Raw genomic sequence first — 57,671 nt, 5'->3', positions numbered from 1 at the left:
GTTATCTTTCAAGTTGCCTCTTTGTTGGCTGCACTCGCTCACCCCGGTCACATAGTTATCTATGCTCCCGGGGATTCTCTCCCTTGCCGCCGCGATGCAACTTGAAATCCATAGGGTATATGTACTGCTTACAGCGGCTGGATCACATTAAATAAATCGCCGCTGTAAAGCATGTGCTTGAAAAGAAGCTACTGTGTGCTGCTTTTGGACCCAATTAATTCAGTTTTAAAGGATTACAGTACGGTTGCCGTAAACAAAAACCCGCTGAGCAAGAACCCAATATAGAGCATGGCTCAGAGCATTTTTTTCAACATCCCGGCCCGCTCTCATCATATCTTCAGCAGTGTATGTATGGTCTATGTTAATGACCTTCTGAGTAATAATTGGACCTTCATCCAGATTATTATTCACATAGTGCGCTGTCGCTCCGATAATTTTTACCCCTCTCTCGTAAGCCTGATGGTAAGGACGCGCTCCGATAAATGCAGGTAAAAAGGAGTGGTGAATGTTAATAATCTGATTTGGATAATGCTGGACAAATTCTGGTGTCAGTACTCGCATGTATTTAGCTAATACCACGTAGTCAGGTTTGTATTGGTCAATCTGGGCAATCAGTTTTTCATCATGTTGTTCACGGGTTAAACCTTCATGACTAATTAAATGGAAAGGAATGCCAAACTGCTCAACCAACGATTGTAATGTTGCATGGTTGCCGATAACCGCAGCAATTTCAACATCAAGCCCATCATAAGCGCTTTTCATGAGCAAATCCCCAAGACAATGCGCTTCTTTTGTCACCATAATAACAATGCGACGACGCCCCGCACTATTTAATTCCCGTTGTGAACCCACCGGAAGCGCATCATCTAAATCAGCAAGAAATGTCTCATCATTGAAAATTCCTTCAAGCTCTGTACGCATAAAAAAGCGGCTAGTGCGATGATCGACGAATTCATTATTCTGAACTATATTCAGTTGGTGTTTGTAGCAAATATTAGTAATTTTGGCGATCAGTCCTTTGGCATCAGGGCAAATAGTGCGTAGAATTTTCTTTTGTATATGTTGATGTTGCATAGATGGGATTATCCTTAAATATTTTTCGTTTTCTGTTTGTGGACCTTAACCACAACATTTTTTGTATTTTTTACCTGAACCACATGGGCAGGGACTGTTACGGCCAATTTGAGGTTTTACACCATCAATAGGTTTTACACCATCAATATAGTACCAACGCTGGTCTATACGGAGAAAACGTGAACGCTCATGAATAAGTTGCTTATCTTGGGATTTCTGATCAAGAAAGCAAGCTGAAAATTCAACATAGGCTTCGTTATCATTTTTGCCTTTTTCAGTTGTAATGACATTTAGTCCAAGCCACTGAGTAACAAAAAAACTCTGTTCTATATCTAAACGCCACTTTTCAGCCTGGCAGTCAGGATGCCAACTGGTAATAAGATAATCGGCGTTGTGCTTTACATAGGCACTGTACCGAGAACGCATCAGTGATTCGGCGGTTGGGGCAAATTTTATGTTTTGAAGATAAGGGGAACAGCAATCCGCAAAATCTATTCCGCTACCACAAGGACATAGCTCTGTCAAAATAACTCCAATTGTAAAGGGTGAAATACCATTTTTATGGGTTTTCTATTGCAAAGAAACGTAAGAGAACAAATGATAGTCACTTAATTGAACTAATATGAGTGATAGTACCTAAGAAAAGGTGAAGGTCGCAATATTAAGGTAAGGGAGCGCATTTATGGAAAAGGCATTGGCAGGCAAAAAAATTCTGGTTGTGGAGGACGAACCTGTTTTTTGTTCTTTACTGGCAGGGTACTTGCGGACGTTGGGCGCTAAGGTATTAGTCGCATCTAATGGGGCTGTTGCACTACAGGTGCTAGGACGCGAAGCTCATATTGAACTTATTTTATGTGATTTGGATATGCCGGTTATGAATGGCATTGAATTTATTGCGAAATTGACGAATGAGGGTATTAGTATTCCAGTTATTATTATTTCAGCAACTAACAAGATGGCCGAAATTGATGAGGTGCTTCGTTTGGGGGCAAAAGATGTTTTATTAAAACCTGTTTCAGATCTTAATGAGATAAAAAAATCGGTGTTGGCCTATTTACATCCTACGGTCTTTGTGTCTGGTGCGATTGAACAGAATAACTTGAATAAAGATTGGTTAACCCTAAAGCATAATTCAGATGAAGCATTAAATATGCTTAAGCAGTTACAACCTCCAGTTTCTCAAGTGATTGCTCACTGTAAAGTCAATTATCGAAAATTAAATATAATTGATAAACCAGGATTGATTCTCGATATGGCAGCGTTATCTGACAATGAATTAGCTTTTTATTGTCTAGATATTAGTCGTTCAAAAGAGTATGGTGTGATTTCAGCATTATTACTTAGAGTCATATTTAACAGTCTGTTACAGGAGCATATCGTCCACCATTCCCGGCGTTTACCCAGTATGGCAGGTATTTTAAATAGAATTAATAACTTGTTAGAAGGTGCAGGGTTACAAGGGCAATTTCCATTGCTGCTTGGGTATTATCATACAATCAATAAAACGGTTCTGCTCACTTCCGCAGGGTTAAATGCCAGTATTAAGTCGGGTAATCGCCAAATCCAATTAGATAGTGGTGTTCCTCTTGGGACGTTGAGAACGATTTGTTCGAATCAAGTTTGTTCTCATAGTGCTGAATGGCAATGCCGGATTTGGAATACAAATAGTCAAATAAATCTGATGCTTTCTTCAATGTATTCTGGATGAATATTACCAGGGTGGAATTTTGTTTAAAATGGATTTTAAACATTAGGTCACGGTAATGTAATTAAATGGAATGGTGCTGTTTATCGGAGAGAGTTAGCTGGTATACTCCGCCTATTATGCTTGGAGTCTATCTAATCAGGCTATTTTATTCGCCGCTCTTTACTGCAAAGAGCGGATTTAGCGCTGCTCAGGTAAAAGTGATATCTTTTTGGGTAGTCAGAGGGGTAAACGGAAGCAGTGAACTCTGTGTATGCATCGGTTTCTGTGCACTGTTCGTGTGCGCGGTTTATTGACACAAAATGATCAGTAATACTGGTGCCTTATTAAAGAATCGGCACTGATTTTGTGATTTTGAGTTGACGACGGATTTGTTTCAGCCAAGAAACATCGGGAGAAAAATTAATGCCATCAGTAAACAAACTATTAGTAAACAAAATAGTAAAGAAAGCCGTTATTCCTGTAGCGGGCTTGGGGACGAGGATGCTACCTGCTACGAAAGCAATTCCTAAAGAGATGTTGCCCTTAGTGGATAAGCCTCTTATTCAGTATGTCGTTAATGAATGTATTGCCGCTGGCATTAATGAAATTATCTTGGTGACTCATTCATCAAAAAATTCAATTGAAAATCATTTTGATACCAGTTTTGAGTTAGAAGCTATCCTAGAGAAAAGGGTGAAACGTCAGTTATTGGACGAAGTTCAATCTATTTGTCCAAGTCATGTCACTATCATGCAAACTCGTCAGGGAATTGCTAAAGGATTAGGGCACGCGGTGTTGTGTGCCAAGCCTTTAATTGGTGATGAACCTTTTGCTGTGATACTCCCTGATGTTATTCTTGATGAATTTAGTGCAGATCTGACTAAATATAATCTGAGCGAAATGTTGGTTCGGTATAATGAAACAGGTACCAGCCAAATATTAGTAGAACCTGTGCCTCATGAAGATGTTTCTAGTTATGGTATTGTCGATTGCCAGGGAGAAAATCTGCAACCCGGTGACAGTAAACCAATTAAGCGCGTGGTTGAGAAACCTAAACCGAAAGAAGCACCATCAAACCTTTCTATTGTTGGCCGTTATGTGTTGTCCGAGAAAATTTGGCCATTATTAGCAAAAACAGCGCCAGGTGCCGGTGATGAAATTCAACTTACTGATGCAATTGCTATGTTAATAGAAAAGGAGTCCGTGGAAGCCTATCACTTGCAAGGTGTAAGCCATGATTGCGGCAACAAACTTGGTTATATGCAGGCATTTGTCCGGTATGGTATGAAACATCATGCCTTGGGCAAAGAGTTTACTGATTGGTTAGTAGCTTTACAGGATCGGGTTAAAGAATAATTTTACGGAAATTTGGGTATCATATGAAAGTTACGGTATTTGGTATTGGTTATGTTGGCTTGGTTCAGGCGGCGGTTTTAGCAGAAGTCGGTCATGATGTTCTTTGTATTGATATAGATGCAAATAAAGTTGAACATTTGAAAAATGGTCAAATTCCCATTTTTGAACCTGGCTTAGCTCCGCTGGTTAAAAAAAATTATGAAGAAGGCCGCCTGAATTTTAGTACGGATGCAAAGGCCGGTGTTGCGCACGGTAAATTACAATTTATTGCTGTCGGCACTCCTCCTGATGAAGATGGTTCAGCAGATTTAAAGTATGTGACAGCGGTTGCCCGTACTATTGCCGAATATATGGATAGCTATAAGGTTATTATTGATAAATCTACGGTTCCTGTTGGTACCGCAGATAAAGTTAATGCCGTTGTTAATGAGACTCTGCGTCAACGTAATATTGATATTCCATTTGATGTGGTTTCTAACCCTGAGTTCCTTAAAGAAGGTGCGGCTGTTGCAGATTGTATGCGTCCTGAGCGGATTATTATTGGGTGCGACAATGAAAGAGTTGTTGACCTGATGCATGAATTGTACGAACCATTTAATCGTAATCATGATCGTATGATTGTGATGGATATCCGTAGTGCAGAACTGACGAAGTATGCGGCTAACTGTATGTTGGCAACGAAAATCAGTTTTATGAATGAGATATCTAATTTAGCTGAAATGCTTGGTGCTGACATCGAGCATGTTCGTCAAGGAATTGGTTCTGATTCCCGTATTGGCTATCATTTTATCTATCCAGGCTGTGGTTATGGTGGCTCCTGTTTCCCAAAAGATGTGCAAGCGTTGATTCGTACCGCAGAGCAAATTGGTTATCAGCCTAAAATTCTTCGTGCTGTAGAGCAAGTGAATGAACTGCAAAAGCATAAATTGCCTTCTTTTGTAACGCGCCATTTCGGTGAAGATTTATCCGGTAAGACATTTTCTGTCTGGGGATTATCGTTCAAACCGAATACCGATGATATGCGAGAAGCGTCAAGCCGTGTTTTGATGGAAGCATTATGGCAGGCGGGAGCCAAAATACAGGCTTACGATCCTGAGGCGATGCAGGAAGCTCAGCGTATTTATGGTCAGCGCGATGATCTATTATTGATGGGGACCAAAGAAGCGGCGCTTAAGGGGGCCGATGCCTTGATCATTTGTACGGAATGGCAAAGTTTTCGTGCACCAGATTTTGATGCCATCAAAGCGTCTCTCAAAACGCCGGTTATCTTTGATGGCCGGAATCTCTATGATCCTGAACGCCTGCAATCCCGGGGTTTTACTTATTATGGGATTGGTCGTGGTGCATCCATTAATCCAGTTATCTGAGTAATACAATGAAATTCTTAGTCACAGGTGCTGCTGGTTTTATTGGCTTTCATGTTAGCCAGAGATTATTACAAATGGGGCATGAGGTTGTAGGTATCGACAACCTTAATGACTATTATGATGTGAGTCTCAAACAAGCACGGTTAGATCTATTATTTGATAAGCCAGGTTTTAAATTTGAAAAGCTGGATTTAGCTGACAGAATAGCCATTCCCGATCTTTTTTCTCGACACCAATTTCAGCGAGTTATCCACCTAGGAGCTCAGGCGGGTGTTCGCTATTCGTTGCAAAACCCAATGGCTTACATTGATTCGAATATAATAGGGCATATCAATATTCTGGAAGGTTGCCGTCACAATAATGTTGAGCATTTATTATATTCTTCTTCTAGTTCTGTTTATGGATTAAATAGAAAGCAACCGTTTTCTACAAACGATTCAGTTGATCATCCAGTTTCACTATATGCGGCAACGAAAAAGTCAGATGAATTAATGTCTCACAGTTACTCTCATCTTTATCAGTTGCCAACAACGGGCTTGCGTTTTTTTACCGTATATGGCCCGTGGGGACGTCCAGATATGGCTTTATTTAAGTTCACCAAGGCTATGTTATCAGGGCAGCCTATTGATGTTTATAACCACGGCAATATGGTTAGAGATTTTACTTATATAGATGATATCGTTGAATCAATAATCAGATTGCAGGACATCATTCCCGTACCAAATGAGAGCTGGACGGTTGAAGATGGACAAATATCTGCCAGCTCTGCCCCTTACTGTATTTATAATATTGGTAATGGTCAACCAACTAGACTAGGTGATTTTATTGAGGCAATAGAAGAATCATTAGGCATTCAGGCTAAGAAAAATTTTATGCCCATGCAAGATGGTGATGTTCTGTCTACCTGTGCTGACTCAAGTGACATTTTCCAAAAAATAGGGTTTGCACCAAATACACCTGTGAAGCAGGGTGTGAAGCAGTTTGTAGAGTGGTATTTGAGTTTCTATCATAAGTCTAAATAAGATAAGGAGCCATTGGCTCCTTTTCTATTGAATCAACGACAGTGACCAGAGGGAAGTAAATAGTTACGTCTGTTTGACTATTAATTTACCCAGGCATTGGCTAAACGAGTAACTAGCCTGCTTTATCGTAAAGAAATGATAGAAAAACGTGCAATCCGACTAAATCCTTCCCAAGGATACTTATACACGCTCATTCAATAGACATTAATTCTTTTGTTATCTAAGCTGTTTAATAATAAAAACACCCTTCTATTTTAAAAGGGTGTTTTTAATTAAATTAACTTTAAAAACAATGAATTAGAGTAAGAAACTTTCCAGGGTTCTTCCTTCTTCTTCAATTGCTTTTTTGATAACGGCAGGTGTACGTCCTTGGCCAGTCCAAGTTTTAGTTTCACCGTTTGTATCAACATATTGGTATTTAGCTGGACGAGCAGGACGTTTTGCTTTACCAGCAGATTTGCCGGCGCTCATTGTCTGAAGTAATTCGCTTGGATCAATTCCTTGGTCAAGAATCATTTTACGAACTTCTTCCAATTTACGTGTACGTTCTTCTAATTCAGCTTGTACCTGACTTTCTTCTTCACGACGCTCTTCAACAACGACGGTCAGTTTTTCAAGTATTTCATCCAAGAACTCAAGTTGGCATTCTCTTGCTTGAGCTCGTAAAGTACGGATGTTATTTAGGGTTTTTAAATCGCTCATTGTCCTGGTCTCAAATTATTAATGATGATGGCTGATGTGGATATAATAATAGAATGCTATTTTATTTTCTGCAATAGTCAATTTATCATATTCGGATAAAATGGCTCTTTTTTTTAAACGTAATTTCTTTACAAAAGTTATATAGCGCTTTTTATACAGCTATTTCGATTGTCATTCCCCAATAACATGTTCAGGGTACCTTTAACAAAGAGGTGACATGATAATCTCTCTAATTTATAAACCAGGTATATACTAAATCGGTAAGTAATTTTAACTGTTTCTTATCATACCCGCTAAAGCAGAATAATACTAAGTTAAAAAAAACTTATGACTAATCCATGAGTTATCGCTGATTTACCGTTACCATTTTCTGGAGGTAAATCACGCATATTATTAATTTGCATACGATATGCAACAAATCAACCTGGCTTTCATTTCTTAATTTAAACATGAACATTTGTCATTCAAATGCGCTTTATTACTCGGCTGGTGTGATGGAGGTCATGAATCATTAAGACATCACTAAGCTAAATATTTCGCTATACCAACCGGTGCGGCTCACTGGGATGGATAATCACGCCTAAAGTTTATGGTAAACTCATCTGACTATATGGCTTTATAAATTTTGTTAAGGGGTAGGGCTGATGGCTCAACTTTATTTTTATTACTCCGCAATGAATGCTGGGAAATCGACATCCCTGTTGCAATCGTCTTATAACTATAATGAAAGAGGGATGAGAACGCTGGTGTTTACCGCAGAAATTGACACCCGGTTTGAGAAGGGAAAAGTCAATTCTCGGATTGGATTATCTGCTGATGCGCTGTTGTTTAGTCAACAGACGGATATTGGTGAGTTGATCAGGAATGAAAATAAGCAGGCAAAAGTGCATTGTGTGCTGATTGATGAGTGCCATTTTCTCACGAAAGCACAGATTGAACAGCTATGTAAGGTGACTGATTATGATGATATTCCGGTTCTTTGTTATGGGCTGAGAACTGATTTTAGGGGCGAGCTTTTTAGCGGTAGCCAGTATCTTTTGGCGTGGGCTGATAAGTTAGTTGAATTGAAAACTATCTGTTACTGTGGACGCAAGGCAAACCGTACATTACGTTTGGATAGTGACGGTGTGGTCATTTATGATGGCGAGCAAGTTGATATCGGTGGCAATGAAAAATATGTTTCTGTTTGCCGTAAGCACTATATGGATGCTGTCAGTGAGGCGAGAAAAAGTAAAAGAAGCAACATGTAATGGATAGCTTTTCTATGAAGCGGTCAGATGTTCTGTTTGAGAGTTTGTATTAACAATAGGGCAGAGGTAAGTTAAAGGGCGCTGATATCAGCACCCTTAAGTGGTATTTAATCAGTTAATAAATTTGTTCTTACCGGCTTTCCTCTGTTGCAACAGTTTCTATGAATTCTCGCCCATAGTATGAATCCAACAGCAATTGTTTCAGCTCAGAAATCAGCGGGTAGCGTGGATTAGCGCCGGTACATTGGTCGTCGAAAGCATCTTCAGATAACTTATCAATTTTTGCCAGGAAGTCAGCCTCTTGAACGCCCGCTTCGCGGATAGATGTTGGAATACCTAGCTCAGATTTGAGCTGTTCTAGCCAGGCTAACAATTTTTCGATTTTGGTAACAGTGCGGTCACCTGTGGCGGATAATCCGAGGTGATCGGCAATTTCAGCGTAACGGCGGCGAGCCTGTGGGCGGTCATATTGGCTGAATGCAGTCTGTTTGGTTGGGTTATCGTTAGCGTTATAGCGAATAACGTTACAAATTAGCAGTGCGTTAGCCAGGCCATGAGGGATATGGAATTCAGAACCTAGTTTATGCGCCATTGAGTGACATACACCCAAGAAAGCGTTAGCAAATGCAATCCCTGCAATAGTGGCTGCATTATGGACCCGTTCACGGGCAACTGGGTTAGTGGCACCTTCGTGATAACTGGCAGGAAGGAACTCTTTTAGTAGTTTTAGCGCTTGCAGTGCTTGTCCGTCAGAATATTCGTTTGCTAAGACCGATACGTAAGCTTCCAGAGAATGGGTGATGGCATCCAGTCCACCGAAAGCACATAGTGATTTCGGCATATCCATTACAAGATTGGCATCAACGATAGCTATATTAGGAGTCAATTCATAATCAGCCAGCGGATATTTTTGGCCGGTTGCATCATCAGTAACAACTGCAAATGGTGTTACTTCAGAACCGGTACCGGAAGTTGTGGTAATGGCTACCATTTTCGCTTTAATCCCCATTTTGGGGAATCTATAGATGCGTTTACGGATATCCATAAATCGTAGAGCTAGCTCTTCGAAATGAGTTTCAGGATGTTCATACATCACCCACATAATTTTGGCCGCATCCATTGGGGAACCTCCCCCTAGGGCAATAATGATATCCGGTTTGAATGAGTGCATTTGTGCCGCACCTTTACGAACAGTGCTTAGAGTAGGATCTGCTTCAACTTCAAAGAAAACTTCTGTTTCTATCCCGTGGGATTTCAGCACATCAGTGACTTGATCAGCATAACCATGATTGAATAAAAAACGGTCTGTTACGATAAAGGCGCGTTTTGCACCGTCGGTTGCAACTTCTTCTAATGCCACAGGCAGAGAACCGCGACGGAAGTAAATTGATTTCGGAAGTTTATGCCACAGCATATTTTCTGCTCTTTTTGCCACGGTTTTGGTGTTGATGAGGTGTTTGGGTCCTACATTTTCAGAGATGGAATTACCTCCCCAAGAGCCACAACCTAGTGTCAGAGATGGAGCAAGTTTGAAGTTGTAGAGATCACCGATGCCTCCCTGAGAAGCCGGTGTATTCACTAAAATACGAGCTGTTTTCATTTTATCGCCGAAATACTTGATTCGCGCCGCCTGATTGTCCTGATCGGTATACAAGCAGGAAGTGTGACCAATTCCACCCATTTCAACTAATTTTTCTGCCTTTTCTACGGCATCTTCAAAGCTATTACCCCAGTACATAGCGAGCAATGGGGAGAGTTTTTCGTGAGCAAAAGGCTCAGTTTCATCAATCAAACTCACTTCGCCAATTAAGATCTTGGTCCTTTCAGGAACATTAATGCCTGCCATCTCGGCAATTTTTGTTGCAGGTTGACCAACAATCTCCGCATTTAGAGAACCGTTTTTTAGAATGATATTTTGAACAGCTTTCAGTTCCTCGCCTTGTAACAGATAACCGCCATGTGTAAAAAATCGTTTACGAACCTGTTCATAAACAGCATCCACCACAATAACAGACTGCTCTGAAGCACAGATGACGCCGTTGTCAAAGGTTTTGGACATCAGAATAGACGCAATAGCACGTTTAATATCAGCCGATTCATCAATGACAACTGGGGTGTTACCGGCACCGACGCCGATTGCGGGTTTACCAGAGCTGTATGCCGCTTTTACCATACCGGGACCACCGGTCGCCAGGATTAGATTGATGTCCTGGTGGTGCATCAATGCGTTGGAAAGTTCAACAGAGGGTTCATCAATCCAGCCAATAATATCTTTTGGCGCACCCGCCGCAACCGCAGCGAATAGAACTAATTCCGCTGCTTTGATTGTTGCTTTTTTAGCGCGAGGGTGTGGGGAGAGAATAATGCCGTTACGGGTTTTTAGGCTGATAAGGGCCTTAAAAATAGCGGTAGATGTTGGGTTGGTAGTTGGCACGATACCGCAGATTAAGCCAATAGGCTCAGCGATAGTGATGGTGCCGAATGTTTTGTCTTCAGACAAAATGCCGCAGGTTTTATCATCTTTATAAGCGTTATAGATATATTCGGAGGCAAAGTGGTTTTTGATTACTTTGTCTTCGACAATGCCCATACCGGATTCTGCTACGGCTAATTTTGCTAAAGGAATACGTGCGTCTGCTGCTGCAAGGGCCGCAGCGCGGAAGATTTTGTCAACTTGCTCCTGAGAAAAGTTAGCAAATTCACGTTGTGCTTTTTTTACCTTGGTAACCAATTTGTCCAGTTCAGTAATATGAGTTACAGCCATAAAGAAGTACTCCTGAAAATATTAAAAATCTTTTAATATCAATGAATAAGTATTTTTTAGACTATTTAGCTTGGTGATTTTTTGGTAGCTACAGGTTACCATTTGGTATTAAGTATATATTGATCTTAATCACATAAATTCCAAGCTGACTCCTTTCAGCTTAGGTCAGTGATAATTATTATGGGGGGAAATAGAGTTAAAAGATTGAATTTTTAATCTAATGAAAATATTGGGTTAACAGTTTGTTATATAAGATATTTTAAATTGGAAAATGCGTTACGATCGATGGAAAATGGGGCTTCGCCAGTATAAAGTGAAGAAAAAATTAAGTTTTCTATGATTCTTGGGTAAGCGGTCATGAGAGTATTTTTAATAACACAGCGTAACTCTGTAGAGGTTATTTGTGGGTGACTTACTGCTGGATTTTTCTGGTTACATTAAGTTTTTTGTTGGCTTGTTTGCACTGGTCAATCCTGTGGGTATTTTGCCGGTTTTTATTAGTATGACGCATTATCAAGCGCAGTCGGCTCGTAATAGAACCAATTTTATTGCCAATATTTCTGTTGCCATCATTTTATGGACAGCTTTGTTGTTGGGGGATTCGATACTGCGTATGTTTGGCATTTCCATTGACTCTTTTCGTATTGCTGGTGGGATTTTGGTGGTGACCATCGCGATGTCGATGATTAACGGTAAGCTCGGAGAGGACAAACAGAATAAGCAGGAAAAATCAGAAACCGCCATTAGAGAAAGTGTTGGGGTTGTGCCGCTGGCATTGCCGTTAATGGCAGGTCCCGGTGCAATCAGTTCTTGTATTGTTTGGAGTTCTCGTTATCAGGGATGGCAGAATTTTATTGGATTGGCGCTTACTAGTGCATTGTTCGCTTTTTGCTGCTGGTTATTATTTCGATCTGCACCTTTAGTCGTCAAATACCTTGGTCAAACGGGCATTAACGTTATCACTCGAATTATGGGGCTACTGTTGATGTCTTTGGGGATTGAACTGATTGTGACAGGGATCAAAGCACTATTCCCAGGATTGCTTTGATACGATTGACGATAAAAGATGTTAGTTTTCTTTCTGGTGAAATTACAAATTATAATATTCTTATCATTTTTATTATAAAGCTTATATCATAGGCTTTTCCTGCTTCTTTTGCCGGTACTCCCTGAATTTTATACAAATAACCCAATATTTTTCTAAATTATTCTTTTCTATTAGCTCTATGTGTAACTGGTTGCTTCCACCATTGTTTTGTGATGAATGTAGGTTTTTAATTTGCATTGATTGCAATTTGTTAAAATTATGTTTATTTTCATCTTTGGTCTAGATTTGTTTACTATTTTAGTTAAGTTTAAAGTTGGTAATTTCATGCATATCAATTAGTTATAATGGTTATTGGCGTGTTTTATCAATTAATGTAATAGGTCGCACTAAGTTGTTTGTAAGGATGATTTTTGCAATATGGGAGCGATATTTTAACGACTGATATGATAAGTCTGCTTTAATATTTAATCCGTTACTTTGGGCTAAATAATGTGAAGATCCCGGCTTTGATGGGATATGTGGAATGAGCAAGCCCATCAAACTGGAGGAAAAAAATGAAGATCAAACAATTAAAATTATATAAGTTTATTTCCTGTATATTTTTATTATCAGCGTTTCTTGTTACAGCCGTGTCTGCCGTTGAACTTCCAGATGGTGTGAAACTTGCGGATAAACAGCAAATTATTATTAATAATGGCACGGAAGTTGCTTCGCTTGATCCACATAAAGTTGAAGGTGTACCAGAAACCAACATTATTCTTAATCTCTTGGAAGGGCTAGTGAGTACCGGCCCTGAGGGAGAAATCGTGCCAGGTGTTGCGACCCGTTGGGAAAATCAGGATTACAAGGTATGGACGTTTTATCTGCGTGATAATGCTAAATGGAGTGATGGAGCGCCGGTCACTGCCCACGATTTTGTCTATAGTTGGCAGCGATTAGCTGATCCCAAAGTGGGTTCACCTTATGCCAGCTATCTTCAACATGCTTACGTTGAAAATGTTGGTGATGTTTTGAAGGGTAAAAAATCTCCTGATCAGTTAGGCGTAAAAGCGCTGGATGATCATCGTTTACAAGTTACTTTAACGCATCCCGTGCCTTATTTCGTCAGTATGCTCAGCCATACGGCAATGAAACCGGTGAAAAAGGATGTGGTTGAAAAATTAGGTAATAAATGGACGCTGCCAGAAAATTATGTCGGTAATGGGGCGTATTCGTTGAAAGAGTGGGTGGTCAATGAGCGGATAGTGCTCGAACGCAATCCTCGATATTGGAATAATGCAAAAACAGTTATTGGTCAAGCGACTCTCTTACCCCTTCAATCTGAAACCAGTGATATTAACCGCTATCGTAGTGGAGAGATAAATATCACCCACAGCGCCATTCCGCCGACTCTGTATCAGAAAATGAAAAAAGAACTCCCCGATCAGGTTCGTGTCAGTCCTTACCTTTGTACGTTTTATTACGAAATTAACAATAAAAAACCGCCGTTTACTGATGTCAGAGTCCGTGAAGCCGTCAAGTTAAGTCTCGACAGGGAGATTATTGCGGGGAAAATTATGGGGCAGGGGCAAATACCAGCTTATGGTTTTACGCCAACATTTATCGGTGGCGGCGATTTTGTTAAGCCAGAATGGGCTAACTGGACACAGGAGCAGCGTAATAAACGAGCGAGAGAATTGTTGGCTCAGGCCGGCTTTAATCAGACGAATCCATTGAAGTTCACATTGTTATACAACACCTCTGAGCAAAACAAACAGCAGGCTATTGCCGCCGCTTCCATGTGGAAAAAGAATCTGGGAGCGGATGTGATTTTGCAGAATCAGGAATGGAAAACTTCTCTTGAAAGCCGCCATCAGGGGAATTACGAGGTGACCAGAGCAACCTGGTGCGCGGATTACAATGAACCTACAGCGTTTTTAAACATGTTGCTGTCAGACAGCAGTAATAACACAACTTTCTATCAAAATAAAAATTTTGATAGCTATCTGGAGCAGGCATTAATCGCTAAGGACGCTATTGAGCGTAAGAAACTATACCAACAAGCTGAGTCTCAACTGGATAAAGACTCGGTGCTGATTCCCGTTTATTACCGGGTGAGTGTACGGCTTGTTAGCCCATCAGTGGGAGGGTTTTCAGGGAAAGACCCATTGGATTATATGGATATTAAGCGACTGTATATGAAAAAAATTAAACAGTAGCTTTATTCAAAAGAGTTACTGAGATCCTGCAAACAAAATCGTTCCTTTTGTATGCGGGTAGTAATCCACCCCTTATTTCTGGGCCGTCGGCTGATAACAAATCTGACGGTATAAAATTGGAGTAGAAAAAGATGATAAACACAACGAAAAAGAGACTACTTACTGTCAGCATCAGCGCTGCACTGAGTATGGTAATGGCAAGTCAGGTCTTTGCTGCAAAAGTGCCTGATGGTGTTCAATTAGCTGATAAACAGGTTTTAGTCCGTAATAACGGCTCTGAACCGCAATCGTTAGACCCGCATAAGATTGAAGGAGTACCAGAATCACATTTGGCACGCGATCTGTTTGAAGGTGTTGTCATCGTTGGTCCGAACGGCGAAATTTTACCGGGTTCGGCGGCCAGTTGGGAGAATAAAGACTTCACCGTCTGGACATTCCATATGCGTAAAGATTCCAAGTGGTCTAATGGTGATCCTGTCACGGCGCATGATTTTGTTTACAGTTGGCAACGTCTGGCCGATCCTAATACTGCTTCTCCCTATGAAAGTTACCTCCAGTATGCCCATTTCACCAATATTGATGACATCATCAGTGGTAAAAAGAAACCAGATACTCTGGGAGTAAAGGCGCTGGATGACTATACATTGCAGCTTACATTGAGCGAAGCGGTTCCTTATCTGCCAAAACTTTTGGCTCACTCTTCAATGGCTCCGGTGCATAAAGCTACGGTAGAAAAATATAGCGAAAAATGGACTCAGCCACAGAACTTTGTCGGTAATGGGGCTTATAAACTGAAAAATTGGGTAGTTAACGAACGTATTGTGATGGAGCGTAGCCCGACATATTGGGATAATAAAAATACCGTTATTGATCAGGTTACTTTCCTGCCAATTTCGTCAGAGGTCACGGATGTCAACCGCTATCGCAGTGGCGAAATTGATATGACTTATATCAATTTGCCGATTGAACTGTTCCAGAAACTGAAAAAGGAGATCCCGAATGAGTTGCATATTAGCCCAATTTTATGTACTTACTACTACGAAATTAATAACGACAAGCCCCCATTTAATGATCCTCGCGTTCGTACTGCACTGAAATTGTCTATGGACCGAGACATAGTGACCAATAAAGTAAAAGCACAGGGTGATATCCCTGCCTCCGGTTATACACCGCCAGTTACTGATGGTATGAAAGAGATGAAACCGGTGTGGTTTACTGGTTGGAGTCAGGAACAGCGCAACCAAGAAGCCAAAAAATTACTGGCTGAAGCAGGTTATAATAAAGATAATCCATTGAAATTTAACTTGCTTTATAACACCTCTGATCTGCATAAAAAAATTGCCATCGCGGTCGCTTCTGTTTGGAAGAAAAATTTAGGTGCTGATGTTCGTTTAGAAAACCAAGAGTGGAAAACTTTCCTTGATACTCGACATCAAGGGAATTATGACGTGGCCCGTGCTGGCTGGTGTGCCGATTACAACGAACCTTCTTCATTCCTGAATTCAATGCTTTCTTATAGTAGTAATAACACGGCTCATTATAAGAGTGATGAGTTTGATAAACTGATGAAAGAATCTCTGAAAGTAGCAACAGATGATGAACGTGCTGCTGTTTACCAGCAAGCAGAAGCGCAGTTAGATAAAGATTCTGCTATTGTCCCCCTTTATTACTATGTGAATACCCGGTTAGTGAAGCCCTATGTTGGTGGCTATACAGGGAAAGATCCTTTGGATAATTTACACACCAAAGATTTTTATATTATCAAACACTAATCGTTGTAAAGCAGCCCGGAAAGGGCTGCTTTAGTGTCAAATTATTTTAAGGCCAGGGTTAAGGGCCAACACATAGGAGCGGGCGATGCTTAAGTTTATTTTACGCCGTTGTTTAGAGGCGATCCCGACACTTTTTATTCTTATCACTATTTCGTTTTTCATGATGCGGTTGGCACCAGGCAGCCCATTTACCGGTGAGCGGAAATTGCCGCCAGAAGTGATGGCAAACATTGAAGCGAAATATCATTTGAATGACCCAATTTATAAACAATATTTTGATTACTTAATTCAACTCACTAAAGGAGATTTTGGGCCTTCTTTCAAATATAAGGACTACTCAGTTAACGATCTCGTAGCAACGGCATTTCCAGTATCGGCTAAATTAGGGGCTGCGGCATTTATCATGGCGGTTGTCTTGGGGATTAGCGCTGGGGTTATTGCTGCACTTAACCAAAATACAAAATGGGATTATACGGTGATGGGGTTCGCCATGACGGGGGTTGTTATCCCAGGTTTTGTCGTGGCACCGTTACTGGTGCTGGGGTTCGCTATTCATCTTAAATGGTTGCCGGGAGGAGGCTGGAATGGCGGTGCGCCCAAATATATGATTTTGCCGATGGTAGCACTCTCTTTGGCCTATATCGCCAGTATCTCCCGTATTACCCGTAGTTCGATGATAGAAGTGCTGCACTCTAACTTTATTCGTACTGCGCGAGCCAAAGGGTTGCCATTGCGCATCATTATTTTCCGCCATGCTTTAAAGCCCGCATTGTTACCGGTTATCTCTTATATGGGGCCTGCTTTTGTCGGCATTATTACCGGTTCGATGGTGATTGAAACAATCTTCGGGTTGCCGGGAATAGGGCAGTTGTTTGTTAATGGCGCATTGAACCGTGATTATTCGTTAGTGTTAAGTCTGACTATTTTAGTTGGTAGTTTGACTATTTTTTTCAATGCGATTGTTGATGTGTTGTACGCTGTTATCGATCCGAAGATTCGTTATTAAGACTGGAGCACGCAATGATAGTTAATAAACAAAACAGCGAAGCTCTGGAAAATTTTTCTGAGCAATTAGAAATTGAAGGGCGCAGTTTGTGGCAGGATGCACGACGCCGTTTTATTCACAACCGGGCAGCGATTGCCAGTTTGTGCCTGTTATCTTTGATTACCTTGTTTGTGATCTTAGCGCCGATGTTAGCTCAATTCACATATGACGATACTGATTGGGCCATGATGTCGATGCCACCTGATTCTGAGTCAGGTCACTATTTTGGTACAGATTCTTCTGGACGTGATTTGCTGGTGCGTGTTGCCATTGGAGGACGTATTTCGTTGATGGTTGGGATTGCAGCCGCTTTGGTGGCGGTAGTCGTCGGAACCTTATATGGATCATTATCTGGCTATTTGGGCGGAAAAATAGATTCAGTCATGATGCGTATGCTGGAAATTTTGAACTCATTTCCATTCATGTTCTTTGTGATCCTGCTAGTGACCTTCTTCGGACAGAATATTTTTCTGATCTTTGTCGCTATCGGTATGGTGTCATGGTTGGATATGGCGCGTATTGTCCGTGGTCAGACATTGAGCCTAAAACGTAAGGAATTTATTGAGGCGGCGCTGGTGTGTGGTGTATCAACCCGTCAGATTGTGCTGCGTCATATTGTCCCTAATGTATTGGGAGTGGTGGTGGTTTATGCATCTTTATTAGTGCCGAGTATGATTCTGTTTGAATCGTTTCTTAGCTTTCTGGGATTGGGAACTCAAGAACCGTTAAGTAGTTGGGGTGCATTATTAAGCGATGGTGCGAATTCGATGGAGGTTTCCCCGTGGTTGCTGTTGTTTCCTGCCGGTTTTCTGGTGGTGACACTGTTTTGTTTTAACTTTATCGGCGATGGCTTGCGTGATGCCCTCGATCCGAAAGATCGTTAAGGAGGTAACATGGACAGCGTTAAAAACCAGAAAAGTTCTGAGCCGTTGTTAATTGTTAAAGAATTGGACGTGACTTTTAGTACCCCAGATGGCGATGTTACAGCGGTGAACAAGCTAAATTTTGATTTACGCGCAGGGGAAACATTAGGAATTGTAGGGGAGTCCGGTTCTGGCAAATCACAAACTGCTTTCGCTTTGATGGGGCTACTTGCCAGAAACGGCAAAATTGGCGGTTCCGCTATTTTTAATGGCAGGGAAATTCTTAACCTGGAAGAAAAACAGCTTAACCGCATGAGAGCGGAAGAGATATCAATGATATTTCAGGACCCAATGACATCTCTCAATCCCTATATGCGTATCGGCGATCAACTTACAGAAGTTTTGATGTTGCATAAGCATATGAGTAAAAGTGAGGCATACCTTGAATCGATTCGGATGCTGGATGCCGTCAAAATGCCAGAAGCGCTTAAGCGAATGCGAATGTATCCGCATGAATTTTCTGGTGGAATGCGTCAGCGTGTGATGATCGCGATGGCGTTGTTATGTCGTCCAAAATTATTGATTGCTGACGAACCGACAACCGCACTTGATGTCACAGTTCAGGCTCAGATTATGACCCTACTGAATGAGCTGAAACGGGAATTTAATACCGCGATTATTATGATTACTCACGATTTGGGAGTAGTTGCCGGTATTTGTGACAAAGTGTTGGTAATGTACGCAGGGAGAACGATGGAATATGGCTCAGCTCGTGAAGTGTTTTATCAACCAACCCATCCTTATTCTATAGGTCTGCTTAGTGCTGTTCCTCGTCTTGATGGTGATGAAGCATCGTTGACGACTATTCCCGGAAATCCGCCTAATTTATTACGATTGCCGAAAGGGTGTCCGTTTCAGCCACGCTGTCAGTTTTCAGTAGGCCGTTGTGTAAATTGTGAACCGGGGTTAGAGACATTTGGCAACGGGCGTTTGCGAGCTTGCTTTAAGGCACCGGAGGAATTGGCATGAGCCAGATTGAAGAAAGACGTGTGCTGCTGGAAGTAGCAGATCTAAAAGTTTACTTTGATATCAAAGATGGCAAACAGTGGTTCTGGCAACCAACAAAATCCTTGAAAGCGGTTGATGGCGTTACATTAAGGTTATACGAAGGGGAAACTCTAGGTGTGGTTGGTGAATCCGGTTGCGGCAAATCGACTTTTGCTCGTGCAATTATCGGATTGGTCAAGTCTTCTGGTGGTTCAGTAACTTGGTTGGGAAAAAGCCTGCTGGATATGGATGATAAACAGTGGCGGGAGATTCGCAGTGATATCCAGATGATATTCCAAGACCCATTAGCATCCTTAAACCCGCGAATGACGATTGGCGATATTATCGCTGAGCCACTACGCACTTATCATCCAAAGATGAAAGAGCTGGAAATTAAAGAGCGGGTAAAAGCGATGATGATGAAAGTTGGATTACTGCCGAACCTGATTAATCGCTACCCGCATGAATTCTCTGGTGGTCAGTGTCAACGTATCGGGATTGCTCGTGCACTTATCCTTGAACCTAAGTTGGTGATTTGTGATGAGCCGGTATCTGCACTTGATGTATCCATTCAGGCTCAGGTAGTGAACCTATTGCAGGAATTACAACGGGAAATGGGGCTGTCGCTGATTTTTATCGCCCATGATTTGGCGGTGGTTAAGCACATATCTGACCGTGTACTCGTGATGTATTTAGGGCATGCGGTGGAATTGGGCACTTATGATGAGGTTTACCATAATCCACAGCACCCTTATACCAAAGCGTTGATGTCAGCAGTACCGGTGCCTGATCCAGATAAAGAACGAAATAAACACATTGAATTGTTGGAAGGTGAATTGCCGTCACCTATCAATCCGCCATCAGGATGTGTTTTCCGTACTCGTTGTCCAATGGCAGATCCTGAATGTGCTAAAACACGGCCATTGATGGAAGGGAGTTTCCGCCATGCCGTGTCTTGTTTGAAGGTTGATCCGTTGTAGTTAAGGTTGGCTATATAAGGTTGTGTAGTTAAGGCTGACTGTAGTTATCGAGGAATTTTGTAAGACATTAAATGTGAGAGTTACTTTTTGGGTTTTGTTCAGGATTCAGATTTGTATCAGAACCGGTAGCTCTCACTCTTTCCACAAAATATGGTAAATCGGGTGAGATTTTTCCCGGCAAATGAGGATACGGGCAAAAACATCGTTGATCTCAGCGTCTTCAGATTCTGCTAGCCCGATAATCACTTCGGCAAAAAAATCAGGATTCGGATAAAAATCCACGAGTCCAAGCCACTCATCAGAAGGGGGCAGTAATTCTGCACCGCCACGTATTTCGAATTGCAAGCTGAATAGCAGAATATCCGCGGGATCGAGGTTGGATGAAGCCAGTTCAAGAAAGATGTCATAGGCTTTCTCAAGGGTTTCATCTTCTGTCATTCGGTTATTGAGATCTAAATCCATAGTTTGTGAGGATCTGTTGTCCATATTGATTTATTCGTGGGTCATGATAAAGAATTAAAGCATGTTGCAGCGTTGATTGGTACCCCCGTCTTTACAAGACGAGGGTATTGGTCACAATAGCGGACTAAAAAAGTAACAAATGCGCTCAATAATCCGATGCCACAAAGGGCGTTGTTCCCACTCATTGGTTTCCAGCAATGTAGAATGAGCGATGTAATCGTATTGCACTAGCGTTAGATCATTACCAAAGTTTTCATCATCAATAACCACGGTAATTTCAAAATTTAGCCACAGGCTACGCATATCGAGATTAACTGAACCCACCATGCTGAGTTGGCCATCAACTAAAACGCTTTTGGTATGTAGCAAGCCATCTTCAAACTGATAAATCTTAACACCAGCATTTAACAATTCAGCAAAAAATGCGCGGCTTGCCCAACGAACTAAGAAGAAATTATTTCTACGTGGAACGATAATAATAACTTCAACCCCTCGTAAAGCTGCGGTGCAAATGGCGTTTATCAGGTCATCACTGGGAACAAAATAAGGAGTGGTTAAAATTAGTTGCTTACGGGCAGAGAAAATAGCCGTCATTAAAGATTGTTGAATCAATTCCTCTGGGAATCCGGGACCAGATGCAATAACCTGAGTTGTATGCCCACTGGCCTGTTCAAATGGCATGATATTGTTATCGGGTGATGGCGGAAAGATACGTTGACCTGTTTCCATTTCCCAGTCACAAGCGTAAATAACCCCCATAGTCGTGGTAACCGGCCCTTCCATTCGCACCATGATGTCGATCCATTGCCCAACGCCAGCATCTTGTTTAAAGAAGCGTGGATCTACCATATTCATACTGCCGGCATAAGAAATATAATCATCTATCAAGATAATTTTACGATGCTGGCGCAGATCCATGCGACGTAGAAATAGACGGAATATATTGACTTGCAAAGCCTCAACAAATTCAATTCCCGCCTGGCGCATGATATCCGGGTATTGGCTACGGCAATATAACCAGCTACCTGCTGAATCCACCATAATACGGCATCTGACTCCCCGGTGTGCTGCGGCCATAAGAGCATCAGTCACTTGTTCAACCAAGCCACCGGCTTGCCAGATGTAAAACACCATATCAATACTGTGTTTGGCATTCTCAATATCTTTGATAATGGTTTTTAGTGAATGGTCATAGGTTGTCAGTAGTTGGATCTTGTTACCTTTAACACCTGCAAGCCCTTGCCGTCGCTCGCAAAGCTGGAATAAAGGTGTCGCGACTTCGCTATTTTCCGTGGCGAATATATGCCGAGATTTACGCAGTTCTTCAAGCCAGACAGTTGTTGAAGGCCACATGGCTTTGGCTTGTTCAACTCTGCGTTTTCCCAAATGCAGCTCACCAAATGACAGGTAAGCGATGATTCCAACTAAGGGAAGGATATAGATAATCAGCAGCCAGGTCATAGCAGAAGTGACAGGTCGGCGTTTTATCAGAATGCGTAAGGTGATACTGGCAACAATCAGCCAATAAAAGAAAATAGCAAGCCAACTTAGGACGGAATAAAAGGTTGTCATATTCGGCAATCAATCCTGTTTTGTTCAGACATCTTTGGGGTGTTTAACACGGTTTCCTCAAGACACGGGATATAAACGATCTATTTAACCCGATGAATTTACCAAAAAATCAACAAATATACTGCAAGCATCATACTTGATATTGGTCATTTCGCATTATTGATATAAAAAGTACTATCCAGATACGCCTTGGATATCTTTTTTAAAGGCTTATAATGAGCGTGATATTTTTATAGGTATGACTTTATGAAACGTAGTCGAAATGAAGTAGGGCGGTGGCGGATGTTACGCCAGAATTCTAACCGTCGCCGCCGTTGGCTGGAAGGGCAATCAAGACGTAATTTGCGTATTTATTCACTACGTAAATTACGTGGTTATAAACAGCGTCGAGCTTTATTGTTTGTCCAGCATGGCGAATGGATACATTGAAAAAATAATATTTTTGGCCTTATATTCACGCTCACCTACAATCTTTATTGAATATGATTGCTATTTGCATTTAAACTAGCAGTCATTCGAGGATTGACTATTATGCTGCTAATCAAGAATTCCCTTATGCGCTGGATACGTTGGCCAATATTGTTATCAGTTTGCTTGCACATTTCTATAGCTGCTGCCCTTTTTTGTTCTGCAATACCGGAAAAACAGTCTGATGTTGCATTTATGTCTGTCGCTATGATTCAGTTAGCGGCTGAAGAAGCTCCTGTTTCGGAGCCGGCAGCACCTGAGCCTGAATCAGAGCCGGAGGAACCGGAGCCGGTAATTCCAAAGCCGGTAATTCCAAAACCAGAGGTGAAGAAACCGGAAGTGAAGAAGAAGGTTGTTAAAAAGCAATCTGAACCTGTTGAAAAGAGAGCTGAACAACCGGAAAAACCGCTGTTTAATCAGAATGCACTGGCTAACCGTACTGATAATAATCAGAATAAACCGGTGGTTAAACCGCAGAATGGGCCAAGGGCATTAAGTAAAGCGTTACCTGTCTACCCATCTAGGGCTTCGGCATTGGGTACCGAAGGCTATGTGAAAGTCAAATATGATATTGATGAAGATGGACGGGTAAGAAATATAGAAGTTATTGGCGCTAATCCACCCAATGTTTTTGAAAGGGAGGTGAAAAAAGCAATGAGAAAGTGGCGCTTTGAAAAAATACCTGCGGTTGGTTATATCACAACCGTCGAATTCAAAATTACGGGTATATCTCAATCCTGATTGTTGGGGAAATGGAAATAAAAAAGGAGCATTATTAACACGCTCCTTTTTCCATTAATAATTAGCCTTATTCGTTAGTGCTGCTAGCGAGTTGAAAGTGGGTTTTGCCTTCTGGCAATCGACGGGAGGTATTATCTTCATTAACCGCAACATAAGTGAATACCGCTTCGGTTGCACGATAGCGTTGACCGACGGGTTCAGAGGCGACTTTCTTCACCCAGACTTCGATATTGATGGTAATCGAACTGTTACCGGTTTTGAGGCAATATGCATAGCAGCAGACGACATCACCGACGGCGACAGGTTTCAGAAAAGTAATACCATCTACTCTGACAGTGACAACACGGCCTTCCGCAATTTCTTTTGCCAGAATTGCACCACCAATATCCATTTGTGACATTAACCATCCACCAAAAATATCTCCATTGGCGTTGGTATCAGCGGGCATAGCCAGTGTGCGGAGGACTAACTCTCCGTTAGGTAATTGTTGTTGTGTCATTGAAAACTTTACTTTATTTGATGAAAAAACAATACCTGCCTACAGACGATAGCAGGCAGGTATCCATTTGAATGGGGTTACTTCTGTTCGCGTGGCAGGTGACGGTAAATATATACTACACTGAGCACGGTGAAAACCAGAGTCAGGGCAGTCAGACCAAATACTTTAAAATTAACCCAGACATCTTGTGATAACCAGAATGCAACATAAATATTAGCCAGCGCACAGGCGGTAAAAAACAGCGCCCATGCCATATTGAGCTTGTTCCAAACAAAATCGGGTAAAATTAACTCTTTTCCTAGCATTTTCTGAATCAGCGGTTTTTTCATAAACCACTGGCTGCCTAGCAAGGCTAATGCAAATAATGCATAGATTACTGTAACTTTCCATTTGATAAATAGATCACTGTGGAAAGCTAAAGTTAGAGTACCGAAAACAGCCACCATGATAAAAGTGATTAGGGAGGATTTCTCTACTTTCCGGTAAATGACATAAGTAATAGCGACAGCTAAACCGGTGGCGGCGATCAACGCTCCAGAAGCGTAAAAAATGTCATACATTTTGTATACGACAAAAAAAACGACTAAAGGTAGAAAGTCTAAAAGTTGTTTCATAGTTTGAACCTATTGTAATTCCGGCGTTTAATTATCATCCGATTTTAGTCATTGAATGAACTAGCAGCAACAGTATGGCCTTATCTCTCAATAAAAAAGATTTTTATCGATCGGTTTCGCATAATTTTATCATAAAGAGCGGCGTAATTAACTTCCGGTTGTCAGTGGGCATATAACGCAGCATTATAACTAAAACCCGTTGAAAAATAAGAGGGCATAAACCAGATGCAGTGGAAAAAACTACAGCGTTGGATGCCAGGGTTGGGCAATTTTTCTCATTATCGCAAGGAATGGTTTAGTCATGATTTAAGAGCCGGGCTTTCTGTCGCCGCAGTTGCTCTGCCGGTTGCTATTGCTTACGCCGAATTGATGGGAATAAGTGCAATTATCGGTCTTTATGCATGTATTTTACCCATGTTTGCTTATGCATTATTTGGTACCTCAAGACAATTGATTGTCGGGCCAGATGCAGCAACGTGTGCCGTTATTGCCGCGGCTGTCGCGCCATTGGTGTTTGATAATGAAGATGTCCGCTGGCAGCTTACGATTGTAATGACCTTAATGACCGGAATATGGTGTGTTCTCGCCAGTCACTTCCGATTAGGCGCGTTTGCTGATTTTCTTTCCAAGCCGATCCTGAAAGGATTAATGAACGGTGTTGCATTGACAATCATTGTGGATCAGTTAGCTCAAGTCTTTGGTTTTGCTGGCGTTCCGGTGGGATTGATTGAACGAGTGATCGCATTACCTGTCAAGCTCATGAGTACCCATTTACCGACGTTAGCAATGTCTGTTGCTACGGTGTTGATTTTGCTCACTGTGCGTTTCTTGCGTCCGACTTGGCCGGGGCCTTTGTTGGCAATGGTATTGGCGACTTATGTAAGCTGGCAATTTAGTCTGGAAAAATATGGCATTCAGATTGTTGGTGGTGTCAGCGGTGGGGGATTACCTGTTGTGCCAATGCCCGATTTTCAGCCAGGCATTATGCGTGAGCTAGTTATTCCATCTTTGAACCTTGCTGTTATCAGTTTTGTCAGTTTTATGATGACGGCCCGTAGCTTTGCCAGTAAAAACGGTTATCAGATTGATGCAGATTGTGAACTTAGAGCTTTAGGCATTGCGAATATCGCTTCTGCTTTATCACAAGGATTTGCTGTCAGTGCTGCCAGTAGTCGTACTGCGGTTAATGATGCGATTGGTGGGAAAACGCAATTGGTTTCTGTTATCGCGGCGACCATTATTTTGCTGGTTTTGTTATTTATGACAAGTTTCCTGGCTTATATCCCGTTGTCATCGCTTGGTGTGGTGCTGATTTATTCGGCATCGTCACTGTTGGGCTTACGGCGGATCTGGTCACTGAGGAAAAGAAATCATCAGGCATTTACTTTATCACTATTTACATTAATTGCCGTGCTGGTGGTTGGCTTGATTAACGGTGTTGGTTTCGCCGTTCTGCTTGGTTTATTACAGTTTTTGCGGATTATATTCCGTCCGACAGATCAGCTCTTAGGGGTGAATGACCAAGGAATGATTCACTCAATTAATCATGGCAATGATATTAAACCCATAGATGGTGTGATGATGTATCGGTTTAATTCACCATTGACTTATTTCAATGTCAGCTATTTTAAAAAGCGGGTGTTACAGCATGTTGACAAGATTCAAAAACTTAACAAGATGCAAAAACGTCCGGGTTGGTTGGTTGTCGATGCGGCGGTGAGTTTTACCTACGATGATGTCAGCGTATTTGCCGCGATTGATGAGTTGATTAGTGAATTGAAAGTAAGAGATATCACGTTGGTACTCGCCGGGCGTCGGACAGAGCTTACCCGTTGGATAAAACAGAATAAACTGCGAAGTAGTGATGACGATCTGATTGTGGTACCTGATCTCTATTTTGCGGTACGAATGATCCAAAGTAAGCCTGAATGGTACTCTAATTACGCTAAAAGATAATAATTTACAGTTGTTTGCTAGTTTGAATTTTATTAAGCAAAGACATATGATTAGATCATAACAACAAGGAGGTTTTAGTAATGCAATCGGATTCAGGTTTGGACGTCTTGCTTGGGTTGATAAAGGTATTCCATATGAATTTACTTCTGCATATCAGTTAATTGAGGATTTCTTTACTAAAATTGATGAAATTATCGCTGAACGCGAAAAAAGAGGGTAATACGATGAAAGCACTCATTGGCGTGATGAATGAAGAACTTATATGCAAGCGCACATTGGCTATTATTAAGGGTGAATATGTTGTTCAACCTGATGAGCCTAAGATCTGGTTTACTTCCATGATTGCTCTTGCTCAAGTACTTAGCAGTGATAATATCGCGCTTCTGCGTCTTATTGATGAGCACAAACCAGAGACAATCGCAGAGCTGGCTAATCTATCAGGAAGGAAACCAAGCAACTTGTCAGTCACATTAAAGACACTTAGCCGACACGGTTTTGTCACGCTTGAAAAAAGCAATAAGAGTGTAAAACCAAAGGCACTGTTTACTGACTTTGAAATAAGAATTGAGCAGGGAATCAGTGAAAGGGTGATGTCATCTTGTGGGGCTAAAAATATAGCAGCTTGAAATAGTAAATTTAACACCATGTAAATGAATACAACGTAAACTTGTTTATAACTTTCAGCCTCATGGTTTTATCACTGTGAGGTCTGATTGAATGATTATTCAGCTATAATAGCGCGTTATTGAGATCAAACAATAAATGCGAGAAATAAAATAATCACATTGATAATTATAATTGAGGAAAATAGTTCTTAATTCCCGAACGTGTGATTATTGACCGTTGCTGTTCTATTAATTGAGATATCACCTGTCTTATTTTAAGATTTCTTGTTAAAAATCAATATGATTTAAGCATTAAGTATTTAATACCACGTTACATTTTGTTTTCCGATAATTATATTTTAACAAAGCAAAATCATTATTACTTGTACAATAACTATTTAGGACGTTCCAATGAAAAAGGCATTGATAGCCTCAGCAGTGGCAGTTGGTTTATCTGTATTCGCATTTGCAGCAAATGCCGGTGAGCACACGATTTCTGGTGGCTATGCTCAGAGTCATGTGAAGGTTTATGGTGAAAAGCTTGATGAAAACCCAAAAGGTTTTAACCTCAAATATCGTTACGAGCTGGATAATAATTTTGGTGTTATTGGTTCATTCACGATGACACATCAGGGTTATGATTACTATTATGGTAGTAGCAAGATTGGTACTGGTGATTTAGATTATTATTCTCTGATGGCGGGTCCTACATATCGCTTTAATGAGTACGTGAGTGTATACGGTCTGGTGGGTGCTGCACACGGAAAGGAAAAAGCAAAGGGTAATGCTGCTGTATTGGGCTATGACTTTGAATATAAAGAAAGTAAGACCTCTGCTGCTTATGGTTTAGGATTGCAATTTAACCCTATGCCAAATTGGGTTATTGATGCATCTTATGAATATTCAAAAATAAGTAACTACAAAGTAGGCACTTGGGTAATTGGTGCGGGTTATAGATTCTAAATAGTGTTTCCAGTGTAGTCGTTCCTTTAAAGGGAATTCAGTCCAACTTTTGTGATCTATGTAATCTCATTAAATGACTGAAGATAATAAATTAATGTTAGCACCAACTCTCTGTTAGCTTGTTAGATAGTTTATTCATCAAGGCTATCGAAATAATGAAGATAGAGAGTATGGATTTTCATCAGGGATTATTGAAACCGGATATATGTTTTTGACTACTTTTTGCCAGAAAATCTTATTTATAGGTTTGCATTGGTTTAGTGTCCATATATCTATTTAGTTGAAATTGCTAGTCCATGTTTAGCCATGTAATCTGAAGATTATTCCTTTATTAGTTATCACTATTATTCTAGACAAAATTCCCTGTTGTAAGACAGGGAATTTTTTTGCTTTTATCTCAGTAGTGAAGTGATGAAATGCTAATAAGTATAAAAAATAGACGATTAAGATGGGAAGTGGTTATTACTTGATCTTGTTGAATGGAAACTTAACAAAAAACAGAATTGAGTTGTTTTATATTGATTTTTGATAAATAATCACGGCCCGCAATTGAGTTTTTTCTATATTTTATACAATAATTAGGGATTTTTAATGAAAAGAACATTGGTAGCTTCAGTGGTGGCAGCAGGTTTATCTGTGTTTGCATTTGCGGCAAATGCTGATGAACACACAATTTCTGGTGGCTATGCTCAGAGTCATGTGAAATTTGATGGTGAAAAGCTTGATGAAAACCCAAAAGGCTTTAACTTAAAATATCGCTACGAGCTGGATAATAATTGGGGTGTTATTGGTTCATTCACGCTGACACATCAGGGTTATGACTTCTACGATGATGGTGCCAAAGTTGGTACTGGTAATTTAGATTATTATTCTCTGATGGCGGGTCCTACATATCGTTTTAATGACTATGTTAGTGCATATGGTTTGATTGGTGCTGCGCATGGAAAGGCAAAGAGTGAATCTTTTGTTTCGGGTTATGAGCTTCTTGACCATAAAGGGAGTAAAACATCAGTGGCTTATGGTCTAGGATTACAGTTTAACCCTATGCCAAATTGGACTATTGATACATCCTATGAATATTCAAAACTGGATGACGCTAAAATAGGCACTTGGGTAGTTGGTGTTGGCTATCGGTTCTAACCGAAATTTGCTAATTGATATTTAATTAGCTCTCTTTTCTATAGAATTCCCTGTTGAAAAACAGGGAATTTTTTTGCATTTTAGATCAATCCAGATATAACAGCTTATTCTGTTTATCCCCATAGTGTTATCACTATGGGGTTTTGTTTTATATTGATTTTTGTTGTGGAGAGACAACCAGCATATACAACCGGAACAGGTAAATCAGCAAAATGGCTGAGATCAGGTTATTAAACACACCAAGAATAATCCCTGCCATCTCACTGTGAATGAATGTTAGACGGTCAATAATAAATACCAGCAACAGCCTTGCGGTCAGCCACAAAAGAATTGCCGGAACCAGCAGACGAATATTAGCAAATGCCAGTTTCCAGCTTATTTTTATAGCAGCAAAAACACCACAACGCTCGGCAGTCATAATAACTGGAGATAAAGCCAGTGCGATCGACAAAATAATGCCGGGTACTAGCATCAGCATCAAGCCCAATTGAATTAGCAGGGTGCAGATAAGCAGTAATAGAAACAGTTTCGGTAACTGGCTTGCTGATAAACCAATGGCCTGTAATGAAGAAATACGGTTTCCCTCTGAAACTGCCGCGACCAGCGTCAGTACACCACCGACCAGCAGCACGCTGCCAATCATACTTGAGAAAATGGTCCCGATTCCCGCCCGCATGATCATTGACTGTTGCTCTGGGGTCATTTGAGACACCAGTTCCTGAATACCGGCCTTGCCTGAAGTGGCAAACGTGAATTCTGCTTCTGTCAGCAACTTCATCTGTTCGCTGTCAGGAATAAACAGGTGCCCCAATAAGGTGGTAACCAGAGCCGCCAGAACGGCCAGGGTCAGGGTACTTAACAGTTGATTTTTGAAAAAGTTAAAACTGTCACGGTACAGGGTATTCGCCGTGATTGGCATGAAGACAGCTCCTATCAGGTTAAACAACAATACATAGGCGGTGATTGTACCTTGTTATGGGGAAACGTGGATAGTAGAAACGAGATGATACGGATAAATTAGTGGTTAACTGTGATTGTTGATGATAGAAAAAAGTTCTTTACATTATATTCTTAAGATAAAAATAAACATAAAATTAACCTTATTAAAACATAATGGAAATATTAATGATAAGGAAAGATAAAACATCGAAATGAATATATAAATAAAGGATTTCTAACTGATTAATAATAAGTAAACTTTGATTTGGATCAATTTAAAATAATTCCTAATTGAAATAATAATATTATAAATATGCGGTTTTACTGAAATTCTTTGAAAGATGTGATCTGTCTTGGATCATAAATTCTAATATATGAGTATATTTTAATTGACTTTAAATCACAGGAATGGGATGAATAATGAAAAAAATTTCTGCATTTGTATTAGCAGCGGCAACTTTAGCACCATCATTTGCTTTTGCTCATGAAGCAGGTGATTTTATTTTCCGCACAGGTACTGCAACAGTAAGACCTAATACGGGTTCTGATAATGTATTAGGGGTGGGTTCTTTGAGTGCGGATAATAATACCCAGATGGGTTTAACCTTCAGTTATATGATTACCGATAATATTGGTTTCGAATTACTGGCAGGGACACCCTTCCAGCATCGGGTAAGTTTACCGGGTGGTGTTGGTGATATTGCTAAAGTAAAACATCTACCGCCGACATTAATGGCGCAGTACTATTTCGGTTCTAAAGAAAGCAGTTTCCGCCCTTATGTTGGTGTTGGTTTGAACTATACCACTTTCTTTAACGAAAAATTCAATGGTAATTCGGCCGTTAAAGATAATAACTTACATAGTCTGGACTTGAAGGATTCCTGGGGTGTTGCCGGGCAGGTTGGTCTGGATTATGAGTTAGATCAGAATTGGATGTTGAACGCCTCTGTATGGTGGGTAAACATTGAAACGGATGTGAAATTTAAAGCAGGTGATCAGCAATATAAAATTGATACCCGGCTAGATCCGTGGGTATTTATGTTTGGGGTTGGTTATCACTTTTAATAAAAAAATGGGGCAGATTTTGCCCCATTTTTTGTATTAAAGTTGAGTGGCAGATTTCATTATTGATACAAATTCAGCCAGTTTTTTCATCATTATTTCTGGCTGAGAAAGATTTTCTTCGATAATTTTAACGACAGCAGATCCGGAAATGGCTCCCGCTGCGCCACTCGCTAATGTTTCTTTTACCTGCGTGGGTTCTGAAATCCCAAATCCCTGTAACGGTGGTGCCGCATGATATTCCCGTAGTTTATTGACCAAATGATTCAATGGTTTTTCACCTCGTCTTTCTGTACCGGTCACTCCTGCTCTTGATAATAGGTAGGTATATCCGCGGCCATAAGAAGCAATTTCACGTAATAGTTCATCTTCCGCGTTGGGTGGGCAAATAAAAATAGGGGCAATACCATGTTTCATGGCTGCGGTGCGGAATGGTCGTGATTCTGATATGGGGACATCTGCAACTAATATCGAATCAACCTCTGCATCTTTGCAACGGCGGTAGAACTCTTCTATTCCATGATGAAAAACCAGGTTGGCATACATTAATAAACCAATAGGAATATCAGGGTATTTTGTCCGAATTTTTGTTAATAGTTCAAAACAGAGCGAAGGAGTCACATTTGAGGAGAAAGCACGCAGATTAGCGTTCTGAATAGTTGGGCCGTCAGCCAGAGGATCAGAAAAGGGAATACTTAACTCAAGAGCGTCAGCACCACTTGCAATCAAAGTATCAATAATTTCCAGTGATAATTCCGGGTTTGGATCGCCTAGGGTGACAAAGGGGACAAAAGCACCTTGTTTACGACTTTCCAGTTGTTTAAATAGCTGCTCGTAACGTTCCATTAGATTTCCCTTCTGGATTTTAAAATATCGTGGACAGTAAATATGTCTTTATCACCGCGACCGGATAGGTTAACGATCAGTAATTGCTCTTTATCAGGAGCTTGATGGATCATTTTCAGAGCATAAGCCAGCGCATGAGAGGATTCGAGGGCTGGAATAATGCCTTCCTCACGGGAAAGGGTTTTGAATGCTGCTAATGCTTCATCATCGGTGATGGAAACATAATCAGCCCGTCCAATACTGTTCAGATAGGCATGTTGAGGGCCAACGGAAGGGAAATCCAGACCGGCGGAAATAGAATAAGATTCTTCAATCTGGCCTTCATCTGTCTGCATCATTGGCGATTTCATACCAAAATAGATGCCCAATTTGCCATGTTTCAGTGGAGCGCCATGTTTACCGGTTTCAATACCGAGCCCGGCAGGTTCAATACCAATCAGGCGGACCGAGGTTTCAGGAATGAATTCAGCAAACATGCCAATGGCATTAGAGCCTCCACCGACACAAGCTAACACGGCATCGGGCAGGCGTCCCTCTTTTGCCAGAATTTGGGATTTGGCTTCTTCGCCGATCATTCGTTGGAACTCTCGAACCATCGTCGGATAAGGATGTGGTCCAGCGGCAGTCCCTAATAAGTAGTGGGCTTTATCGTAGCTGCCAGACCAATCACGCAATGCTTCATTGCAGGCATCTTTTAAGGTAGCAGAGCCACTGTGGACCGGAATGACTTCGGCTCCCATCAGACGCATGCGAAAAACATTAGGGGATTGGCGCTCTACATCTTTAGCGCCCATATAAATGCGGCATTTCATATTTAAAAGTGCGCAGGTGAGGGCGGTTGCCACACCATGTTGACCAGCGCCAGTTTCCGCAATAATTTCGTTTTTGCCCATGCGTTTCGCCAATAATGCCTGACCAAGTACCTGATTGGTTTTATGAGCGCCGCCGTGTAATAGATCTTCACGTTTCAGATAAAGGCGGGTTTTGGTGCCTTTTGTCAGATTACGGCATAACGTTAATGCTGTTGGTCTGCCTGCATAATTTTTCAGTAGATCCTGAAATTCTTGCTGAAATTCGGGATCTTGTTGAGCCGCAATAAATGCGGCTTCTAACTGTTCAAGGGCTGGAATAAGGATCTGTGGTACAAATTGTCCACCGAAATCACCAAAATAGGGGTTAAGTTTACTCATTGTTCTAGTTGTCCATTTATATGAATCGGAAAATTGTTACTTACTGGTAACAGCGTAGAAGCTGAAACACTTTATTTAGTTTATGACTGCTTTTAATTCCGGGTGCGTTTTCGACGCCAGAATTAAAATCAAGTCCGCAACAGCCATATTTTGCTGCTTGTTGGCAATTTTCTTCATTTAACCCACCGGCTAGCATGACATTGGCGAGTAATTGCTTTTCAAGTAATTGCCAATCGAAACTTTGGCCGGTTCCACCTTTGCCGTTATCCAGTAAATAACGGTCAATATTTCCGGCTTGGACGTGAAATGCCTCTTTCGACATATCAACTGCTTTCCAGATTTGGCAATTTTCAGGCAGGGTTTTTCGCAGTTCAGCAATATAAATTTCACCTTCTGCGCCATGTAATTGCACCGCAGCTAGAGAAAGGGTACGGGCGGTATGACTGATGAATGCAGATGATTGATTTTGAAATACCCCTACATATTTGAGATTTGCTGCATTAATAATTTGTTGGGCCTGTTGGATATTAATCTTACGTGGTGAATGCTCAGCAAATATCAAACCACCATAAACAGCACCTGCCTGTAATGCTGCTTTAGCATCTTGTGGACGAGTTAACCCACAGACTTTATTTTCACCCAGAATCAGTTGACGTAATGCTAAGTCCAGATTGGATTGGGCCATCAAAGCACTGCCAATGAGAAAGCCATGAGTATAATGACTAAGATCACGAATTTGTTGATGCTGGTGGATGCCCGACTCGCTAATAACAATGGTTCCTTCCGGTAACTGTGGCGCAAGTTGTTTGGTACGGTTTAAATCGATAGAAAGATCTCTCAGATCACGGTTATTAATACCTATCACTTTAGCTTTTAGCGCAACCGCTCTGGCTCGCTCTTCCTCTGAGCTGACTTCCGTCAGTACGCCCATATTCAGACTATGGGCAAGTTCAGACAACGCAATATATTGCTGATCATCAAGAACAGAAAGCATCAATAAAATTGCATCGGCTTGATAATAACGGGCAAGATAAATTTGATAAGGATCGATAATAAAGTCTTTGCACAATATCGGCTGGTGAACGGTATCACTGACTAAACGAAGAAATTCATAGCTACCCTGAAAATATTTTTCATCAGTTAGTACCGAGATGGCGGCAGCATAAGGTTGATAAATTTTTGCTATTTGAGTGGGATCAAAATCCTGACGAATAACGCCTTTAGAAGGAGATGCCTTTTTACATTCCAGAATAAAAACCGTCTGTTGACTGCTTAGCGCTTGATAAAAATGACGATTGCTGGCAACAACGGCATCAATAAAACTTTCCAATGGTTGTTGCTGTTTGCGATTAATAAGGTATTCGGCTTTATCATTAACTATTTTCTGTAAAATAGTGGCTTGCATGATTAACTCCTTGTTGCAAGTGCTATGACTCGTTCATAAGCTCGGCCACTGTGAATGGCTTCGAGAGCTTGTTGGGTGTTATGACGTAAATTTTCCTGTCCATGAATTTTCATTAACAGGGCAACGTTAGCCGCAACGGCATCAGCATGAGCCTTCTTGCCTCGTCCTTGTAACAATAAACTGAGCATTTCACGATTATCCTCTGGTGAACCTCCTTTTAAAGCGGATATTGGATGATGTTGTAAACCAAAATCTTCAGCGTTTAATTGATAATGGATAATTTCTCCATCATTAAGTTCTGCAACTTGTGTTGGTGCATGCAGTGCGACTTCATCCATGCCACCGCTGTGAACAACCGCTGCCCGTTGATAGCCGAGAACCTGTAAAGTGCGGGCAATCGGCTCAACGAGCTCAGGGCTGTAAACGCCAATTAAAGCCAGTGGTGGACGGGCCGGGTTAATCAGAGGACCTAATATATTGAATAGCGTCCGGGTTTTCAGTTGTTGACGTACCGGCATCGCATGACGGAATCCAAGATGATACTGCGGTGCAAATAGGAAACAGATGCCGATTTCATCCAATGCGCTACGGGCGCATTCCGCGCTGATATCAAGGGCGATACCAAACGCTGCCAGCAAATCAGAAGAACCTGAACGACTGGAAACACTGCGATTACCATGTTTGGCGACTTTAATCTGGCAAGTCGCGGCGACAAAGGCACTGGCGGTTGAAATATTGATACTGTTTGTACCATCACCACCTGTTCCGACGATATCGCAGAACATGTAATCCGGCCGTGGAAATGGCAGGGCATTTGCCAGTAATGCTTGGGCTGCACCGGCGATCTCTTGGGGTTGTTCACCACGTAATTTCATGCTGATAAGTACAGCAGCGAGTAGTGATTCACTTAATTCTCCTTGAATAATGGCTGCAAATAGTTGCTGGCTTTCTTGCTGTGTCAGTGTCTGTGCATTAAACAATTTGTTGAAAATAACCTGCATTCTCATCTCCCTTTTAATTTAGTGCCCAGACCAGAGTTTGTTCAAGCAATTTAGCGCCCTGAGTTGTGAGAATCGATTCTGGATGAAATTGAAATCCACAAACCTTATGTTTATCGTGACGAACCGCCATAACAGTGTTGCCGCAATGGGCGGAAACAGTCAGTTCGGATGGAATTTTTCTACCTGCGAGAGAGTGATAACGTGCAACCGGTAGAGGGTTTTCCAGATTAGCGAACATAGCCTGATTATCATGTTCTGCCAGAGAAGCTTTGCCGTGTAGGATTTCATCAGCAGCAGAAATTTCTCCACCATAGGCTTCAATAATGGCTTGATGCCCAAGGCAGATGCCGATTACTGGAATTTTGCCGATAATTTTTTGCAGTAATTGAGGCATACAACCGGCGTCAGATGGTTTACCCGGCCCCGGTGAAAGCATCAATAACGGAGAAGAGAGCATTCTTAATCGCTGCATAATCATTTCAGTTGCAACAGTATTGCGATAAATAACAACCTGATGACCATGATTACGTAATTGATCGACGAGGTTATAGGTGAATGAATCCACATTGTCGAGTAGAAGAATATTTGCCATTAGAAAATCTCCTCTGCTTGATGAGCCTCAATAATTGCACGAATGACGGCTTTTGCTTTGTTACGAGTCTCTTCGGATTCTGCTAAAGGCTCGGAATCCAGCACAATACCTGCGCCAACCTGAATAGTCGCTATGCCATCTTCCACGTAGGCAGAGCGAATAACGATGCAATTATCCATATCTCCTTTACCGGTGAAATAACCGACAGCGCCACCATAACTGCCCCGGCGTTCACTTTCAGAGTGAGCGATAAGTTGCATTGCACGTACTTTCGGTGCCCCAGTAAGGGTACCCATATTCATACAAGCTTGATAAGCATGGAAGATGTCCAAATCATGGCGTAATGTTCCCACTACGCGGGAAACCAGATGCATAACAAAGGAGTAGCGATCGACTTTTGTCAGGTCAGCGACATAGCGGCTGCCCGGTTCACAAATGCGAGCCAGGTCATTACGGGCCAAATCAACCAACATTAAGTGCTCGGCTAATTCTTTATGATCTGTACGCATCTCCAGTTCGGTTCGGCTGTCCAGATCGGCATCTAGCTCGCCAGCAGCATTGCGCCCACGGGGACGGGTGCCGGCGATTGGGTAAATTTCAATCTGGCGATTGGATGCATCATATTTAAGTGCGCTTTCAGGAGAAGCGCCAAACAGACAGAAATCTTTGTCCTGCATGAAAAACATGTAAGGACTGGGATTGCGGTATTTAAGCTTCTGATAAGCATGAAGCGGTGCCGGGCAGGGTAGAAAGAAGCGTCTTGATGGCACCACCTGAAAAATATCTCCCTGACGGATGTATTGCTGCAACTGTGCCACCATTTCTGTATAGGCATTGTCATCCCGATTGTATGAAACTTTCATGGTTGGCAGAGAGATTTGTTTTACCGGCTCAATGGGTTCGGTAATGAGCGCCGCTAATGTTTTCAATCGTTGCTTAAGGCGTTGTTCTTCTGCTTGAGAATTGCTGAAAAGAGAGATTTGCAAACGTGCATTTTTATTCTGGTGGTCGATCACCAATAATGTTTCAGCGAGATAAAAACAGAAGTCAGGACAGCGTTGAACGGTTTTTATGGCTGGTAATGGCTCAAATCCGGCCACCAGGTCGTAGGAAAAAAGGCCGCCAACGAATATCGCTTCTGCGCTTGACGAATTGTGTGGTGATGACCCTTCCGCCAAAGAAAGCAGGGCACGCAGTGCATCAAATACGGATACGGCTTTCAGACGATTATCTTCATCTATATTGTGATTGATTGTCGGGAAGGTAACTTGAAGAGCATCATGTGTCATTTTAGATTGGATGTTACTGGAAAATTTGTTGGCCAAAATGGGTAATAAATTCCGGCCATTTTCTGTCAAAGCGTCGAAAGTAACCTGATTGCCGTTGGCACTGATACGTAAGGCACTATCGATAATCAGCAGACTTTTTAAATTTTTTTTGCTATTAATTTCCGCAGATTCCAGCAATAAAGTTGCTGGTCGCTCACCGCAGAGTTGGTTGAATAGTAGAGTAGGATCGGCTTGATAAGCAGTTTCCTGCTCAATTACTGTGATTTTTGGTTGTTTATCCGTCATTTTTTCGTCCTGTTAATGAGTTACGCATATAAAAAAACCCGCTTATTAGGCGGGTTTTGGTAATTTGGCACTGTTGATTTATGTGCGTGACCATACCGCCCTTATTGGGAAGTTATGCCACCAACGGATAGACGTCATAAATACAGCCATTTTCAGTGCCTCTTTAGTATTGATATAGGTAGTATACAAGGTAATATCAGTCTTACTCACTCGCGTACTAGTAAACTGGAACGAAATTGGTGTGTCAAGTATTTTTTGGCGTGTTTATTAATTTGTGCAATTAGAGGTAGAAATTTAGGCATTAAGTGGTACTCAAAAGAGTTGATGATCAAATTAAGTTGCCGTGCTGTTTCTCTAATCAAGGAGTCATCAACATACAAGTAGTTAATTTCCCACAAAATCTAGGTTGCGAAAATCTATTCAAAAGTCGTTTTTTAACCCTATTTTAATATTACTAGAGAAAGTTAAAGGTTAATTGGTGGGAATTTTAGTTACGGTGTAACAAAAAATAGTCAGCAACTATAAATTGGATATTAAATTTTAATAAAATTATTATTTTACTGTCATAAATAACTCATATTGTCATTTTATGATATAGCCATGATATTTAATAATATTAAATATATAAATCATGTTTTATGAAAAACAAAATTTAGCGAGAGCAAATTTTGGTTAAAAAGAAGAATTTACTGGGTTTTGTTTGAGTCAATAGGCAAAGGGAAAAAGAGATTGTCAATTTTTATATCTGTATATGAAAAAAAGAGGTTTAGCTAATATTACTGTGAGAAGTAGTATTCAGGGCTCTAACATATCGTGTTATTTAGAATTTAGATCTTTATAAGTTAAAGCTATGTAATCTTTTGTATCTAATAAGTTATAGGTATTCCAGAGGGAACGATTTGTAATCTGAGTACTTATTAGAGCTCTACTTAATTCTGGCATAGGTTGCCATGATTCAACTCTGTGATGTTTAAAACAATTGTACTATTAGTGGAGTAAGATATGAGTGAAAATAAACCAAAAGCAGATAGCCAATTGGTGTATGAAACTGATCCACATAAGGTTAAAGATTCGGAAGAAGGTGCGGCGCAAAAAACTTATCGGTTAAATGGTTTTAATCCTAAAACAACCGATGGAGCATTAACATATACACCAACAAGGCTTGCTAAAACTGTTTTTAATACTTACGAGGAGAAAGATGATTTTGGTGTTTTCTGTTATTTATCTGATTGGTCAATCTATGATGCGCGTTTGGTTGACACAGCAAGTGAAGATGATTTTAAAAAGAATGGCGGCAGAAGCGCTGATTTAATGCGCTTTAAAGGCGATAAAGAAAAAGGAAAGCCGTTTGGCAGAATTATTTTTAGCTTTGCAGGAATTATTGGCGATCCTGGGGAGAAGAGAGCAACTATCATTGCTGCTGCGGGTAAAAATGGATGGCAAATGGGGGATGCCGAACAAGATATTTTAGAGAATCACGAAGGCAAACCTATTCCAATTGATCCCTGGGCTGATGTTGCAGCCTATCTTAATTGTGGTTTTACTCAGTGGGCGGGCGATCCTGTAGACTTATATCAGCAAGGTAAAGCCCAAGGGGTATTAGGAGGGTTGCGTTTACTTAAAGAAGAAAATCCGGATCTGGAGATTTCTGTTAGCGTTGGCGGTTGGTCAATGAGTGGTGCTTTTTATGAAGTATGCCGTGATGAGAATCTTCGTAAGCGATTTGTTGAGGGTGTTAAAGATTTATACACCAGATTCCCCATGCTCACCCATATTGATCTTGACTGGGAATATCCTGGTTCTGCGGGGGAAAATAATCAATTTGATAAAGATGATTATAAGTACTTTGCTGAGCTTATTAAGGATTTAAAAGATGCAAATATCAGCAATTTGAAAGGAATTAGTATTGCCGCTTCTGCTGATATAGAAAAAATAAAAGCAGCGCATATTCCAGAATTGATCGCTGCTGGTGTTAATGAAATTAACTTAATGACTTATGATTTCTTCACATTAGGCGATAAAAAACTATCACATCATACTAATCTTTATCGCAATAATGATGACCAATATTCTAAGTATTCAGTCGATGATGCAGTTAACTATCTTATTTCTTTAAAAATTAATCCGAAATCAATCTATATTGGTTATTCGGGTTACACTCGTAATGCCAGAACTGCGGAGTTAGAGAGTAAGGATAATGAACAGCTAGTTGGTAAATATATTGATGGGGCATCCACAGTAGGGAGTTTCGAATACAGCGTAATTGAATGGACAGATGTTATCTATAACTATGTTGATTATGAAAATCAAATAGGTCGTAATGGCTATACGGTTTTCCATGATCCGGTGGCGAAAGCCGATTATCTTTATAATAAAGATCTCAAAGTATTTATGTCATTAGATACGCCTCGTTCAGTCAGAGAAAAAGGCCGCTATGTTAAAGAAAAGGGACTTGGTGGTTTATTTATTTGGAGCGGCGATCAGGATAATGGCTTATTAACCAATGCTGCCCATGAAGGGCTAGGTCGTAAAGCAATTAAAAAAGTTATTGAAATGGAACCGTTTTATTTCGAAGGTGAACTTCCTTCTTACGATAAACCGAAAGAGAAACAGTGTGAAGCATGTAAATTAAATTGAATTTATGCTTCAAAAAATCTCATTCCTTAAAGTGGTTATAGTCTCTATAACTGTTCTATTCAGGTGTTTCCGATTAATTAGGTTGGGAATAATATAATGGATAAATATAAAAGTATTTCTCGTGAAAAACAGGATATAACAAAAGTATCACCATTATTAGCTGCGGTGGCAGAAGTCAAATCGCCAAAATCGCCATCAGGTTATAGATTATTAAACGCAGTAGAGAAAGCAGATAATTCTACTGTCACGCTGGTCAATACACTTCAACGTCTGGGTTATCACTCAATTTTTGATATTGCTGAAGTATCAAAGCAGCGATTTATTAAACGCCATAATCAATCTTTATCAGGTCATGCAGAGGTAATTTTTGATAAAGCAGTGAGTGCAGCCAATCAATTGGTACAAAGTTATCGGCAAAGACAATTGAGGGATTACGATGGCGCATCATTAACAAAAGCGAGTTATCAGGCAAGATACTCTTCTTATATTAGTGACAATCCTGATGAGAAAGAGAAATTACCTGATTATAGCAACTTATTTCCTGAACCTTGGGATGATTTCTGTCAGCCAGACGCGATTGAGGCTCTTGATAGTCCGGTAAATTACCTGCTTGATCTTTATAAGTTTGTACAACAAATAGAGTTAGATGGTTCCAATAATGCCGTAGGGTTAGAGCAAAGGCGTGCTGATATTCCTGACTTATTACTTAATAGTGATAATCTTTACAAAGAGATTACGGCAATATCTATTGTGAATGATGTTTTGTCGAAAAGTGCCAGGGAATATATTGATCAGACAGGCCATGCAGAGAAACCGGTTAATCAGGTTTTGGGAGAGACTCGTTTTCCATTTACATTACCTTATAGTTTGCCTTCTCAACAGATCAATAAAGGTTTGGCCGAAAAAGAGACTGAATTAGGTACGATTATTCAGCAAGTGGATCAGCAATTTCCCTGGCATATTTTAACTGAAAAACGTGATCAGGCTTTGCTTGCCTATTCTCAATTAAGTAAGGAACAAATGACTTTACTGACAGAGAAAAGCCCGTTTGCACAAAACTTTTTGTCACGTGAGCAACTTATTAAGAGTTATTTCAGTACCAGTACAACAGAAGTATTACCTGAACGTGATGTTGCTAAACATGCTTATATTATTCATGCTGATGAAAATATCACTGGCCCGACATTGTTGAGTGATAATGTTGATAAAGCCTATGATGAGATTGTTATTACTTGCGAAAATAAAACTAAAGAGACGATCAAAGTTAAACTTCGTGGTGAAAATGTTCTGACCTACAATCGCATAAAAGCGAGGATGGAGCCTTTTGATAATTCATCACCATTTAGTCGGCAGTTAAAATTAACCTATGTAGAAAGTGATAATAGTGAAATTGGTAATTTAGATAATGGTCCTTTCTTTGGTGAAATGACAGTTTATGCGGCGATACCAAAAGAGAGCACAAATAATACTTCGGTAAATATTGAAGGTATTAGCTTCCTGACTATGACTTACCGTTTTGCTATTGCTAAACAAGGTACTGCACAATCAGAATTATTGCCAGAAGCAGAAAAATTTTTCCAGGATAACTATGGTGTTTCTGCGGATGAAAGTGTGAAATTAAAAGAGATTCTATCTTTTGGTCAACAAACAGGATCGAAAGTGACAGATCTCGAACACTTGTTTAGTAGCGGTGATTTCCGGCCTTTAGTTTCGCCAAATGTGATATTTTCTAATCCTATTTTCGATAGTGGACAAACATCGGAACACTTTCCTGCGCCTTATCACTATGGTGGAGTTTATATAAATGCGGGGCAATTAGATGCATTAAGCATTGTGAGAACGGATAATGGACGCGAAATAAATGCAGTTTCTGATTTCCGTTATGATCGAATGAACCGTTTTATTCGTTTACAACGCTGGTTAGAGTTACCTTATCATCAGCTTGATTTATTGATAATTTCAGCAATAAAAGCTGAACCGAAAAATAGTGATCTGGCTATTTCTAATAATACATTGAGAGCGTTAGGTCTATTCCGCCATTTATCGACAAAATATAAAGTATTACCGGAAACATTTGCTGGATGGATATATCAAATTACACCATTTACTATCAGCAATAATATTCCATTTTTTGATCAAATCTTTAATCAGTCTAAACTTTTTGATCAGCCTTTAATTCTGGATGGGAAAGAATTTAGTTATAAAGAAAATCAAGGGGAAGGTGCGAAAACAGTTAAACAATTGTGTGCTGGGTTAGCTATTTCTTTATCCACATTTCAAGTGATTGCACCTATCGTTGAGAAAGCCCTGAAACTCTCTTCTGGCAAATTGGTACGTAATCTTGATGTTGTGTCTAGTTTTTATCGCTTGGTCACTATTCCACGATTATTTGGTTTTTCTGCGGAAGATGGATTAATTCTGGCGGATATTTTGACAGGTGAAGAGGGATATTTGGCAGATATACCCACTTTTAGAGAAAAAGATGACATTCTCAGTGTTATTGCTCAAATGGAAATTTTGACTTCTTGGTTGGTTAAAACAAAACTGACACCGATCAAACTTTCCTTATTATTAGGTAAAACTCAGCTTCCAGTGGTGCCAACAAGTGGCATGTTAACCTTTTATAAGGGAATTTCCGATGGTTTGACTGATAATGTACGTTTACAAGAATCTGATTTTAATCGGCAAGAAATAAATAATATAGATTGGTGGAGCGTTCTGTCAGATGAAAATGGCGTTTTCGATAAGGATAACGGTTTAATCAAAGATATTCCATTAGTATGGGGAAAAACAGATGAAGAATCTCTAAGGAAAGAGATTGAAGATATTATAAAGGAGAAAGGGATAAGTCCAGATAATAATCAAATTAATATTGTTGTGCAGATCATATTGCAAGCTAAAACCGCACAAGAGAGTCTATTATCTAGCGCTATTGCGGGAGAATATGGAGTACCAAGAGATATTGTTCCATTACAACTGCGATGGTTAGGAAGTAATATCTATTCAGTACTGAAATTGGTATTTGATAATACGCCAGAAAAAGTTGAAGATATTAAAATAGAGTTTCTGGACTTGACCTATAGTCTGTTAGTTTATACTCAATTAATTAATGCATTGAGCATAAGTAATAATCTGTTGTTATTGCGCCTGACAAATCCTAAATGGCTTGGATTAAACATAAGTGAAACAACAGAAACATCATTATCATTAGATGAAATTTTCCTGCTGAATCGCTATCAGGATTTACTGGAAAATGCGAAACAAAACGAAGATAAGATTCAAGAATATTTTACTTTTGCTAACAGTGAAACTTCACCGAAAACAAAAGAAGAGGATGATGACAATTATAAATGTGCGCAATTACTGGCGGAGATTTTAGATTGGGACCCTGATGAAATTTCTCTTGCTTGTAAGAAAGGAGGATTAGATAAAGAACGAGCAATGACCTTATCTCAAATAGATTGGATACGACGATTGCAACAAATTTCTGTGGAAACCAATTTGTCCGTTGAGCCTTTATTAGGTGCTGGTGCACTTGATGTTAATTCAGATTTTGAAGCTTTCCAAAGTATCGGGGAAGCGGTAATGGCTGCATTAAAAGCGCAAGGAGATGATGAGAATGTCTAATTTAATTGAAGCAAAATTACAGGAAAATTTGCGTGATGCATTAGTTGATTATTATCTTGGTCAGATTGTTCCGCATGATACTGCTTTTCAATCCTTGCGTGAAAGAATTCAAGATGTTGATGACTTGTATGATTTTTTATTGTTAGATACTCAGGTTTCTTCTAAAGTAAAAACCGCCCGTGTCGCACATGTTACCCAATCGGTACAACAATATATTAACCGTATTGTTTTGAATTTAGAGTCAGGTTTATCGATGACTCAGGAAGAGGCAGACAATTGGCAGGAATTTGCTAATCGTTATGGTTATTGGGCGGCAAATCAACAATTGGCTATTTACCCGGAAGTTTATGTTGATCCCACACTACGTTTAACCAAAACGGAATTCTTCTTTCAACTTGAAAGCGCACTTAATCAAGGCAAACTCACCGATGATGTTGCTCAGAAAGCGATATTGGGATATTTGAATAACTTCGAAGAGGTCAGTAATTTAGAAGTTATTGCTGGCTACGAAGATGGTATTGATATTGCCGATGATAAAATCTATTTCATTGCTAAAACACGAACTCAACCTTACCGTTATTTTTGGCGAACTTTAGATGCTAAACAGCGTAATAATCAGACTGATGAACTCTATCCTACCGCCTGGAGTGAGTGGAAGCTGATTAATGTTCCGTTAGAAAATGCGTATAACGGTATTGTTCGTCCAATTATCTTAAATAACCGGTTATATATTAGTTGGTTTGAAGTTTCTGAAGAAAAACAAAGCAAAGATGAAATCATTAAATATCGTACCAAGCTTAATTTAGCTCATTTAGCGTTTGATGGTACTTGGGGTACCGGCACTACCGTTCGTGAAGATTTACTTGATCACTCCATGAAGGAGTTGATTGCGGTTCTCGATCGTACCGGAGATGTTGAACGCCTGGCTTTGGTCGCATTTGTTCGTATGCAGAGTACAGATAGTGATAAAAAAGCATACGATTATGATGAAGTCTTCACCTACGTTTGTGACAACTTATTAATGGAAGCAACGGATTTGCCCAAATCCACTTCAACACTATCTGATCTGGATGCATATGGCGCTGCTTTAGTTTGGTTCTATTTCCGCGAAACTGCGAATGGCGGGCCGGACGAATATAAGCAATTGGTGCTTTATCCCGTTAATAATAATATGAAGTGGCCGATAGCGGGGGAAAAAGAATTTGAAGGAAGTTTGGGTACAATAGACGATTTCAAACTGGATGCGACTTATGTTGACGGGACATTAAATATGTACCTTACGTCTACTTCAACATATAAATATGATTTTAGCAGAAGTAAAAATATCCTTTATTGTATTTGGCTGGAAGATAGCAAGGGTGAACGCTGTTGGCTTGATTATAAAGTGTTGACTCCAGAAAATTATGAACCAAAATTGAGTGTCACATTGAACCGTTGTGATAGAAATGATGTAACGGTTGTTACGGGTTTTAGCTTGCCATCAGAAACTGGAGATATTGCTGGTAAAATTAAAACTAAACTCAGTGTAGGTAAATTGCTTCGTGACAAAATCCAAATTAAACAGACTAAACAAACTCAGTATTTGCAATTTCCAAAAGAGCAGCAACCAGAGGAACCATTAGAAAGTTGGTATTCTGACAAGGCGATTCGTTTAAATACCCTTTTCGCAAAAGAGTTAATTAGTAAGGCGAGTCAAAAACTGGACAAAGTTCTCAGTTGGGATACGCAAAATATTCATGAAGAGCCGATTACCGGCAATGTTTCAAAACCTATCGACCTCAAAGGGGCGAATGGTATTTATTTCTGGGAGTTATTCTTCCATATGCCATTTATGGTGGCTTGGCGGTTTAATGTCGAACAGCGTTATGAAGAAGCCAGCCGCTGGATTAAATTTATTTTTAATCCTTTTGAAAGTAATGATGAACCGGCGTTGGAACAAGATAAGCCACGTTATTGGAATAGTCGTCCGATCATTGACGAACCAAAAAGATTACGTAGTCTGATAGAACCGGCTGATCCTGATGCAATTTCTGCCAGTGAACCTATTCATTATCGTAAGGCTATTTTTAACTTCTACGTTAAAAATGTTATCGATCAAGGTGATATGGAATATCGCAAGTTACAGCCTACTGCCCGAACGGTGGCACGCCTGAGCTATGCAACGGCAAGTTCATTATTAGGTGCGCGTCCTGATCTCCAATTAGCCAGTTCCTGGCAGCCAATAACTCTTGAGGATGCATCATATAAGAAGAGTAGCGCAATACGTGCATTGGAGATGATAAGTTATCCTTTGCCTTATGCCCCGGTGGTTCATGATAAAACTATTCGTGCGCTGGATAATGATCTCTTTATGAAACCTATTAATGAAGAGTTAACGGCCCTGTGGGATAAAATAGAAAATCGGATTTACAATTTACGGCATAATTTAACGCTGGATGGTAAAGAAATTTCTATGGATCTTTATGATTCGAAAATTTCTCCTCGTGGATTAATGAATCAGCGTTATCAGCGAGTTGTTGCTGCCAGAAATGCCAGCAGAATGAATTTCAGAGTACCAAATTATCGTTTTGAACCGATGTTGGCGCGGGCGAAATCGGGTGTCGATACGCTGATACAATTTGGTAGCACGTTGTTGAGCCTGTTGGAACGGAAAGATAATTTGAGTTTTGAATCATTCCAGATGGTTCAGAATAATGATCTCTACCGTTTTGCTGTTGACCTCCAGCAACAAGATATCAATATTAACCAAGCCAGTCTTGATGCGCTGCAAGTGAGTAAACAATCTGCTCAGGAACGGTACGAACACTATAAAAGCCTTTATGATGAAAATATTTCGTCAACGGAACAGCAGGTTATTGAATTACAGGCTCAGGCATCTTCTGCTCTGTTAGCTTCACAAGTATCAAGGACGGCTGCGGCGGCACTGGATTTAGTTCCCAATATTTATGGATTGGCAGTTGGGGGTTCACGTTGGGGGGCTGCTTTAAATGCTGTTGCTGAAATAGCAACTTTGAAACATCAGTCTGATAGTACTAAAGCTGATAGTCTCAGTGTTTCTGAATCTTATCGCCGTCGCCGACAAGAGTGGGAAGTGCAATATAAACAGGCTGAATGGGAAGTAAAGTCTGTTGATCAGCAAATTAATATTCAGCAGTTGCAAGTCAGCGCCGCACGTAAGCGTTTGGCACAAGTTGAAGCACAACAGCAACAATCTCAGGCATTGTTGGCGTATTTCTCCAGCCGTTTTACTAATGAAAGTTTATATACCTGGATGATTAGCCAGATCTCAAGCCTCTATTTACAGGTTTATGATGCTGTTTCTTCGTTGTGTTTATCCGCGCAAGCCTCTTTACAGTATGAACTTGGACTAGGCGAGCAGAATTTTATTGATGGCGCGAGCTGGAATGATCTCTATCAAGGGCTGTTGGTCGGTGAAAATCTGAAATTGGCGTTGCAACGTATGGAACGTACTTATGTTGAGCAAAATTCACGTAAATTGGAAATTATCAAAACGATTTCGCTTAAATCTTTATTGGGTGAGGAGTGGGATACAAAACTTCAAGCCTTGAAATCGCATAACCAAATTACGTTTAATTTGGATGAAACCAAACATTTTGTTCCAGATTATACTGGTTTATTTAATCGGCGGATTAAAGCGGTCTCAGTGACGCTGCCGATGTTAATTGGGCCTTATGAAGATATCTGCGCCAAATTAAGTTTGTCGGGGGTGAGCAGTTATACGACCAAAGCGGATCTGAAAACTGTTGAAAAAATGTTGAAAGAAGGAACTCGTGCGGAAACGCCTTATACGGTCCGCAGTATACAACCCAATCAACAAATCGCTTTATCTACGGGTATTAATGACAGTGGAATGTTCACGCTTAATTTCGATGATGAACGTTTCTTACCCTTTGAGGGAGTCGGGGTAGGATCGAGCTGGAATTTCCAATTTACCAATACATCACAGGATTTAGAAAGTTTGACCGACGTGATTCTTCATATTCGATATACCGCGCAAGAGGGGTCTGCATCATTTGGCTCTGCTGTTAAAGCATTATTGAAAAAGGAATACCCAGATTTGGCATGACGGGAATTAAGAATTAAATGAATCAGTCATCTGAATTTAAAATTCTTACTCGTTATCATTAACATTCAAATTAGCCTCTTCTATCCATGAGGAGGCTAAATATAAATCGCATTGGAGTTTATAAATGGTAAACAAATATACTTATACCTCATCGAAATCCATGTCCGACATAAGTGATATTATTGGTGAACCATTAACTGCATGGAAAAATCAGGCAGGCGGCCAAGTTTATAATGTTATTTTTAATAGTGGTGTTTATACCAATACCTATTGGGTTGAGCGCTGGCATATTCCTGATCCTGCGGCTAAAGAAGGAACACCGCATAATGCCTGGAAATATATTCGTCCAGCGACAGAGGAAGAGATAAAAGAGCACGGAAATCCTACCGATGGGCGCGTTGATCCGACGGAAGATATTCCTTCACCGGTTTTACAACCGGATGCTATTACAGAACAGACCTATCAAAGACCAGATGTTAATTTTAAACCTGATGGTTCAGCGGGCAACCTTTCTTATACTGCGACGCGTGTTTGTCATCCGATGTTTAATGAATATGAAAGCGATAAATCCAAACCAAAACTTTCTGCTTATATTACTGATTGGTGCCAATATGATGCACGTTTGGATGGTAAGGATGAAGAGGCTGGTGATCGGGGAAGAGGATTTGATTTAAGCACTATCAATGTGATCGCCTATGATAAATTGATATTCAGCTTCTTGGGTATTTACGGTGATACTGGTGTGAAAGGGGATAAGATCAAAGAAGTTGCTGATGGCTGGAATAGCCAGAGTGACATCAAAATTACGGAAGGCCATATTGTTCCTCTTGATCCTTATGGTGATTTAGGTACTGCCCGTAATGTAGGATTACCGAAAGAAAGCGCGAATACTGATATCGGTCCGGGAACATTCTTGCCTTATTATCAACAAAAGAGAGCTTCGGGTTTATTAGGTGGGTTACGTGAATTACAGAAAACGGCGCGTTTAGCGGGCCATAAACTTGAACTGGCTTTTAGTATTGGTGGCTGGAGTATGTCCGGTTATTTCTCCGTGATGGCGGCTGATGAGGCACTGCGTCGTGTTTTTGTTGACAGTATTGTTGATTTTTTTGCGCGCTTTCCTATGTTCAGTTGTGTTGATATTGACTGGGAATATCCTGGAAGCCCGGGTGAGGATGGTAATGTTATTAGTGATAAAGATGGAGAACATTACGCTCTGTTAATTAAAGAATTACGTGAATCTTTGGATAGCCGATTTGGGCGAGAAGATAGAAAAGAGATCTCCATTGCTTGTAGTGGTGTAAAAGCGAAATTAAAAACCTCCAATATTGCTGAATTAGTCAAAAATGGTCTGGATAATATTTATTTAATGAGTTACGACTATTTTGGTACCGGATGGGCACCTTATATCGGTCATCATACGAATCTCTATTCGCCAAAAGATCCTGATCCATCAGATGCGTCTGATTTATCCGCGGAAGTTGCTATCAATTACTTACATCAGGAGCTTGGCATACCTTTGGAGAAAATTCATTTAGGTTATGCTAACTATGGTCGTGCAGGCAAAGGGGCAAGTCTTGAAACGCGCGAATATAATAAAACTGGTGATGCGTTAGGAACAATGGAAAAAGGTTCACCTGAGTTCTTTGATATTGTTAATAATTATCTGGATAGCGAACATACTCTCGCTACCGGGAAAAATGGCTTTGTGCTAATGACGGATACCAATGCTGATGCCGATTTCTTGTTTAGTGAAAAAGGGGGGCACTTTATCTCACTAGATACCCCTCGCACGGTGAAACAGAAAGCGGAATATGTCGCTAAGAATAAACTGGGGGGCATCTTTTCTTGGTCAGGCGATCAGGATTGTGGTTTGTTGGCGAATGCCGCCAGAGAAGGAATGGGGTATATTGCAAAATCTAATGATGAGACCATCGATATGGGGCCACTCTATAATCCGGGTAAGCCCTATTATTTGAAATCTATTGGCGAAATGAAGAAAAACGTTGATTAATTCTTCTCTGTCAATAAAAAGGGATATTGCGTTTCTCATCCGTAAATTTCATCGTTCTTAAAATAATCTTATTCAGCCCGATATTTTAGGGCTGAATAGGGTTCTATTCTGTAAAATGTCACCGTTTATCGCTAAGCTGTACCTAAGCTATTTAATCAGAGAACGGAATAATGACAAATTCAACGACTGAATGGGTGACAATTTATGATCTGCACAGTCATACGACTGCATCGGATGGTTTACTTTCACCATCAGAGTTGGTTGAACGGGCAGTGGCAATGGGCGTTAATGTATTGGCAGTGACTGATCATGATACAACGGATGCTATTTTGCCCGCCAATGAACATATCAGCCAGCACAACTTGCCATTAAAATTGATATCAGGTGTTGAGATATCTACCCTGTGGCAAAATATGGAGATTCACATTGTTGGTTTAAACATTGATATTCAGTCAAATGCAATGGTCAAATTGCTCGGAAAGCAAGCTGAACTCAGAAAAGAGAGAGGAATTGAGATAGGCCGCAAATTGGCAAAGGTGGGGATTCCCGATGCTTGGTCGGGGGCTAATCGGTTAGCAAATGGTGGACAGGTGACACGAGGCCATTTTGCCCGTTATTTAATTGAAATAGGCAGAGAGCCAACAGTGGCGAAAATATTTAAAAAGTATCTGGCAAAAGGAAAAATCGGATACGTTCCACCTCAATGGTGTACAATCGAACAAGCTATTGATGCCATTCATCAATCAGGTGGTCAAGCAGTCATTGCTCATCCGGGACGATATGATTTATCGACCAAATGGTTGAAGCGTCTGATTGTCTGGTTTAAACAACATGGTGGTGATGCGATGGAAGTTGCACAGTGCCAGCAGGCACCTAACGAGCGGCAATATCTCGGTCAATTGTCGCGGGAATATGATTTGATGGCTTCGTTAGGTTCTGATTTTCACCAGCCTTGTTCATGGATAGAGTTAGGGCGTAAATTGTGGTTGCCCGGTGATGTGGTACCAATATGGCGTAACTGGTCACTGTAGGGGCTGCATAAAATTAAGAGGTAATTTATGAGCCAGTTTTTTTATATTCATCCTGATAATCCGCAGCCGCGTTTAATAGGGCAAAGTGTGGATGTACTTAAAAAGGGTGGGGTGGTTGTTTACCCAACTGATTCCGGTTATGCGATTGGCTGCCATCTGGAAGATAAAGATTCGATGACTCGGATATGCCGTATCCGCCAGTTAGAGAGTCATCATAATTTCACCTTAATGTGCCGGGATTTGTCAGAAATATCGACCTATGCTTATGTCGATAATTCAGCTTTTCGGCTGATTAAGAATAATACGCCAGGTAATTACACGTTTATTTTGCGTGCGACGAAAGAAGTACCTCGTCGTTTGATGAATGATAAGCGGAAAACCATTGGGTTACGTGTTCCATCCAATCCAATTGCCTTGGCGTTGCTTGAACAAGTGGGTGAGCCATTGATGTCCACTAGTCTGATTTTGCCGGGCAATGATTTTGCTGAATCTGATCCTGAAGAAATTAAAGATAATTTGGGAAAATTGGTTGATTTGATTATTCACGGGGGTTATTTAGGGCAACAACCTACAACCGTAATCGATTTAACTGAGGATACGCCGGTTGTCATACGAGAAGGGGCTGGCAATATCACGCCATTCTTATAAGCTACGCAGTAATTATTTTTAGAATCTATATAAAGCCTGTATATTATATGCAGGCTTTATATTTTTGATTTTTTAATTGAATCGAAATGGTTATTGTTATTTCGAATTATTAACACTGACTCAATAAAATAGAATTACCGTCTATTTAATAATTAAGTTGATTTTAATAACGTGATAAGGAAATATTTACCTCACCTAAGGTAAGTTTATTCATTCATTATAAAATCAAGGGATATTGAAAATGTCAGTTGTTAATTTCTCCGATAAACCAGTTGATGTCATTAATGTTCATACATGGCCAAAATCACCAGATAGGGATTTAATCGCATGTGGACGTGACGCATATGCTGAAAAATCCGTGCAAGAAGCATTGAGCGGAGATCCTGATAAAGCGGTAAAATTAAGTGAGTTAAATGGTATTCTGGCTACCTGTGAACCTTTTGACTTTAACGGTGTCACTTTATATGCAAAAGATCCGGTATTGGCTTTAATTAAAGCATTATCAGAGAAAAATGGTTATTTGTCGGATGATTCATATACTCCTGAGCAATGGCAAAATGGAGGAGTTGATAAGCATAGCCGTATTAAAGATTTTATTGAATCTCCCAGTATGTTTATTAAAGGGGTAGAGATGATCGATATGGGGCAGCTTTATCTTGGCAATTGCGGCTTTGTTAGCACTATTGGGGCAATTGCTTCCCATCCTGAAGGGCATAATTTGTTATTCTCTTCCATTTATCCGCCGGTTTATAATTCAACCGGCGTTTATTCGATCAGAATCATCAATCAATCTAAGATTGGTTATTTATTGATTGACGATGATCTGCCAAGAGTCAATTTTTCTGCTATGGAAGATAAAAATGAGTTTTGGTACTACCTGATTGAAAAAGCATTTGCAAAATTGCATGCAGGCTATGAGAATTTAGGCGGCGGTAATGAAATCTATTTTGGTATAGAATCGACTGCAAATACCGGTATTAATCAGGATAATCAGGATCGTATTTGGGATGAGAAATTTGTCGATATCTTCAAAGTAAAACATCATGTGACTTATCAAGGAACGGGTTCCTCTACGGATTTGGTATCAGGCCATGCTTATTTAATATTGGATGCTCAGCAATGGAATGATATTAAGTTAGTACGACTGCATAATCCGTGGAATGTCGTTAAATATAAAGGTCCATATTCTCCAGGCTCTGCTGAATGGGAAAATATTCCAGAAGACGTACAAAATGATATATTCCAGAATAGCCGGTTTGAGGGGAAATCATTCTGGATGCCATATGATCTCTATGTTAAGAATTTACCAAAAATAAGTGACATGTATCTCAGTGAAATTATTCCTGATTCATTGAAAAGTATTGCAAATCCCTCTCCAATTCAAGAGTGATAGGATACTGCTCCTTGCTAGGATTGACTTGTAATCTACTAATTTAATATTAGTGTTTGGTATTAATGGCAATTTAAATAAAAATCAATAAAATGGTGGCCTTAAATTTATAATTTATGGCCACTTTTATATTGTTAAAAATTATATCTTATTAATTGTTTGAGAATTGAAAGAATGAGTGAATTAAATAATTATAGAAATCTTACTATTCCTTGGGGTTAATGAATTTATTATATTGGGGGGAGTTAATCTTTTGAATAATTATAATCGCTTATATCTTTGGTTAATCGATAACACCGCTAATACCGGCAGATTCTACCGCTTCTTTGGCTATTAATGAACCTTTTTCCCAGGCAGGCAGCGAGTTATATAATAGCCCTAAATCGTTCTGATTTTCTGTCGTCACAAACTGGCTGATGCGATGGGCATCCTCAGCCGATAAGTTAAACATCCATCTTAAGCCACTAATCGCATCCGCTGTTTTTATCCCGCCGTCCATTTCAGCCTGATAGGTTAGTGTGCATAACCCACCGTTCCCGGCACAGGCAGACAACATTTCTGCCCGTTGCGCAGCTCTCAGTTTGTTGTATTTGTTCCAGATTGCTTCGGTAGGCGTTCCTTGCTTATTGGCTTCCTGGAGTTCTCTGGTCAGATTACTAGCTTGTTTACGCACATCTGGTGATTATTGGCAAAAGGCCGAAAGCCCACGTGATGTGGGCTTTCGGTTCATAATGGTTGGGATTATTATTTACTAGATGGATAAATGTAATTATCAGGGATCTTTGGCCAGCCATTCAGACCAAGCAATACTTCTACATCTTCAGTTATTGCTTCAAAGAAACTAGATAAACTCATTGAATGACTACGGATTCTCAATAAAGCTGCTTGTGCAGTCACTTCATCTCTATTTTCTGTCGCATTAGCTAGCAACTCAGCGGTATCACACAATAAAGTTAAATATCTTTTTAGTCTTTTATCTAAGTGGTCATTGTAGTTTACTGATAGGTTATCCGTATCTATCGTACCAATAGATTTTTGGTTGAGAATGAGCAAAAAGTCTTTTTTCATTCTATCAAGAGGAATATGGTCTATCATTTTGGCAATCTCCGTCCTTCAGTCATAGCTTTTTGAGTTTTAACTTCATTGTACGAACCATCTAAATTAAGAACAGATTTGAATTTTCCATTCTTATCAAATATTTCAATATGATTTTTATGCATACCATCAAGATAATATTTATCACCTTTAGCTATATGATCTCCGACCACATCTTTAGCTTGATAAACACTTTGGCCTTGATAGATTTGGCTGGTTTTACTTGAGTTATTCTTTATCTGACTTCCAAATCCGGGTTGTCTAAAAAATTCTCCCATATTACCAACAGCACCCTGATTCGGTTGATAAGGCTGTTTATTCTTCCCAACAATCGAAGCAACGGAAGCTTTACCGCCGATAGCACCGCCAATACCGGCAGATTCTACCGCTTCTTTAGCTATCAGTGCACCTTTTTCCCAAGCGGGCAGCGAGTTATACAACAGCCCTAAATCATTCTGGTTTTCTGTCGTCACAAACTGGCTGAGACGATGAGTATCTTCAGCCGATAAGCCAAACATCCATCTCAGACCACTGATGGCATCCGCTGTTTTTATCCCACCTTCCATTTCAGCCTGATAGGTCAGTGTGCATAACCCACCGTTCCCGGCACATTTACCAGGTAAACCAAAATTTTTCTTTACATCATTAGGAATTTCTTGTCTGTCTAATGGATTTTTTTGATCTCCAGTACTACCAGACCAATGCCATGTACCATTATTACTGTAAGAAAAGCGATGAACATTTTTTTCAGAATCAATGGAATATCTTTGCTTTTCTTTAGCTTTGTTAACTAATCTGTCCATTGGTAGTGAATTCTGCCTCTTAGTCAGATCTCCTGATTAAGAGGCAGTCACACTAATAGGAATATCTCTGAGTCAAATTTTTCTCAACTTACTTTAATTAAAGAAATTTCTTCATCTTTTAGCAAAGAATCAGGTATATGATTAAACATATATATTTCATCGCCTAAATTCATTACGCTAAATTGACCATAATTATAAAACACAAACATAAAACCGATGATATCTTGCTCAATTTCAGAATAAATGGTATTAATGTAAGAAAGAGGTTTCCCTATCAATCCATCAAATATTTTAAGATTAGATAGATCCATTACTATCTCTTTACCATATTCTCCTAAATCATTTTCACTAAGTTCACCTTCACATAAAACGATTGATGTCCCATTAGGGCCACAAAGTAGTTTCTTTGGCGAGTTATCGATTTCACAAAATTCAATAGATAACTCTTGGGGATGTTCAACATCCACTATGTCGTATATATGAATCAATCCATACACTGACTTAAGTGGTTTCCCTATGATTTGAGCTCCCCACTGATTGATTGCTTTAGTAACTAAATTCAACGTGGTTCTCCTTTCAGTGCATTTTTCACAGATGTATTATTGATACCATCCTTCATAATAGTAACAAATGTGCCATCTGGTTTAGTGACAACAACATCATTCCCCTTTATTTTAAATAATACATCTCCTCTCGTTCCATTAGCCCCTTGTCCGGCAAAAACACCAGGAATCGTTTTATCCGGGTCATTACCTATTTCGTTTATTTTGTTCAGAACCAACTTTCTATCCGCAGGATTTGATGGATTACCACCAAAATCTTTTACGTGCTTTCCTAGCTTTTTCCCTAATTGGGCATCATCAACTCTGAATACACTTCCAGCGCCAATACTGCCACTTGGGATTGATGTAGTGCTTGGTTTTGGTAATGCTTTTATTTCATCACTGGCTTTATTAATCAGTCTGGAAACTTCGCCAACATCGCCTTTTTGTAAGGCTTGTTCTGCGACTTTGATAGTTTTTCCGGCGGCATCACCTGCGCCGGGAATAATGGCTATCGCGGCGGCTAGATAATCTAATGCGCTTTTAGCCTCTACAAAACCTTTGATATCACCGATCACTGGGATGAAGTCAGTACCAAAGCTGATAGCTTCTCCCGCTTGTTTACACGCATCCGGCGACTGCTGACAAAAGGCGTTCTTTTTCTCCTCGTAAGCTTGTATTGTACCCAGTCTTTCTTTCTCTGCTGCGGATAGAAGATGTGCCAGCGCGTTATATACAATAACAATTTCCCCGGCATTAGCCCCACTGTTAGCCCCTTTGGCGCTGTTGGTTGCAATGGCACCTGCGACGCTGCCGATGATTTTGCCACCTGCCTGAATTTTCATGGGATCATTGAATGTTTTATCCAATGTTATCGCGGCCAGTTCTGCCGCTAATGCCCCAGCCGCCGCCCCTTTGGCATCACCGCCGCCAATTTCCGCAGCAAGGGCAGAAACCGCCGCATGGCTGATGGTTTTTCCGGGTAAACCTAACACCTGACCGTTAGCCCCAATCAACCCGGCACCTTCGGCGTTAATCTGGCTGCCAATATTGGCAAGTAATGCGGTGGTAAAATTGTCCTTAAAACTACCGCCATTGATGGCTGTACCAAGGCTGGAACTGATAATGGATTGACCGGCGATCCGTTGAGCCACTTTGCTCCAGTCGCCATTGCTCAGTTTAGGTAATGTCGCTTTTGCCGGGTCAATTTGAGCGCCATTGGCGGCTTTATCCCATCCCATCACGTTATCAAAACCCGCCAGTGCGCCACCAATCGCCATTGATGTGATGGTTGATTTAACCGTATCGCTGCTTCCCATCACTTTTAAAGCTTTAGATAAGTCACCTTGATTATCCACCAACGCTACCGCTGCCTGAGAAGCGAGTGCGGCCATGCCGGAAGCCGTCGCGCCGTAAGCCACTGAACTCATGGCGGCGGCAGTGCTGGCAGTAGCGCCCGCGGCCGTCGCGGCTGAACCCGCTGTACTTGCGGCTGATCCGGCAACAGAAACCGTTAATCCGGCCCCCGCTGTCGCAGCGGCGACTGCAATCGCGATAACCGCAGAGACCACCGGATTTAGATGCTGGCTTTTGTAATCCCAACTGTCATAGGCATCTTTGACTAAATTCCATTGAACGTCTTTACGTTCATTGAGTCCTTTCAGCCAGGCGGTTTCCGGCGTATTGCCGAATACTGATACCGCATTCTGTAACGATTGACCATTTTGGGCTTTGATATCCGCGCTAATCCCTTTGGCCGCCTCCACGGTAAATTTTCCGCCGATATGAATAGCAGGAAGCACCCATTTGTTTTCGGTATAGCCTTTATCGGTCTGCTTGATATAAAAGCCTTTGGAATAGGTAATTGTCTGCTCAAAGGTGCTGTTTTTGACCGCTTTAAAATTAACTTTACCGTGAGTGCTGGTCAGTTTGGCATTTTTATTGGTGGCGATTTTACTGGCTTCATAGGTGCTGTCATCCCGGCTTAACAGAT

The 57,671-nt window shown here is 40.5% G+C and carries 46 protein-coding genes and 1 other annotated feature; of the genes, 26 read left to right on the top strand and 20 right to left on the bottom strand.

Going from position 1 to position 57,671, the window contains the following annotated elements:
- Positions 1-225: 225 nt before the first annotated feature.
- Both purU and EAE91_RS13395 read right to left on the bottom strand, forming a co-directional pair.
- Complete coding sequence (purU, locus tag EAE91_RS13400) at positions 226-1,074, bottom strand: formyltetrahydrofolate deformylase (RefSeq protein WP_214054203.1); 849 nt, start codon at positions 1,072-1,074, stop codon at positions 226-228.
- Positions 1,075-1,119: 45 nt separating this feature from the next.
- The gene (locus EAE91_RS13395; RefSeq protein WP_214054204.1) at positions 1,120-1,599 is read right to left on the bottom strand and encodes a YchJ family protein; all 480 of its coding nucleotides are present in this window, start codon (positions 1,597-1,599) and stop codon (positions 1,120-1,122) included.
- A 157-nt stretch (positions 1,600-1,756) separates the two neighbouring features.
- On the opposite strand from EAE91_RS13395, the gene rssB reads away from it, so the two are divergent.
- The 4 genes from rssB (at position 1,757) to EAE91_RS13375 (ending at position 6,506) form a co-directional block, all read left to right on the top strand.
- Entirely contained in the window at positions 1,757-2,782 is a 1,026-nt protein-coding gene (gene rssB / locus EAE91_RS13390; RefSeq protein WP_214088932.1) for a two-component system response regulator RssB, read from the top strand.
- 402 nt (positions 2,783-3,184) lie between these two features.
- A complete protein-coding gene (galU, locus tag EAE91_RS13385; RefSeq protein WP_214088931.1) occupies positions 3,185-4,117 on the top strand; it encodes a UTP--glucose-1-phosphate uridylyltransferase GalU in 933 nt (310 codons plus the stop codon).
- A 23-nt stretch (positions 4,118-4,140) separates the two neighbouring features.
- Complete coding sequence (locus EAE91_RS13380; protein ID WP_214088930.1) at positions 4,141-5,484, top strand: UDP-glucose dehydrogenase family protein; 1,344 nt, start codon at positions 4,141-4,143, stop codon at positions 5,482-5,484.
- A gap of 8 nt (positions 5,485-5,492) precedes the next feature.
- Positions 5,493-6,506, top strand: coding sequence for an NAD-dependent epimerase (locus tag EAE91_RS13375; RefSeq protein ID WP_214088929.1), 1,014 nt, complete (start codon positions 5,493-5,495; stop codon positions 6,504-6,506).
- Between the two features lie 297 nt (positions 6,507-6,803).
- Here the strand turns inward: EAE91_RS13375 and hns are convergent, their stop codons facing one another.
- The gene (gene hns, locus EAE91_RS13370) at positions 6,804-7,208 is read right to left on the bottom strand and encodes a histone-like nucleoid-structuring protein H-NS (protein ID WP_214088928.1); all 405 of its coding nucleotides are present in this window, start codon (positions 7,206-7,208) and stop codon (positions 6,804-6,806) included.
- A 644-nt stretch (positions 7,209-7,852) separates the two neighbouring features.
- Between hns and EAE91_RS13365 the strand changes: the two genes are divergently transcribed.
- Entirely contained in the window at positions 7,853-8,458 is a 606-nt protein-coding gene (locus EAE91_RS13365) for a thymidine kinase (protein WP_214088927.1), read from the top strand.
- A gap of 130 nt (positions 8,459-8,588) precedes the next feature.
- Here the strand turns inward: EAE91_RS13365 and adhE are convergent, their stop codons facing one another.
- On the bottom strand, positions 8,589-11,222 hold the full coding sequence (gene adhE, locus EAE91_RS13360) for a bifunctional acetaldehyde-CoA/alcohol dehydrogenase (protein WP_214088926.1): 2,634 nt from the start codon (positions 11,220-11,222) through the stop codon (positions 8,589-8,591).
- Positions 11,223-11,625: 403 nt separating this feature from the next.
- Between adhE and EAE91_RS13355 the strand changes: the two genes are divergently transcribed.
- The 7 genes from EAE91_RS13355 to oppF all read left to right on the top strand — a co-directional run bounded on the left by EAE91_RS13355 (position 11,626) and on the right by oppF (position 20,175).
- The gene (locus EAE91_RS13355; protein WP_214088925.1) at positions 11,626-12,270 is read left to right on the top strand and encodes a YchE family NAAT transporter; all 645 of its coding nucleotides are present in this window, start codon (positions 11,626-11,628) and stop codon (positions 12,268-12,270) included.
- Positions 12,271-12,824: 554 nt separating this feature from the next.
- The gene (locus EAE91_RS13350) at positions 12,825-14,468 is read left to right on the top strand and encodes an ABC transporter substrate-binding protein (RefSeq protein ID WP_214088924.1); all 1,644 of its coding nucleotides are present in this window, start codon (positions 12,825-12,827) and stop codon (positions 14,466-14,468) included.
- A gap of 131 nt (positions 14,469-14,599) precedes the next feature.
- Positions 14,600-16,240 (top strand): oligopeptide ABC transporter substrate-binding protein OppA, encoded by a 1,641-nt coding sequence (oppA, locus tag EAE91_RS13345; RefSeq protein ID WP_214088923.1) that lies wholly within the window; start codon positions 14,600-14,602, stop codon positions 16,238-16,240.
- Between the two features lie 85 nt (positions 16,241-16,325).
- A complete protein-coding gene (oppB, locus tag EAE91_RS13340; protein WP_214088922.1) occupies positions 16,326-17,246 on the top strand; it encodes an oligopeptide ABC transporter permease OppB in 921 nt (306 codons plus the stop codon).
- A gap of 14 nt (positions 17,247-17,260) precedes the next feature.
- Positions 17,261-18,169, top strand: a complete 909-nt coding sequence (oppC, locus tag EAE91_RS13335) for an oligopeptide ABC transporter permease OppC (RefSeq protein WP_214088921.1) — start codon at positions 17,261-17,263, stop codon at positions 18,167-18,169.
- A gap of 9 nt (positions 18,170-18,178) precedes the next feature.
- Positions 18,179-19,177 (top strand): ABC transporter ATP-binding protein, encoded by a 999-nt coding sequence (gene oppD / locus EAE91_RS13330; RefSeq protein WP_214088920.1) that lies wholly within the window; start codon positions 18,179-18,181, stop codon positions 19,175-19,177.
- The gene (gene oppF, locus EAE91_RS13325) at positions 19,174-20,175 is read left to right on the top strand and encodes a murein tripeptide/oligopeptide ABC transporter ATP binding protein OppF (protein WP_214088919.1); all 1,002 of its coding nucleotides are present in this window, start codon (positions 19,174-19,176) and stop codon (positions 20,173-20,175) included. The genes oppD and oppF overlap by 4 nt, the downstream gene beginning before the upstream one ends.
- A 132-nt stretch (positions 20,176-20,307) precedes the next feature.
- Here the strand turns inward: oppF and EAE91_RS13320 are convergent, their stop codons facing one another.
- Entirely contained in the window at positions 20,308-20,637 is a 330-nt protein-coding gene (locus tag EAE91_RS13320; RefSeq protein WP_214088964.1) for an HI1450 family dsDNA-mimic protein, read from the bottom strand.
- A 111-nt stretch (positions 20,638-20,748) separates the two neighbouring features.
- Positions 20,749-22,209 (bottom strand): cardiolipin synthase, encoded by a 1,461-nt coding sequence (gene cls / locus EAE91_RS13315; protein ID WP_214088918.1) that lies wholly within the window; start codon positions 22,207-22,209, stop codon positions 20,749-20,751.
- A gap of 246 nt (positions 22,210-22,455) precedes the next feature.
- Here cls and EAE91_RS13310 point away from each other — a divergent pair, with 246 nt between their 5' ends.
- Positions 22,456-22,638: a YciY family protein gene (locus EAE91_RS13310; RefSeq protein ID WP_214088917.1), complete on the top strand. Its 183-nt coding sequence runs from the start codon at positions 22,456-22,458 to the stop codon at positions 22,636-22,638.
- 102 nt (positions 22,639-22,740) lie between these two features.
- Complete coding sequence (gene tonB, locus EAE91_RS13305) at positions 22,741-23,418, top strand: TonB system transport protein TonB (RefSeq protein ID WP_214088916.1); 678 nt, start codon at positions 22,741-22,743, stop codon at positions 23,416-23,418.
- A gap of 67 nt (positions 23,419-23,485) precedes the next feature.
- Here tonB and yciA read toward each other — a convergent pair whose 3' ends face one another.
- Together yciA and EAE91_RS13295 are read right to left on the bottom strand one after the other, a co-directional pair.
- Positions 23,486-23,917, bottom strand: a complete 432-nt coding sequence (yciA, locus tag EAE91_RS13300; protein WP_214088915.1) for an acyl-CoA thioester hydrolase YciA — start codon at positions 23,915-23,917, stop codon at positions 23,486-23,488.
- 77 nt (positions 23,918-23,994) lie between these two features.
- A complete protein-coding gene (locus EAE91_RS13295; protein WP_214088914.1) occupies positions 23,995-24,531 on the bottom strand; it encodes a septation protein A in 537 nt (178 codons plus the stop codon).
- Between the two features lie 225 nt (positions 24,532-24,756).
- On the opposite strand from EAE91_RS13295, the gene EAE91_RS13290 reads away from it, so the two are divergent.
- The 4 genes from EAE91_RS13290 to EAE91_RS13275 all read left to right on the top strand — a co-directional run bounded on the left by EAE91_RS13290 (position 24,757) and on the right by EAE91_RS13275 (position 29,195).
- Positions 24,757-26,487: a SulP family inorganic anion transporter gene (locus EAE91_RS13290; protein ID WP_214088913.1), complete on the top strand. Its 1,731-nt coding sequence runs from the start codon at positions 24,757-24,759 to the stop codon at positions 26,485-26,487.
- 224 nt (positions 26,488-26,711) lie between these two features.
- A complete protein-coding gene (locus tag EAE91_RS13285; protein ID WP_214088912.1) occupies positions 26,712-27,113 on the top strand; it encodes an HVO_A0114 family putative DNA-binding protein in 402 nt (133 codons plus the stop codon).
- Positions 27,114-27,503: 390 nt separating this feature from the next.
- Positions 27,504-28,055 (top strand): Ail/Lom family outer membrane beta-barrel protein, encoded by a 552-nt coding sequence (locus EAE91_RS13280; RefSeq protein WP_214088911.1) that lies wholly within the window; start codon positions 27,504-27,506, stop codon positions 28,053-28,055.
- A 591-nt stretch (positions 28,056-28,646) separates the two neighbouring features.
- Positions 28,647-29,195, top strand: coding sequence for an Ail/Lom family outer membrane beta-barrel protein (locus tag EAE91_RS13275; protein WP_214088910.1), 549 nt, complete (start codon positions 28,647-28,649; stop codon positions 29,193-29,195).
- 148 nt (positions 29,196-29,343) lie between these two features.
- Here the strand turns inward: EAE91_RS13275 and EAE91_RS13270 are convergent, their stop codons facing one another.
- Positions 29,344-30,114 (bottom strand): YciC family protein, encoded by a 771-nt coding sequence (locus EAE91_RS13270; protein WP_214088909.1) that lies wholly within the window; start codon positions 30,112-30,114, stop codon positions 29,344-29,346.
- A 440-nt stretch (positions 30,115-30,554) separates the two neighbouring features.
- On the opposite strand from EAE91_RS13270, the gene ompW reads away from it, so the two are divergent.
- Positions 30,555-31,199, top strand: coding sequence for an outer membrane protein OmpW (gene ompW, locus EAE91_RS13265; RefSeq protein WP_214088908.1), 645 nt, complete (start codon positions 30,555-30,557; stop codon positions 31,197-31,199).
- Positions 31,200-31,235: 36 nt separating this feature from the next.
- On the opposite strand, the gene trpA is transcribed toward ompW, so the two are convergent.
- From trpA to EAE91_RS13235, 6 genes are read right to left on the bottom strand one after another with little or no spacing between them, the layout of a single operon-like run.
- Positions 31,236-32,042, bottom strand: a complete 807-nt coding sequence (gene trpA / locus EAE91_RS13260; RefSeq protein WP_214088907.1) for a tryptophan synthase subunit alpha — start codon at positions 32,040-32,042, stop codon at positions 31,236-31,238.
- Positions 32,042-33,232, bottom strand: a complete 1,191-nt coding sequence (trpB, locus tag EAE91_RS13255) for a tryptophan synthase subunit beta (protein ID WP_214088906.1) — start codon at positions 33,230-33,232, stop codon at positions 32,042-32,044. The genes trpA and trpB overlap by 1 nt, the downstream gene beginning before the upstream one ends.
- 40 nt (positions 33,233-33,272) lie before the next feature.
- Entirely contained in the window at positions 33,273-34,637 is a 1,365-nt protein-coding gene (gene trpCF, locus EAE91_RS13250; protein ID WP_214088905.1) for a bifunctional indole-3-glycerol-phosphate synthase TrpC/phosphoribosylanthranilate isomerase TrpF, read from the bottom strand.
- A 2-nt stretch (positions 34,638-34,639) separates the two neighbouring features.
- Positions 34,640-35,638, bottom strand: a complete 999-nt coding sequence (gene trpD, locus EAE91_RS13245; RefSeq protein ID WP_214088904.1) for an anthranilate phosphoribosyltransferase — start codon at positions 35,636-35,638, stop codon at positions 34,640-34,642.
- Between the two features lie 13 nt (positions 35,639-35,651).
- Positions 35,652-36,230, bottom strand: a complete 579-nt coding sequence (locus EAE91_RS13240) for a glutamine amidotransferase-related protein (protein WP_214088903.1) — start codon at positions 36,228-36,230, stop codon at positions 35,652-35,654.
- Entirely contained in the window at positions 36,230-37,804 is a 1,575-nt protein-coding gene (locus EAE91_RS13235) for an anthranilate synthase component 1 (protein ID WP_214088902.1), read from the bottom strand. Before EAE91_RS13235 ends, EAE91_RS13240 begins: the two co-directional genes overlap by 1 nt.
- 28 nt (positions 37,805-37,832) lie before the next feature.
- Positions 37,833-37,933 (bottom strand) — a sequence feature (Trp leader region).
- A gap of 873 nt (positions 37,934-38,806) precedes the next feature.
- Here EAE91_RS13235 and EAE91_RS13230 point away from each other — a divergent pair.
- From EAE91_RS13230 to EAE91_RS13200, 7 genes are all read left to right on the top strand, one after another.
- Complete coding sequence (locus EAE91_RS13230) at positions 38,807-40,441, top strand: glycoside hydrolase family 18 protein (protein WP_214088901.1); 1,635 nt, start codon at positions 38,807-38,809, stop codon at positions 40,439-40,441.
- A gap of 96 nt (positions 40,442-40,537) precedes the next feature.
- Entirely contained in the window at positions 40,538-44,068 is a 3,531-nt protein-coding gene (locus EAE91_RS13225) for a Tc toxin subunit A (protein ID WP_214088900.1), read from the top strand.
- Positions 44,061-48,155 (top strand): Tc toxin subunit A-related protein, encoded by a 4,095-nt coding sequence (locus tag EAE91_RS13220; protein WP_214088899.1) that lies wholly within the window; start codon positions 44,061-44,063, stop codon positions 48,153-48,155. Before EAE91_RS13225 ends, EAE91_RS13220 begins: the two co-directional genes overlap by 8 nt.
- A 124-nt stretch (positions 48,156-48,279) precedes the next feature.
- Positions 48,280-50,169 (top strand): glycoside hydrolase family 18 protein, encoded by a 1,890-nt coding sequence (locus EAE91_RS13215; protein WP_214088898.1) that lies wholly within the window; start codon positions 48,280-48,282, stop codon positions 50,167-50,169.
- 170 nt (positions 50,170-50,339) lie between these two features.
- On the top strand, positions 50,340-51,200 hold the full coding sequence (gene rnm, locus EAE91_RS13210) for an RNase RNM (RefSeq protein WP_214088897.1): 861 nt from the start codon (positions 50,340-50,342) through the stop codon (positions 51,198-51,200).
- Between the two features lie 27 nt (positions 51,201-51,227).
- Positions 51,228-51,848: an L-threonylcarbamoyladenylate synthase gene (locus tag EAE91_RS13205; protein ID WP_214088896.1), complete on the top strand. Its 621-nt coding sequence runs from the start codon at positions 51,228-51,230 to the stop codon at positions 51,846-51,848.
- A 241-nt stretch (positions 51,849-52,089) separates the two neighbouring features.
- Entirely contained in the window at positions 52,090-53,238 is a 1,149-nt protein-coding gene (locus EAE91_RS13200) for a C2 family cysteine protease (RefSeq protein ID WP_244868835.1), read from the top strand.
- Positions 53,239-53,521: 283 nt separating this feature from the next.
- On the opposite strand, the gene EAE91_RS13195 is transcribed toward EAE91_RS13200, so the two are convergent.
- The 5 genes from EAE91_RS13195 to EAE91_RS24595 form a co-directional block, all read right to left on the bottom strand.
- Positions 53,522-53,911, bottom strand: a complete 390-nt coding sequence (locus EAE91_RS13195) for a hypothetical protein (protein ID WP_244868834.1) — start codon at positions 53,909-53,911, stop codon at positions 53,522-53,524.
- A 71-nt stretch (positions 53,912-53,982) separates the two neighbouring features.
- The gene (locus EAE91_RS13190; protein ID WP_049583742.1) at positions 53,983-54,333 is read right to left on the bottom strand and encodes a hypothetical protein; all 351 of its coding nucleotides are present in this window, start codon (positions 54,331-54,333) and stop codon (positions 53,983-53,985) included.
- Positions 54,330-55,136, bottom strand: a complete 807-nt coding sequence (locus tag EAE91_RS24235; RefSeq protein WP_244868833.1) for a hypothetical protein — start codon at positions 55,134-55,136, stop codon at positions 54,330-54,332. The genes EAE91_RS13190 and EAE91_RS24235 overlap by 4 nt, the downstream gene beginning before the upstream one ends.
- 83 nt (positions 55,137-55,219) lie before the next feature.
- Positions 55,220-55,699 (bottom strand): hypothetical protein, encoded by a 480-nt coding sequence (locus EAE91_RS13175; protein ID WP_214088894.1) that lies wholly within the window; start codon positions 55,697-55,699, stop codon positions 55,220-55,222.
- A partial coding sequence (locus EAE91_RS24595; RefSeq protein ID WP_280520283.1) for a DUF637 domain-containing protein occupies positions 55,696-57,671 on the bottom strand: 1,976 nt, incomplete at its 5' end. The genes EAE91_RS24595 and EAE91_RS13175, both read right to left, overlap by 4 nt.

Source organism: Photorhabdus noenieputensis, assembly GCF_018448935.1.
In the GTDB taxonomy this organism is placed as follows: Bacteria; Pseudomonadota; Gammaproteobacteria; order Enterobacterales; family Enterobacteriaceae; genus Photorhabdus; species Photorhabdus noenieputensis.
The sequence above is the reverse complement of the archived record's forward strand: the minus strand, read 5'-3'. Positions and strand labels throughout refer to the sequence as shown.

Excerpts from the sequence above, each read along its gene's own strand:
- oppC (WP_214088921.1), top strand. The coding sequence starts at position 17,261 with ATGATAGTTAATAAACAAAACAGCGAAGCTCTGGAAAATTTTTCTGAG.
- EAE91_RS13350 (WP_214088924.1), top strand. The coding sequence starts at position 12,825 with ATGAAGATCAAACAATTAAAATTATATAAGTTTATTTCCTGTATATTT.
- EAE91_RS13225 (WP_214088900.1), top strand. The coding sequence starts at position 40,538 with ATGGATAAATATAAAAGTATTTCTCGTGAAAAACAGGATATAACAAAA.
- cls (WP_214088918.1), bottom strand. The coding sequence starts at position 22,209 with ATGACAACCTTTTATTCCGTCCTAAGTTGGCTTGCTATTTTCTTTTAT.
- EAE91_RS13275 (WP_214088910.1), top strand. The coding sequence starts at position 28,647 with ATGAAAAGAACATTGGTAGCTTCAGTGGTGGCAGCAGGTTTATCTGTG.
- trpCF (WP_214088905.1), bottom strand. The coding sequence starts at position 34,637 with ATGCAAGCCACTATTTTACAGAAAATAGTTAATGATAAAGCCGAATAC.
- galU (WP_214088931.1), top strand. The coding sequence starts at position 3,185 with ATGCCATCAGTAAACAAACTATTAGTAAACAAAATAGTAAAGAAAGCC.
- EAE91_RS13375 (WP_214088929.1), top strand. The coding sequence starts at position 5,493 with ATGAAATTCTTAGTCACAGGTGCTGCTGGTTTTATTGGCTTTCATGTT.
- EAE91_RS13320 (WP_214088964.1), bottom strand. The coding sequence starts at position 20,637 with ATGGATTTAGATCTCAATAACCGAATGACAGAAGATGAAACCCTTGAG.
- oppF (WP_214088919.1), top strand. The coding sequence starts at position 19,174 with ATGAGCCAGATTGAAGAAAGACGTGTGCTGCTGGAAGTAGCAGATCTA.
- oppB (WP_214088922.1), top strand. The coding sequence starts at position 16,326 with ATGCTTAAGTTTATTTTACGCCGTTGTTTAGAGGCGATCCCGACACTT.
- EAE91_RS13200 (WP_244868835.1), top strand. The coding sequence starts at position 52,090 with ATGTCAGTTGTTAATTTCTCCGATAAACCAGTTGATGTCATTAATGTT.
- oppA (WP_214088923.1), top strand. The coding sequence starts at position 14,600 with ATGATAAACACAACGAAAAAGAGACTACTTACTGTCAGCATCAGCGCT.
- EAE91_RS13190 (WP_049583742.1), bottom strand. The coding sequence starts at position 54,333 with ATGATAGACCATATTCCTCTTGATAGAATGAAAAAAGACTTTTTGCTC.
- purU (WP_214054203.1), bottom strand. The coding sequence starts at position 1,074 with ATGCAACATCAACATATACAAAAGAAAATTCTACGCACTATTTGCCCT.
- EAE91_RS13215 (WP_214088898.1), top strand. The coding sequence starts at position 48,280 with ATGGTAAACAAATATACTTATACCTCATCGAAATCCATGTCCGACATA.
- yciA (WP_214088915.1), bottom strand. The coding sequence starts at position 23,917 with ATGACACAACAACAATTACCTAACGGAGAGTTAGTCCTCCGCACACTG.
- EAE91_RS13220 (WP_214088899.1), top strand. The coding sequence starts at position 44,061 with ATGTCTAATTTAATTGAAGCAAAATTACAGGAAAATTTGCGTGATGCA.
- rssB (WP_214088932.1), top strand. The coding sequence starts at position 1,757 with ATGGAAAAGGCATTGGCAGGCAAAAAAATTCTGGTTGTGGAGGACGAA.
- EAE91_RS13290 (WP_214088913.1), top strand. The coding sequence starts at position 24,757 with ATGCAGTGGAAAAAACTACAGCGTTGGATGCCAGGGTTGGGCAATTTT.
- EAE91_RS13380 (WP_214088930.1), top strand. The coding sequence starts at position 4,141 with ATGAAAGTTACGGTATTTGGTATTGGTTATGTTGGCTTGGTTCAGGCG.
- EAE91_RS13285 (WP_214088912.1), top strand. The coding sequence starts at position 26,712 with ATGAAAGCACTCATTGGCGTGATGAATGAAGAACTTATATGCAAGCGC.
- adhE (WP_214088926.1), bottom strand. The coding sequence starts at position 11,222 with ATGGCTGTAACTCATATTACTGAACTGGACAAATTGGTTACCAAGGTA.
- EAE91_RS13240 (WP_214088903.1), bottom strand. The coding sequence starts at position 36,230 with ATGGCAAATATTCTTCTACTCGACAATGTGGATTCATTCACCTATAAC.
- EAE91_RS13230 (WP_214088901.1), top strand. The coding sequence starts at position 38,807 with ATGAGTGAAAATAAACCAAAAGCAGATAGCCAATTGGTGTATGAAACT.
- EAE91_RS13235 (WP_214088902.1), bottom strand. The coding sequence starts at position 37,804 with ATGACGGATAAACAACCAAAAATCACAGTAATTGAGCAGGAAACTGCT.
- tonB (WP_214088916.1), top strand. The coding sequence starts at position 22,741 with ATGCTGCTAATCAAGAATTCCCTTATGCGCTGGATACGTTGGCCAATA.
- trpD (WP_214088904.1), bottom strand. The coding sequence starts at position 35,638 with ATGCAGGTTATTTTCAACAAATTGTTTAATGCACAGACACTGACACAG.
- trpB (WP_214088906.1), bottom strand. The coding sequence starts at position 33,232 with ATGAGTAAACTTAACCCCTATTTTGGTGATTTCGGTGGACAATTTGTA.
- ompW (WP_214088908.1), top strand. The coding sequence starts at position 30,555 with ATGAAAAAAATTTCTGCATTTGTATTAGCAGCGGCAACTTTAGCACCA.
- EAE91_RS13280 (WP_214088911.1), top strand. The coding sequence starts at position 27,504 with ATGAAAAAGGCATTGATAGCCTCAGCAGTGGCAGTTGGTTTATCTGTA.
- EAE91_RS24235 (WP_244868833.1), bottom strand. The coding sequence starts at position 55,136 with ATGGACAGATTAGTTAACAAAGCTAAAGAAAAGCAAAGATATTCCATT.
- EAE91_RS13310 (WP_214088917.1), top strand. The coding sequence starts at position 22,456 with ATGAAACGTAGTCGAAATGAAGTAGGGCGGTGGCGGATGTTACGCCAG.
- EAE91_RS13295 (WP_214088914.1), bottom strand. The coding sequence starts at position 24,531 with ATGAAACAACTTTTAGACTTTCTACCTTTAGTCGTTTTTTTTGTCGTA.
- trpA (WP_214088907.1), bottom strand. The coding sequence starts at position 32,042 with ATGGAACGTTACGAGCAGCTATTTAAACAACTGGAAAGTCGTAAACAA.
- rnm (WP_214088897.1), top strand. The coding sequence starts at position 50,340 with ATGACAAATTCAACGACTGAATGGGTGACAATTTATGATCTGCACAGT.
- hns (WP_214088928.1), bottom strand. The coding sequence starts at position 7,208 with ATGAGCGATTTAAAAACCCTAAATAACATCCGTACTTTACGAGCTCAA.
- EAE91_RS13205 (WP_214088896.1), top strand. The coding sequence starts at position 51,228 with ATGAGCCAGTTTTTTTATATTCATCCTGATAATCCGCAGCCGCGTTTA.
- oppD (WP_214088920.1), top strand. The coding sequence starts at position 18,179 with ATGGACAGCGTTAAAAACCAGAAAAGTTCTGAGCCGTTGTTAATTGTT.
- EAE91_RS13365 (WP_214088927.1), top strand. The coding sequence starts at position 7,853 with ATGGCTCAACTTTATTTTTATTACTCCGCAATGAATGCTGGGAAATCG.
- EAE91_RS13270 (WP_214088909.1), bottom strand. The coding sequence starts at position 30,114 with ATGCCAATCACGGCGAATACCCTGTACCGTGACAGTTTTAACTTTTTC.